Genomic DNA, 56,174 nt, shown 5'->3' with positions numbered 1-56,174 from the left:
GTCTACGAAAGCAACCAGAGCGTTCATCGAAAACAACAAGGCCGGCGGCACAATATACAATCTATGATTGTGTATCGACCAGGGGCGATCTCGACGGTGCGGCACCGTCATCGTTGTTCCGGTCTCTTGGGGGCCATAACATCCTTAGGCTTCGAAAGTGCTCCCCGGCAGGAATTGGTATCCGCGGCATCAGAAAACAGCGGTCTGAAAAGAAGCGCCTCATGTTCCGCGTGGTGCGATCAAGATCTTCTGGATCAATCTGCACGCTCGAGCCCGCGAATCGATCAGTGCTCGTCATTGTGACCTCTACGTCGTAGCTGCTGCCTTCATATTTGCTGTCTGCGTAGAAGCAGAATTCATATTCGTGTTCCGGTCGTAGAAGCGGAATCCCGGTTCGGGGCATTTGGCCGGCGCCGCCGATATGGAAGTTGCCGGGCTCGTCGGCATATCCCACCGGATCATCGGGCCGCACGCCTTTGATGGCCGGCTGACAATCGATGCGCATTGCTCTCTTCGGTTTCTCGTTCCTCGCTCGGCTAACGCTTCCCTCAAGGTTCTGGTGCAGGCCCGTCCTATCAGCCAAGCAGGGAGCCAGCCGTCCGATGTCGAGAACTGGCGTTCAGTTGGCTGACAAGCATGCCTTCCGTCTGTCGATGGCATTGCAAGACTGATAGCATTCGCAAGCCTACAGTCGTCCATCGACCACTGACCCGACGGGCAATTTCCGCAATCCCGTCATGCGCCAACTGCCCGTCGAGCCAGTTTGTCGCACGCGTGCCGGCTTGTAGCGTCGGGCAAATCACGACGATGATCCCGGCCATCCCGCCTGCAATGAAGAGGGACGTTTCGGCCGATCGTCACGAGGCGTAGCAGCGGGGAGCGGTGGCCGTATCGGACTTGGGGCTTTGCGCAAGCGGGCCGGCGAGCAAGCGCGGTACGGACGGTCAAGTCGTAGGGTCCTGGCATCCCGATGCCGATGTCAAGTTCGCATGCAGGCTTCGCCTCGTGCGGATGACGGTGACCAGAAAGCCCGGCGCACCGGGGAGACTACGAAGCAGCCGTAACGCCATCGCGCAGGGAGGGCCGGGTCGTTCCGGCTGAACCTGTGGTTCCTGCCCCGTGCAATCTTTCCGCACGGGGGCCACGGGTGCCAGTCGGCACCCGGCCTTCCCTGCGCCCTCCGACTGATGCGGAGGGAATGATGGTCAAAGCTCGGGTGCAATCGCGCCGCGAGAGCGGCTCTTTTTGACTCCCCGTCGACCACACTGCGCCGCGTGCCGATCGAGCTTGCTGCCTCCGGACGGGCCGCCCAGAGCTGAATATTCGGGCACCGCCCGCCACATCTGCTCCACTTTGTCGGCGCAAATCCGCCCGGTATGAATCCCTAAAACTCAGGTAAGCCTTGCAAAAGTAAGATTTTGGCAATCAATCGAACGCTAACTAAGGTTACCAAGTGCTCAACGTCATGCGGAGACTCTGAACGTGAGCGACCAAAAGCCCGAACGGGCCAGCCTTGGCGTGGCCGGTACGACTGGCGCGGCCAGTGCGAGCGTCGACCCGGCCCTGACGACATCCGCCTCCCCGGATGCAGTCGATCCGGCCGTGCCCACGATCGCCGCGGTGGCCCCGCCCATGATCGCGCCGGATCACGAAGCGCCGGCGGCTGATCGTCCGGGCATCGACCCCAAGGCGGCAATCGTGGAAGCGGTGACCGCGCCCGAGCCGCAGCTCGACACCAAGGCCGGACCGGTTGCATTGGACGGCGCCACGACCGACGCCAAGTCTGCGCTCAACAGCCCTGCGCTCAACAGCCCTGCGCTCAACAGCCCTGCGCTCAACAGCCCAGCGATCAACAGCTCTGCGATCAATACCGGGATGACGGCCGGCACCGAGATCGGAACGATCAAGCCCGAGCAGGCCAAGAGCGAAGTCGTCACGGCCGAGCCGGACAAGATCGAGCCCGCCAAGATCGAGGCGGTGAAGCTGGAGCGCGCCAAGCTCGAGCCTGCGCGGCTCGACCTGGTCAAATCCGACAAGGGCAAGTCCGACAAGGTCAAGCCCGAGCTGACAAAGTCGCAGGCGGCAAGGGGCACGGTGCCGGGCAAGGTCGAAGCCGGAGCGATCCCGAGTGCTGCGAAATCTCCCTCGACGATCCTGGATCTGATCAGGACCGAGCCGGTCAAGTCGGAGCCGATCAAGGCGGCGGCGGCCGGCGAGCTCCTCAAGGTCGAGACGCCGAAGCTGTCGGCGCTCGCGGCCAATGCGCCGAAGGTGGGTCCGATGGCGGCGACCTCGCCGAAGCCGGACGCGCCCATCAAGCCGGATGCGCCGATCAAGCCCGTGACTGCCACCAAGACGGAAGCCGTCATCCGGCCCGAGCCGGCCGCAAAGCCCGAGCCGGCGGCGAAACCAGAGACGGTTGCCAAGCTGGAGCCCGTTGCCAAGCCGGCATCGGCAGCCAAGCCAGAGGCGTCCGCGTCGCGTCCGGTCACGCCGGTCCAGGCGGCCGCCGGACCGCTGACCAAGGCGAGTGCTCTTGCCGCCGTCGACAAGGCCGCAGCCTGGGCCAGGGCGAAGTTCAAGACCGAGCCGTTCAAGGTCGATGCGGCGCCCAAGCCGGCGGCCGCCGCGACGGCAGCTCGCGCCGCTGGGGCGTCGCCGCCTCCGCAGGCGCAGACCCTGCCGCATGCCGCGAACGGGAGGCTCAACCTTCCGGCCATGGCCGCGATCCTGCTGCTGTCGATGGTCGTCGGCGGCGTTGCCGGTGGTCTGGTCACCGCCAAATTCGTCACGCGCTCCGGCGGTGGTGACGTGGCCGATGCGACCGCCGGCGAGGCTGCGGATTCCACGCTTGGCGCGACCGTGGCGCGGATCGACAATGATGTCGCCGCGCTGAAGGCGAGCCTCGACCAGACCAATCAAACCAGCCTCGTCGAGCTCAACAAGTCCGCCGAGCGTCTCGACCGGCTCGAGAAGATCCTGGGTGACCTGTCGACGAAATCGTCGGCCAAGCCGAGCGAGCTGCAGCGTCTGAGCGAGGCCGTGGACCGGCTGCGCGCCGCGCAGGCTTCCGCGACATCGCAGCAGGCGGCGTCACGTGATAGCGCGGCATCCGTGCCGCAGGCGGTGGGCGCGATCAATGCGGCGGCCCCGCCCGCGGGGGTGGCGAGCCGCCAGGAGGCGAACCGCGCCGAGGCAGCCAGGACCGAGGCAGCAAGGGCAGAGGCGAGCCGGACCGAGCCGGCGCGGGCGGAGGCCGCTGCTCGTCCGGAGCCGAACCGCGCGGAGGCCGCCAAGCCCAAGGTCGTCGAGGGCTGGGTGCTGCGCGACGTCGGTCGTGGCGGTGCGCTGATCGAGGGCCGCGGCGGCCTCTACGAGGTCTATGCCGGCGATCCCGTGCCGGGCCTCGGCAAGGTCGACGCGATCCGCAAGCAGGACGGCCGCTGGGTGGTCGTCACCACCAAGGGGCTTGTCGTCTCGCGCTGACCGACCATCTGTTTTGGGAGACGAATCTGACGAGGCGCCTCACCGCGACGTGAGGCGCCTCGTCGCACAATTGTCCGAAGCCGCCCGCCTTTCGGCTATCTTCGAGGGCTAGCAGGCCGTCAGTTGCGCCATGGAATCGAGGAGGCGGATCTTGCGACTGTCGGTATTCGGCCTTGTGATGCTGTGCTGCGCCCCGTTCGCTTACGCGGACGAGAGCGCGCCGATCGAGCGCGGCGCCGCCATCCTCGAGCCGTTCGCGCTGCGTGAGCTCGACAACGGCGCGTTCGGCCTCGGAAAGATGCTCGCGCGCGCGAGCGATGCGCCGCTGACCGACGCAGCATTGTTCGCGCTGCCGTCGATGGCCCCCGTGCGCAAGGCGCTCGACGCGGAGTTCGACCGCTACGTCGACAAGCACAAGACGACGTTGCCGAACGAGAGCATCGGCGTCGGCACGTCCTACGCGTTCCAGCTGTTCGACCGCACCGTGCTCGATTCGTCCGATGCCCGCTTCGTGCTGGCCGGTGTCGTCAATCGCATGGATCGCGCCTTCGTCGATCCCGACCATTGCGGCGAGGTGCGGCTGCTGTACCGCCTGACGCGGACGACGCCGCCCGAGGCCAAGGACGGCGAGGTCGCCTCGCCGCGGCTGCCGATGACGCTCAACATCGTGCTCAAGGCGCGCAGCGACGCGCAAGCCAAGAGCAACTCCCCGAGCTGCGCCGAGATCGCCAAGCGGTGGCTGGCGACGTCCGATCTGCAACTGACCGGGCCGGAGCTTGCCGCGAAGCTGATGGCGCCGGACGGGCCGCTGGCGCTGATCAGGCCGGAGAACATCCACCGCATCGAGACCAACCTGCAGATCGCGCATGCGCCGAAATCGGCGATCCGCGATTTCCGCACCGACTACATGATGAAGGTGTTCGACTATCAGGCCGCGAGCGGGACGTTCGAGGAGGCGGTGCTGGAGGATCAGGTCGATCGCGACCGGCTGCTTTCGGATGCCGCGCTGGCGCGCGAGTTCAAGGCCTGGCTGCTCGACCCCGTCCATCTCGGCGAGCTCGACCGCGGCACCGCGGTGATCCCCGACCAGTTCCTGGCCAAGGTTGCGGTGGCGCCGACCCCGGTCGGCTTCGTCAATTCCGATCTGCTGCCGGCCTACGGGCTAGTGCAGGGGAGCGCGGCCGGGCAGGGCGCGGTGTTCACCGAGTCCGATGTGGTCGGCGCGCTGGAGAAGGCGGCCGCGCAGGGCATCGTGCTGCAGAACATCCAGTCGGTCGCGGGCTTCGAGCGTCGCCTCAACGATTCGAGCTGCGGCGGCTGCCATCAGACCCGCGGCATCGGCGGCTTCCACTTCCCCGGTGTCGACTGGATGGCGGAGAAGCCGTCCAACACCGTGGTGGTGCCGGGCTCGCCGCATTTCTTCGGCGACCAGGTCCGCCGGCGCGACATCCTCAACGCCTTTGCCGAGGGCCGTACGCCGGATTTCTCGCGCGGCTTCGCCAGCCGCCCGCAGCTGCGCGGCAGCGATGAACTCGCCGGCACGGTCTACAATGACGGCTGGGGCGGGCATTGCTACGCGCGCCACGCCGAGGCCGCGGACAACGACAAGAGCTTCTCGACCTGGACCTGCGCCGCGAACCTGTCCTGTCAGACCGGGCCGGCGACGCGGTTCGGCATGTGCTTCATCGCGACGCGCTAGCTCAGGCCACTGCGCCGCGCGCGCGCAGGTCGCGGATGGCGTCGTCGTCGAAGCCGGCGTTGCGCAGGATCTCGTCGCTGTGCTGCCCTATGCCGGGCGGCTTGCGCGGTGCGACCTTGCGCTGGCCGTCGATGAAGATCGGGCTGTTGACGGTCAGCATGGTGTCGTTCTCGAACGGCACCAGCACCTCGTTCTCGATCATCTGCCTGTCGTTCGGGATGTCGTCGAGAATGCCGACCACGCCAAACACGAGACCGCTGCCGTCGAGGATCCGGCGCCATTCGGCCAGCGGCCTGGTCGCGAACACCGCGTCGAACTCATGGATCAGCTCGACCGAGCGGGCGTGGCGATCGGCCTTGGTGATGAAGCGCGGATCGTCGATCAGCTCCTCCCGGCCAAGGCAGCGGGCGAGGATCGGCCACTGCTTCTCCTCATTGAGGAGCGACAGCATGATCCAGCGGCCGTCCTGGCATTTGTAGTGATTGGCGACCGCGTTCAGCGCGCGCTCGCGCGGTCGCCGCTCGACGAAGGTCGCGCCACAAAGCTTGGCCTGGGCGAGCACGGAGGCCGCCCAGACCCCGTTGGCCATCAGGTTGGAGGCGACATGGCAGCCCTTGCCGGTCTTCTCGCGCTGGTAAAGCGCCGTGACGATCGCGCCATAGAACGCCATCGCGCAGGGGTGGTCGCCCATGCCGGCGACGGAGCGGGCGGGTGTCGTGCTCTCGTCGGCACGGACCAGGTCCATCAACCCGGAGCGCGCCCAATAGGCATTGCTGTCGAAGCCCGGTTTGTCGGCTTCCTCGCCTTTCTCGCCATACCCGGTAAACGACGCGTAGATCAGCCGTGGATTGAGCGGCGCGAGCTTGTCGTGGGTGAGGCCGAGCTTGGCGCGGACCGACGGCGGAAAGTTGGTGATGAAGACATCGGCCTCACCGACCAATCTATGCAGGACGGCCTGCGCTTCCGGCTTCGACAGGTCAAGCGCGAGGCTGCGCTTGTTGCGGGCTTCAAGATACCACGCGTAGTTATGCTCGCTGCGCGGATAGCCCGGCAGGTTCGGCAGGTTGCGGTAGGGATCGCCGGCGCCGGGCGGCTCGATCTTGATGACGTCAGCGCCGAAATCGGAAAGCACGGTGGCGGCTGCGGGAGCCGCGATGAAGCTCGCGCAGTCCAGCACCTTCAGGCCATGGAAAATGCCCTTGTCGTCCATGATGCGTCGCTCCCGTCGCTTGTTTCCGCGCGCTGGAATTCTGTTGTCGGCGCGGTTCGAGGCGCATTTGACCCGGGTCGGGCGGGCGAGGCAATGGCGGGGAGGGAGCTGAAACTACAAACAGGCGTAAAGATGTGATCAGGAGCGGGCACCGCTCCTGTCTATTTCGACGTGTCGACAATCATGCTGGCTTGGTGAGGGGAACGATCGCGCCGAAAAGCCGCGAGGCGGAATGGCGCGCCAATTGATCCGCTACACTTTCAGGTTCTCGGCCGAACTCCTGCCGCGGTTGGCAATCTCGTCGTACTCGATGGTCTGGCCCTCGTTGAGGGTCGCCAGCCCGGCCTTCTGCACGGCGGAGATGTGAACGAAGATGTCCTTGCCCCCGGCCGCAGGCTGGATGAAGCCATAGCCCTTGGTCGGGTTGAACCACTTGACCGTACCTTTAGCCATACGTCGCCTCCGCGGGATCAATCCAATTCGAACCGGCGGTCCCCGCAAACCGTCAGGCCCGGAATTCGAGAATACTTCGGTTGTGACAGGCGTGATAGCGCAAACAGCGGGCGGTTTTGGCCCGAAATGATCGATATCGTGGCGGCTTTGCGGCTTTTGACCGCAACGCCACCGTTCCGCCCGTCGCCGCGGACCCGCTGCAACCGTTCTCGGTATGACAGCGCAGGCTGCAAACAGGTTCAACGCAACTCGTCATGCAGCCGTCCCTTCGTCCGAGAGCATCGCGAGTTCGGCGGCATCCATGGCCGTCCTGACGCGCATCGGCTCAGCGCGGCCGCGAATCTCGACCTCGCGCTGCGGCAGCACGTCGGCGGCAAGTCGCGCCCGCGCGTAGACCTCGTCCGAGATGATGACCTGGCAGCCGAGGGTCTTCGTCATGTCTTGCAGTCGTGATGCGACGTTGACGGCGTCGCCCAGCGCGGTGAACACCATGTGGTCGCGATAGCCGATCTCGCCCACGATCACCTCGCCGCCGTGAATGCCGATGCCGAAGCGGATCGGGTCATGCAGATCATGGCTGAGGAACGCGTTCAGCTCGGCGATGTTGGCCGCGATGTCGCGCGCCGCCTGGATCGCCTGGCCGCACGCGACATGTGAATCGGTGGCTAGTCCGAACAGCGCGAGCATACCGTCGCCGACGAACTGATTGGGCTGCCCGCCATTCGCCAGCACGGCCTGGGAGACGGCGCTGAGGAAGCGGTTGACGATGAACACGACGTCGAACGGCAGCCGTTTCTCAGCGAGGCCGGTCGATCCGCGCATGTCGACGAACAGGCTGACGAGGTAGCGCTCCTGCCCGATTCCGGCGCGCGAGCTAGTGCGCTCGCCGGGTGTCGGGTTCGGCATGAACAGCTGAAAGAATGAAAGATCGCCGGTGGGGCGCAACTGGCAGGCCAGCCTGACCGACGGGTCGGCCGCGCCGATCTGCGCGAGCACGAAGGCCTCGCGAGGCGAGGGTGGCGGCAGCGCGCCGGGATCTCCGATCACCCTGATGCGGCAGGTCGAGCAGCGCGCGCGGCCGCCGCACATGCTGGCATGCGGTACGTTGTTGCGCAGACTGGCCTCGAGCACCGACAAACCCTTTGGCACCCGGATGGAGCGGCCATTGTTGTAGGATAGCGTGACCATGCCGCCACGTCGCTCATGCACCGCTCGCACGCCGCGCGCGGCGAGCGCCAAGCCGATCAGGCCGCCATAGCCGATCAGGAAGCCGTTCATGATGGTCTCGAGTACTGCCTGCTCCAGGGGCGTGCCCATCTGCCGCGACAGATTCTCGACCCGCCACTGCGGCGCTGCGCTTGCCGCGATGACGTCTCGGCCTCCACGGTAGAAGCCGAGCAGCGCCAGCGCCGGGATCAGCACGGCGCAGGCGAGCAGCCACGGCGCCGCGCGCTTGTAGAACGGCTTGAGCCGCAGCCAGAAGTGCAGCCCGATGCAGCCATGCGCCCATGACGTCAGCAGCGCGGCCGACATCAGCCAGATCCGCCAGGACGGGCCGGTCCAATAGGAGTACAGAACCTGCGGGTACAGCTTCTCTTGTCCGTACAGGGCCTGCCCGATGCGGACGCCGGCGATGTGGCTGAAGATCAACGCGGGGATGCTGAGGCCGAGCAGCAGCTGCAGAGGCTCCATCGTGCTGCGGCTGAATTGCCGGCGCTGATAAAGCGCCCACACGCCGAGCCCGCCATGGGTGAGAGCGGCCGCATAGAACAGCACGGCGATCGGAGGAAACTGCCAGAACGCCACATGATAGGACACGCCCTCGGCGAGGGCCTGCAGCGAGATGTTGCCGAGCGCATGGTTGAGAAAATGGCTGAGCAGGTAGCTGAAGAGGATGAAGCCGCAGATCAGCCGTACCTGCCGCACACCGATGCCGCGCCGGGCGGACTGTAAACGATGGGAAATCGAAATGGTCATGTGGTCCGTATGATCTGGAGCCGCAATGCTAGAGATTTATTCCCTGTTGTCCTAGAGGGCTGATGGCGGTGGTCATCCGGCGGCGCGAGCTGTGCGCGCGAACGTTGACTCGCCCGGCGGAGTCGGGGAAAAGCACCGCGTGACGGCCATTCCCCCAGGCATCGACAGCCCAAAGTTTCGCTCCACGCGCGCTGCGTGGCTGATGGCTGCGGCCGTGATCACGAGCATGACGATCATCCGTCTCGTCTACGCCGCTGCGCTCGATCTGCGCACCGACGAGGCCTATTACTGGACCTGGTCGAAGGAGCTGCAGCTCTGCTTCCTCGATCATCCGCCCATGATCGCCTGGTTCATCCGGCTGGGCACTGCCCTGTTCGGCGATACCAATCTCGGCGTCCGCTTTGCCGGCATCCTCGCGATGGGCGCGACGCAGCTCCTGCTCGCCGACATCGTTCGCCGCGCCACTCACAATATGCGGGCGGTGATCATCGTGGTGCTGCTGCCAGAGGCCGCGCTCTATTATGGCCTGCTGATGGCCAAGGTGGCCCCGGACGTCGCGGTGATCCCGTTTGCGCTCGCGATGATCTGGGCGCTGGTGCGGCTCGCCGAGAGCGATGACGGCCGCTGGTGGCTCGCGGCCGGCCTGTTCGGCGGACTGGCGCTGTTGTCCAAATTCACGGTGGTCATGCTGCTGCCGGGCGTGGCGGCATTCCTGCTCGTTCCGGCCTGGCGCAGCCGCTGGCTGTTCAGTCCCTATCCATGGTGCGGAGCATTGATTGCGCTGGCCGTGTTCTCGCCGGTGCTGATCTGGAACGTACAGCACGACTGGGCCTCGTTCCGCTTCCAGTTCGTTCGCGCCACCGCGCCGCATGAGTTGTCGTTGCGGACGCTCGGCGATTACATCGGATTGCAGTTCGGACAGGTCGGCTTCGTGCTGCTGCCGGTCACGCTGTCGGCGCTGAGTTTCACGGCCTGGCGCGGCTATCGCACGCGTGAGCCGGTCGCGATCCTGCTGTCGACGGCGGTGCTGGTGCCGTTCCTCTACTTCCTCTGGAAGTCGTTCACCTTGCGGATCGGCGACACCTGGCCGATGTTCATGTGGCCGATCGGGTTTGCGGCGGTCGCGATCAACATCGTCAAGCTGCCGCAGGACGGCGCGCCCGCCTGGTTCGTCCGATCCACCGTGCGCTGGGCGCGCATCGCCGTCGTCAGCGGCATCGCCATGGTGGTCCTGATCTTCCTCTACTACGTTGCCGCGCCCTGGAATTTCCTCGGGCGGGCCGATCCGATCGGCGCCGAGGCGGGCTATCAGCAGGTGGCGGCGCGCGCCGAGCAGGAGCTCAAAAGCAGCGGTGCCACCTGGATCGCGACCTCCGACTATCGCACCTACGCGATGATGCGGTGGTTCTTTCGCGGCCGCGTGCCGGTGATCCAGATCAACGAGCGTGCCCGCTTCATCGGCTTTCGTGATCCCGGCATGAACCTGATCGCGGGACATGCCGGCCTCTACGTCGTGCGCGAGCCGGACAATGCCGGCCCGCTGCTGGCGGACACGACCGCGCACCGCGAGCCGCTCGGACGCGTCGAGCGGAGCTGGCGCGGCCGCGTCATGGACACCTACGCGTTCGGCAGGCTGACGGGCTGGACGCCCGAACTGGCGCCGCCGCCGGACTCGCCATTGTACCAATGGCGCTGGCTCGCCGGTGAGTTCGATTCCGCGCCGCGGGCCTGAGCCTCATTCCTGCTCCTCCTGCTTGCGCAGGAGATCCTTGGCGAGATCCGCCAGCGCCGGCCGCGGCAGCGCGGCGAACGGCATCGGCCGGGTCACGTCGATGGCCGCGAGCCCGAGCCGCGCCGTGAGCAGTCCGTTGAGCACGCCTTCGCCGAGCCGCTGCGACAGCTTTGCCGCGATGCCATGGCCCAGCACCTGCTGGATCAGGCTGTCGCTCGCGGCCATGCCGCCGGTGATGGCGAGATGCGCGACGACATGGCGCAACAGGCTGATCATGCCGAGCGCGCCGGGACGGCCGCCATAGAGCCGCGCGAGCTGCCGGATCATCCGCAGGCTCGCGACAAAGACGAACAGCACGTCGATCAGCGCGCGCGGGCTGACCGCCGTGACCACGGATACACGTTGCGCCGCGACCGACACCAGCCGTCGCGCCTCGACGTCGAGCGGCGCCATCAGCTCGCGCTCGGCGAGCTTGATCATGTCGCCGCCGTCGATGATGTCGTCGGCGTGGCTGGCGAGCGCGGCACGCGGACGCGCCAGCCGGGGATTGGCATGTGCGATCCGCAGCAGCTCGGCGACCACCTCGCGGCTCTCGGCGCGATCGTCGGACAGCAGCACGGCGGCCGCGCGCTGATGCAGCTTCTCGATGGTGGCGAGACGCACCAGGCCGTAGGTCTCTCGGGCAATGACGACCGCCAATGCGATCGCGGCTGCGGCCGCGAATCCCGCGCCGACATAGCCGAGCGCCTCGCTGCGCGCGAACAGATCCTCGATCAGCCGGGTGACGCCGAGGCCGAGGCCGAGCAGGACGAGGCCGGTGACCGAGCCCCAAAAAAGTGCGCCCCAGCGAAAGCCGCGCCGTGCCGGCAGCACGGTCTCGACCGGCACCGGCAATTGCGCCGGGTCGGCCTCAGGCGTGATCTGGATGGTGCCCCGGCCGGGCCGGGCGGCGTCCTCGGCATCGACCACGACGACGTCGGGATCATCGAGCCGGAAGGTCTGGGGACGACGAGGCTTGGCGCGTTCGCTCATTGCAGCCGGTCTCCGATCAGGAACTGAAGGGCGCGGTCCATGCGGATATGGGGCAAAGCGGGCTCGCCGCCAGCATCGGGGGCCAGCAAAGGCGGGCGGAAGCGCAGAAAGCGGAAGTCGGTGCCGTCGGCGGCAGCGCTCGACAGGCCGCGATAGGCGCCGCCCTTGAACAGCTCCTCCGGATCGGCCGGCAGCTCGCCCGGAAACGTCGCCACCTCGGTGTCGCCGTCGAAGATCTCGGCATTGGCGCTTTCGCCGGCGGCCGGCGTGCCGAGCAGCGACGGCAGCTTGTCGCGGCCGCGGGCGACCAGCGCCTCGCGCGTCGCCCTGACGGCGGCCAGTGCCACCACATCGATCGCAGCGCCCGTGCTCTCGGCCCGGGCCACCGCGCGGTTGACGGCGCGCCGCAGCACGGCTTCGAGCCGGTCGTGGCTGGTGTGATGCAGATGGTCGGCCTTGGTCGCCGCGAACAGGATGCGGTCGATATGCGGCCGGAACAGTGCGGTCAGCAGATTGCCGCGTCCGACGCGGAAGCAATCGAGAATGCCGGTCAGCGCCGCCTCGAGATCGTGCAGCGCCTCCGGTCCGGCATTGAACGCGGCCAGCGCGTCGACCAGCACGATCTGGCGGTCGAGCCTGGCGAAATGGTCGCGGAAAAATGGCCTGACAACGATGTCCTTGTAGGACTCGTAGCGGCGCGCCATCATCGCCCACAGCGAGCCGCTCGGTGCCTGGCCGTCGGCCGGCACGTCGAGCGGCGCAAAGGTCAGCGCCGGCGAGCCCGCGAGATTGCCGGGCATCAGGAAGCGTCCGGGCGGCAGCAGGCTCATGGCGAAGCGCTCGTCGCGGCAGGCGCGCAAGTAGTCGGTGAACAGCCGTGCGGCCTCGAGTGTCGCCGACTCGTCCTCGCGGCCTTCGGGGGCGAGCGTCGCCAGATGCGCGTGCCAGTCCCTGGCGACATGCGCGCGCGGCTCGCTGCGCGACAGCGCGAGGCTTTCCCGCGCCCATTGCTCATAGCTCTTGTTCAGCAGCGGCAGGTCGAGCAGCCATTCGCCGGGATAGTCGACGATGTCGAGCGTGAGCGTCCGCTCGGCGCCGTTGGCGCGCTGGAATTCCATCACCAGCCTGAGCTCGCTGATGTCGACGGTCGAGCTCGGCCAGCGTCGCTCGGTGACCAGCGCCCGCACGTGGCTCTCATAGGCAAAGCGCGGCACGCCGTCGTCGGGTTGCGGCGTCAGATAGGCGCGGGCGATGCGGCCCGAGGCCAAGGCCTCGAACACCGGCATGCGCCCGCCGCGAACGAGGTCGTGGATCAGCGCCGTGATGAACACGGTCTTACCGGCCCGCGACAGCCCGGTGACGCCAAGGCGGACGGTCGGGTTGAGGAAGCTCTCGCCATAATCGAGCAGGGCACGGGCCGAGAGCCGCGCTTCCTCGACGAGTTCGGAAAAGGTCACCATGGGAGGAGGGGAATTCGCCAGTTGAAAAGGGCGTGAGCGATTGTTGACAGGTGGCGATGCAAAACACCGGATTCAAGCTCACAATTCCGGCCCGTTTCCGGATAGAACCAGACTTTGAACGGAACGTTGACCACTGGAAACCATAATCCTTCCGGCACAATTGTCCCGGAAAACCGGCACCAGGCTCTGACATGACCGTATTTCAACTGAAGCAGTTCGCCTCGACCTCCGTCCATGCCGCCACCGGCGCGATGCGCTGGAACTACGACAAGGTCGAGATGATCGCGGACGGCGTCGTCCACGTCGTCGGCATCGCCGCCGGGCTGGTCGCCGCAACCGTGCTCGTCGTGCTGACCTCGATCTATGCCAGCGCCGTCGACATCGTGGTGGTGTCGATCTATGTCGCGGGACTGCTCTCGATGCTGACGCTGTCGGCAACCTATAATCTGTGGCCGGTGTCGCCGACCAAATGGGTGCTGCGCCGCTTCGACCACTCCGCCATCTACGTGCTCATCGCGGCCACCTATACGCCGTTCATCGCCGCCCTGAAGGACACGGTGTTCTCGGCCGCGCTGCTGCTCGGGGTCTGGGGCGTCGCCATCTTCGGCATCGTTCTGAAGCTGCGCTGGCCGGGCCGCTTCGACGCGCTGTCGATCGGGCTGTATCTCGCGCTCGGCTGGAGCGGCGTCATGATGTACGACCGGGTGATCTCGGTGATGCCGGCCTCGGTCCTGGCCTGCGTGCTCACCGGCGGCATCCTCTACAGCCTCGGCGTCATCTTCCACTCGTGGCGGCGCTTGCGCTTCCAGAACGCGATCTGGCATGGTTTCGTGTTGCTGGGCGCCGGCTTTCATTATACCGCGGTGCTCGACCTGGTCTTGACCTAGAAAATTCCACGAGGAGGGCTTTGCATGCAGGTGACCGGCAAGATTGTTGTGGTCACCGGCGGAGCCCGCGGCATCGGCAAGGCGCTGTGCGAGGCGTTCGCGGCTGCTGGGGCGGCCAAGGTGATCGTGGCCGATCTCGACGAAGCCGGCGCCAAGGCCGTCGCTGATGGCATCGGCGGCGCCGCCTTCAGATGCGACGTCTCCCAGGAAGCCGACATCCGGCACGTGATCGAGGAAACCGAGCGGCAGTTCGGGCCGATTGCGCTGTTCTGTTCCAATGCCGGCATCGGCGGCGGCTTCGACCCGTTGTCGGTCAATGTCGGCGGCACCTCCGACGAGCCGTGGGCGCGGAGCTGGGCCATTCACGTGATGGCGCATGTCTACGCGGCGCGGCATCTGATCCCGCGCTACAAGGCGCGCGGCGGCGGCTATTTCCTCAACACGATCTCGGCGGCCGGCCTGCTGTCGCAGGTCGGCAGCGCGCCTTACTCCACCACCAAGCATGCCGCGGTGGGATTTGCCGAGAATCTCGCGATCTCGCACAAGGCCGACAACATCAAGGTCTCGATCCTCTGTCCGCAGGGCGTCGACACGGACATGCTGCGATCGATCCCGAAGGGCCCGCAATCCGGCGACGGTGATCTGACACCCGAGCAGGTCGCGCAGGACGTGCTGAAAGGGCTTGCCGAGGAGAGCTTCCTGATTCTCCCGCATCCGCAGGTTCTCGGCTACATGCGCAAGAAGACCGAGAACTACGACCGCTGGCTCGGCGGCATGGCGAAGATCCAGGCGAAGATGCGGGACGAGTTCGGCAACTAGGATTGCAGCCATTGTCGTCGGATGATTTGAGTTGTCGGACAATCTGACAGTGGACCCTTCGCGACACATCGGACATTGGTCGTTTCCGTCATTGCGAGCGAAGTGTTCAGCCCGGGGACATGGCTGACAGGTGTTCGGAGACATGGTTGACACCTCAAAATTGGCTCGATTCGTCAAGCAAAGGGGCGAGCGATGCCGTGGCGAGAGGTGTCTGTCATGGACCAGCGACGAGAGTTTGTGATGCTTGCCAAGCAGGAGGGAGCCAACCGGCGGCAGCTGTGTCGGCGGTTCGGCATCAGCCCCCAGACCGGCTACAAATGGATCGAGCGGTCTGACGCCGGCGATACGACGCTGGCGGACCGGTCGCGGCGGCCGCATCGAAGTCCGGAGCGCACCGCAGCTGCGACTGAGCAGCAGATTGTCGCGTTGCGCGATGCTCACCCGGCCTGGGGCGCGCGCAAGCTCGCGCATCGTCTCGATCGCGATGGGCAAGCTGTCCCGGCGATCTCCACCGTGCATAACATCCTGCGCCGCTACGATCGGGTGACGGAGCCTGGCGGCACGCCCGGGCAGCCCTACACGCGGTTCGAGAAGGATGCGCCCAATCAGCTGTGGCAGATGGACTTCAAGGGACACAGTGCGCTGGAGAACGGTGTGTCTTGTCATCCGCTCACCGCGCTGGACGATCACTCGCGCTTTTCCTTGTGCCTGGCGGCCTGCGACAATGAGCGCGGCTCTACGGTCAAAGGACATTTGGAGACGACGTTCCGCCGCTATGGACTGCCGGATGCGATGTTCGTCGACAACGGTGGCCCCTGGGGCTTTACTCTCGAAGACCCCTGGACCGCGTTGACGGTCTGGCTGCTGAAGCTCGGCGTTCGAACGATCCATAGCCGGCCCTATCATCCCCAGAGCCGCGGCAAGAACGAACGCTTCCACCGCAGCCTGAAGGCCGAGGTCTTTGCCTTCAAGCGTTACAGGGACCTTCCCGATGTCCAGCGGGCACTCGACGAATGGCGAGCCGTCTACAATCTCGACCGCCCCCATGAGGCTCTCGACTTCAATGTGCCGGCAAGCCGCTATCGGCCCAGCCAACGCACCATGCCGGATCGCCTTCCGACGGTGGACTACGACGAGGGGGAGATCGTCCGTTCCGTGTCGAGCACGAAGGCCTATGTCAGTTTCGAGGGACGGCTCTGGAAAGTCCCTCAAGCCTTTCGCGGTGAGCGACTCGCTATTCGTCCACTCAGACAAGACGGAAAATTCGGAGTTTTCTTTGCCGCTCATCAGATCGCAGCGATCGATTTGCGTGACCCCAAAAGTGTCAACCATGTCCCCGAACAGGTGTAAGCTATGTCTCCGGGCTAAACAGCAGCGAAGCAATCCAGAGTCGCGAGCGCTGCCCCGGATTGCTTCGCTTCGCTCGCAATGACGGCGTGGCAGGTCCTGCGTCCATATCCGCACGGCTCATGACATGACCTCGCGTTCTCGCGACCTTGGGCGTCCGAGTTGTACGGTCATTTGGCTCCCTCCGAACAGACGAAGGGCGCAGGGAATGCCGGGTGAGGGCCTCACCCATGGCCCGCCTGCAGAAAAAAATGCAGGCGGCAGGTACCACAGGCAAAGCCGAACACTCCGGCATTCCCTGCGCGACGGTCTTTAACGCTTATACGCAGTCTCCCTGGTGCGCCGGGCTTGTTGGCCACCATGCCGCGACAATGCTTGCGCATTGCGCGGGTGATACCAGCGTCGGGGTATCAGGACCCTGCGACTTCACGTCCGCAAGTTGCCGTTCGTCCGCGCGCAAGCACGCTGCGACATCTCGCGGCCATCGCTCCCCGCCTCGCGTGTCGTGACGATCGCGCAACGCCCCTTCGTGTGAGGCGGGATGCGCGGAAACATCGTCCTGATTTGCCCGACGGTGCAAGGCCACGTGCTGCGGCATTTCAACACGACGGGCAGTTTCGTCATGACGCGCATGCGCAATCTGCCCGTCGGGCGCGCTCATGGCTCCGACGGCTGCATGTCCTGCTCTGCCGCGCGCCAAGCTTCGAGCGCGCGGGCGTACAGCAACAGGCCCTCGCGCACCGTGCGCTGCTCGGCCTTCGACAGCGACGACAGGGCGCCGCGAACCTGCTGGCGGCCGAAGGCGTGCAGCGCCGCCAGCGTTTTCCGTCCCTTGGTTGTGAGGCAGAGCGGCTTGATGCGGGCGTCGCCGGCATCGATCGTCTCCTGCAACTCGCCGCTGTCGATCAGCTTGCGGACCATGCGGCTGATGCTGGATTTCTCCAGATGCAGGATCGTGCCGAGCTGCATCGCCGTCAGCGGGCCGCGCAGGCCGATCTCCAGGATGGTGTGAACCGCCGACGGCGGAAGGTCGGTGGCGGCCAGCGTCGCTTCCATGAAGCCGAGCTCGCGCACCATCAGGCGCGCGGCGGCGCGGATGTCGTCGACGAGCGTGAGATCCGGGTCGGGCATCTTGACTCCTGCCATATAGTTGTATCATACAACAAATAGACGATGCAACGTGGCATCGACGACGCCGTACAGCGGAGGGTCGGAGATGAGTGATACGCAGCTCACGGCCGGGGCAAGCGCGCCCGCGGCGTCGCGGATGCAGGGGCAGGTCTGCCTCGTCACCGGGGGCGGCTCCGGCATCGGCCGGGCCGCCGCCTTGAAGCTCGCCGCCGGCGGCGCAGAGGCAGTCGTCGTCGCCGGACGGCGCGAGGCCGAGCTGGCCGATACGGCGGCACGATGCCGGGCGCTCGGGGCCGAGGCGCTCGCGGTGAAGGCCGACGTCACGCGCGAGGACGACGTCGCGAACCTCGTGCAGGCCGTGCTGGATCGCTATGGCCGGCTGGATGCGGCGTTCAACAATGCCGGATTCCAGGAGCGCCGGGCGCCGATCGAGCAGCAGGGCGACGGCGTCTATGCGGACGTGTTCGACACCAATGTGCGCTCGGTGTTCCTGTGCCTGCGCGCGCAGTTGCCGGTCATGTATGCGCAGGGCCGCGGCCGCATCGTGATCAACGCCTCCGTGAGCGGCGTGCGCAATCCGAATGCGGGGCTTGCGCTCTATTCGGCGTCGAAGGCCGCCGTGATTTCGCTGACGCGATCGGCCGCGATGGAGGCGGCGCCGCGCGGCGTCCGGATCAACGCGATCGCGCCCGGACGCGTCGTCACCGACATGATGCTGCGCGCCGGTGTCGGCGACATCGCGACCGTCGCCGCCGGCCTGCCGCTGCGGCGGATGGGGCAGCCCGAGGACATCGCCGAGGCCGTGCTGTGGCTATTGTCGGACGCGTCGTCCTATGTCGTCGGCCACGTCCTGGCGGCCGATGGCGGCTTCCTCGCGTCCTGAATCCGAGAGGCGTCGGCCGTCGCCGACGACGCAGCGCCCGCGATCGCCGCAGCCGTCTCGGACCCTTGATTGTCGTCGAAAGAGGATCATGCCGAGGTCCGAATTTCGCCGGCTTCCGCGCAGCGATCGTCTTCGTTTCAACTAATTAGTTTGGTCTGCGAACGCCAAGACACCGCTGCGCGGCTTCGCGGCGACTCATTGCGAACAGCTCTCAATCTCGCCTGAAATCATCCCGGCTCGGCAAAACTTCCGCCGACGTTTTCCGGCTATCTGCCAGGCAAGGGGAGCTCGTCGCGTGCATGCGCTGCGTATTCATTGCGACGGCGCCCTGACCTGACGTCGTCGCGTGATATTGGCATACCCCGGCATTGCTTTGCAGGCTCATTCACCACACAAGACCGGCGCGTTCGCGGTGCGGACCAAGCGGCTCATGGTGACGCGATCCCACCGCGGGGTCACGCTCGCGCTCGTCGAGGTGCTGCTGTTGACCGTGATGGTGGTGGACGGCGCGTCCGCGCAGCAGACCATCAAGGCCAAGCCGACGGACGTCGTTCCGGGACGCGCCGACCGGCTGTTCTTCCGTCACGTGACGGCGCGCAGCATCTACTACAACGTTCCGCGGATCACCAACGACAGCCGGACGCTGATGATGCGCCAGGACCCGCGTGGCGTCAGCGCATTGCTGCGTCCGGTGCGCGAGGCCGGTGCGCCGTCGCTGGCCGCGCCGGGCAAGCGCGACGCGGCGGTCGGCAGCTTCGGATTCGCCGCGTTTCAGCCCGCCCGTGGCGCGCGCGTCGCCACGGCCGAGCCGGCGGGAGACGCTCAACGCGCCGCGCCGCAACCCGCCGCACGGCAGATCGCAGCAAAGCCAGCCGCCGAGGCACAGCCGGCCAAGCCGGACGAGACCGTGGCAGCAGCCCAGCCCGCGGCCGTGCTGCGCAACCGCGACGTTCTTCCCGATCGCAATCTGAACACGGTGAAACCGCAACCGGTGACCGCCGATGCGAAGCCCTACGATCCGACGGGTGTGATGGTCGGGTCGTTCCTGGTGAAGCCCGCCGTCGAGATCCAGGCCGGCTACGACACCAATCCGACCCGGCGAAACGGCGGGCAGGGCTCACCGGTCGCCATCGTGGCGACGGAGGTCGCGGTCCGCTCGCAATGGGAGCGGCATCAGCTCAACGCCGATTTCCGCGGCGCCTACACCGAGGACACCAACGTCCGTTCGCTCAGCCATCCGACCTTCGAGGCGCGGGCGCAAGGGCGCTATGACGTCACCGAGGGCACCGCGATCACCGGCGAGGCGCGTTTCGTCAACGATGCATTGGCGCTGCCGGGCGCGCTCAAGCTGCCCCGCGCCACGACGTTCGGCGGCAGCGCCGGCGTGCTGCAGAAGATCGGTCCCGCCGAGATCGCATTCAAGGGATCGGCCGACCGCGTCGTGTTCAACGACGCGCTGATCGTCGCCAACGTGCCGCTGCGGACGCAGGACCGCAACTACACCCAGCCGGGCGCGCAGGTCCGCATCACCTATGCGCTGACGCCGAACATCTCGCCGTTTGTCGACATGAGTTTCGATCGGCGCAACCACGATCTGCAGGTCGACTTCAACGGCCAGCGCCGCGATTCCAGCGGCATCACCGCGCGCGGCGGCGCCGTCGTCAACGTGGGAACGCTGACCGGCGAAGCCTCGGTCGGCTATCTCACGCGCCGCATGGACTCGCCGCTGATGCCGAACATCAACGGCGTGATCGCGGATGCGACGCTCGCCTGGGCCGCGACCGACGCCACCACCTTCGTGCTGGTGGCGCGCTCGCAGGCCTCCGAGACGCCGGCGATGAACGTCTCGGGCATCCTGTCGCGCGACGTGATCCTGCAGATGGATCATCAGTTCGAGCCGTGGCTGATCGGAACGCTGCGCGGCGGCTACGGCCAGGATCAGTTCGTCGGCATCGGCCGCGTCGACCAGCGCATGTTCGTTGCCGCGGGCGGCACCTACAAGATGAACCGCAACGTTCAGCTCAAGAGCGAGGTCCGCACCGAATGGACCCGCTCCAACATCGCGCTGAACAACTTCATGGCGGTGGTCGGCGTCGTCGGCGTGCGATTCCAATATTGAGCGGGCAACAGGGCGGGTGGACGACAGTCGCCGCGTGCACCTCGGCCCGTCGTTCCGCGCGAGCCGCGCGACAGCGAGGGCGCGAACGCGAACCCGCGCTTCCGACGCGGCGACGTCTGTCCGACCGGATTTGCGGCCGATGCGCGCGGTCTGCATCGCCGTCGAGGGCGGGCTGGCCCATCTCGCGCAAAAAAGAAAGGCCCCGCAGGGGACGGGGCCTCGAGGCAACGCATGCCTGACGGGTGGGGTGACCGGGGAGTCTCACGCGGCGGGATGAGGTCAGGTCGCCGACGCGTGCGCCATCCCCGGTCGGTTCGGCATGCGGCTGGTGATGGTCTTGTTATCGTTATCGGTGTCCGCGTCGCCCGGCGTAACCCGAGCGGCGGCGCGGAGCGGTCTTACTGTTCGAGCGCGGCCAGCGCGGCGTTGCCGATCTGCTGCGCCTCGGCCCAGGCGGCCTGGGTGGCCTGCTGGGCGGCGGTGTAGCCGGCCTGGATCTGCTGCTGAGCCGTGGCCCGCAGCGCCTGCTCCTGCTGCTCGCCGGTCTCGCGGGCCTGGGTCAGGGCCTGGTTGTCGGCGTTCAGCGTCGCGTTGGCCTGGTTGAAGGCGTTGGCGGTGGTCTGCGCCTTGGCCTGGGCGGCCGCCAGCGCAGCCTGGTTGGCCGCATTGTTGGCGCGCTCGAGGACCTCGGCGGCCTCCTGTGCGTCCTGCTTGGCCTGTTGCGCAGCCTGGCGCGCCTGCTCCAGGGCCTGCCGGTCGGCGTTCACCTTCTGCTCGGCCGCTTCGACGGTCGCATCGATCGTGCCGATCTTCTGGTTCAGCGCAGCCTCGACCGTCTTCTGGTTCTGGGTCGCGGCCGCCTGCGCGGCCTGGGTCTTCTGCTGGGCCACCGCGCGTGCCTGCTCGCCGGTCTTCAACGCCGCCTGCAGCGCAGCCTGCTCGGCGGCTTCCTGGGCCGCCTGGTTCTGCTGGTTGTTGTTATTGTTGTTGTTGCCGCCGTTGCCGGCCGCCGCTCCGCCATTGTTGGCATTGCCGCCATTGTTGGCGTTGCCGGCCGCCTGGCCGGCCTGCTGGGCCGCCTTGCCGGCGGCCTCGGCCGTCTCGCGCGCGGTGTCCTTGGCGGCGTTGGCGGCTTCCTTGGCCTCGTTGGAGACGTCGATGTCCTTGTCGAGCTTCTGGAACGCGGCCTGCAGCGCGGCCGAGGCCGCGCTCAGCTTCGCGGCGTTCGCGGTCGCCGCGGCCTGGTTGGCGGCTGTCGGGTTCTTTTCAGCCTGTTCCTGCGCCTCGATCGCGGCGCCCTTCGCGTTCTGCTCGGCCTGACGGGCGACGTCGATCGCCTTGCGGTCGGCAGCGACCTGCGCCTCGGCGGCGGCCGCGGTCTGCGCCGCGGCTGCTGCGGCGGCATTGGCCTTGGCGACGGCATCGCTGCTGCTCGACGCTGCGGCGGCCGCCTTGGCCGGCGTCGCTGCGGCTGCCGGCGCCGCGGTGGCCTTGGCGAGCGCGACGGTGGTCGTGGTTGCCGCGGCCGGCTTGGCGGCGGTGGTGGTCGTGCTTGTGGTGGTCGCGGCGGCGGTCTTGGCCGTGCCGGTCGTCGTCGTTGCCGCGGTGGCGGCAGCAGCGGGCTTGGCAGCGGTGCTGGCGGCGGCGACAGGCTTGGCGGCCGTGCTGGTCGTCGCAGCCGCGGTGGTGGTGGTGGCAGCAACCGGCTTGGCGGTGGTGCTGGTCGTCATGGCCGCGGCCGTCGTCGTTGCAGCCGCAGTCTTGGCGGCACTGCTCGCCGCGGTCGCCGCAGCGGCGGTCGCAGCCGTGGAGGCAGCCGTGGAAGCAGCCTTGGCGGCGGCGCTGGCCGCGGCCTTCGCAGCGGCGTTGGCTGCAGCCTTCGCAGCCGCGTCGGTCGCCGCCTTCGCAGCAGCCTGCTGCGCAGCCTTGGCGGCGGCCTGCTGCGCGGCCTTGGCGGCGGCAGCAGCCGCGGCCTTGGCAGCGGCATCCTGGGCAGCCTTGGCGGCCGCCTGTGCCGCGGCTTTCGCCGCCGCATCCTGCGCCGCCTTCGCGGCGGCGTTGGTGGTGGCCGACGTGGCAAGGGCGGTGGTCATCGCCTGCGCATGGGCCTGATGCGGCAGCGCCGTCACCGCCAGAGCGGACATCAGGGCCAGCACGCTGACATGGCGATAGAGATCGGTCCTCGACGCCGCGGTTTGAAGATTCTTCTTATCCGCCATCAGCTCAACTCCCTTGGTACGCTGGATTGGATGATGGAACCTTTTGAAAATGATTTTGGCTTGCAGAATGGTCGGACCTTGCAAGCAGCAAGGCGTCTGCCTGCGAGCTGACGGCAGGATTTCGCGATGTTTGCGGCAAGCCGGCCGCGGCGAGATGGCGCGGGGGAGCAGAAAGCTTTGGAAACAATTGGTTGCGCTCGACACCGCCGGTTGCACGGTTGCGGCGGGCCGATGAGCATTTCGCGGCGAGCCATGCTGCCGCCATTGAAGATGCGACGTATTGTCGCATACGGCGCAGTTGACAGAACGTCCGCTGTACGAACGCGGGCTCAGCCCTTCTGGGCGTAGAGCAGCGGCACCGCGGCGTCGACCATCACCTCGATGAGGCTGGTGCCGGCATGGGAGAGGCCTCGCGCCAGCGCACCTTCGAGCTCGGCGGCATGGCTCACGCGCATCGCGTCGCAGCCCATGCCCTCGGCGAGCTTGACGAAATCGAGGCCGGGCAGCTCGAGCCCGGGCACGTTGCGCACCTGCATGACCTGGCTGAACGAGCGCATCGCGCCATAGCCGGAATTGTTGATGACCACGACCGTCAGCGGCAGCCGGCGCTGCGCTGATGTCCACAGCGCCTGCAGCGAATACATCGCCGAGCCGTCGCCGATCAGGCACACCGTGCGGCCGGTGCTACGGCCCAGCGCCATGCCGACCGCCGCCGGCAGGCTGTAGCCGAGCCCGCCGCTCGCCATCGTGTAGAACGAATCCGCGCCCGGCATCGGCATGTACTTGTGCATCACCGGCCGGTGCGAGGGAATCTCCTCGACCACGGCGCTGCCCGCCGGAAGCGCCTGCGCCAGCGTATGTAGGAGATAGTCGACCGGGATCGGATCGGCTGGCTTCGGCGCCGCCGGCAGTACGCGGCCCTTCGGCGCCGTGCGCCTGGTCTCCGGCAGCAGCTCCAGCAGCAGCGACAGCGCCGGGCGCATCGTCGCGATGATGCTGGTGCCGATCGGCGGCACCGCGGCGCCCTCGGCGTCGTCGGTGATCTGATACAGCGTCGTCGCGCCGTCAAAGATCGCGGCATGGCCTTCGACATGGAAGGTGAAGACCGGCGCGCCGATCACGACGACGAGGTCGTGCGGCTTCAGGGCGTCGGACAATTGTCCGGGCGAGGCGTGCAGGAAGCCCTGGAATTGCGGATGGCGCTCGGGGAACGAGCAGCGCGCCGAGAACGGGCTGACCCAGACCGCGGCCCTGGCCTTCTCGGCGACCGCAACCATCAGGTCGACGCAGCCGGCGCGATCGATGCCGGGGCCGACCACGAGCGCGGGATTCCTCGCGGCGGCGAGCGCGCCCACCAGCTCGTCCATCGCGGCGCGATCGGGGCCGAGCTCGCGGCTGACCTTGCGTGCGGCGATCGGCTGCGCCGGATGCATCCAGTCGTCGATCGGGATCGAGACGAAGGTCGGCCCGCAGGGCGGCTGCATCGCCGTGTAGTAGGCGCGCGCGATCGCGCCCGGCACGTCCTCGGGCCGCGCCGGCTCGACGCTGTATTTGACGTAGGGGCGCGGAAACTCCGAGGGACGCTCAGCATAGAGAAACGCCTGCAGCGGCAGGATCGAGCGCGCCTGCTGGCCGGCCGTGATGACGAGCGGCGTCTGGTTGCGGTGCGCGGTGTAGATGTTGCCGAGCGCGTTGCCGACGCCGGCCGCCGAATGCAGATTGACGAAGCCGGCATTGCGCGTCGCCTGCGCGTAGCCGTCGGCCATGCCGACGACGGAGGCCTCCTGCAGGCCGAGCACGTAGTCGATGTCCTCGGGCCAGTCGCTGAGGAACGGCAGCTCGGTCGAGCCGGGATTTCCGAACACCTTCTTGATGCCGAAGGCGCGGAGCAGCGCGAAGGTGGCCTGCTTGACGGTCACGGGCTTGGTTGTTGTTTTGGTTGTTCTTGCCAAAGGCGTTTCCTCGAATTGCCGTCATTGCGAGGAGCGAAGCGACGAAGCAATCCAGAGTCCCGGGTGCGGCCCTGGATTGCTTCGCTTCGCTCGCAATGACGATAGCCTATCTCACCACGTCGCGGTGCCCTTCATGGTCGGCTGCCGCTCGGCGTTGGCCGTCCACAGCTCGAGGCCGCCATCTTTGTCGTTGGCGTTGACCGAGAACTCGCTGCCTTCGAACAACGGTTGCACGCCGCGGTAGGTGAACCTGGCCGGCGGCTTGCCCTTCAGCCTGGCGGCGAACTCGACCAGCAGCGCCGCCTGCAGCGGGCCGTGGAAGATCAGGCCCGGATAGCCTTCGACCCTGGTGACGTAGTCGCGGTCGTAGTGGATGCGGTGGCCGTTGAAGGTCAGCGCGGAATAGCGAAACAGCAGCACCGCATCGGACACGCGCGTCTCGCTGTGCTGCGCGACCGGAGGCGGCGGCGCTTTTGCCGGCGCAGCCGGCGCGCCGCCCATGTCGCGATAGACAATGTCCTGGCGCTCACGGACCGCGACACCGCGCGGCGTCGATACGACATGCTCCACCGACACGAAGCAGAGCTGGCCGGTCGAGCCGCTCTTCAGGGTGACGTCGGTGATCGTCGAAACACGCGTCGCGACATCGCCGACGCGCAGGGGATCGACGAACTGCACCTCGCCGCCGGCCCACATCCGCCGTGGCAGCGGCACCGGCGGCAGGAAGCCGCCGCGCGTCGGATGGCCGTCGGGGCCGAGCTGATCGTGCGGAAACACCGGTTGGCCCAAACACCAGTGCACTGTGTAGGGCGCGATGTCGCCGGTCGTCGGTTCGCCGATGTCCAGGAACAGCGTCGCGCGCAGGCCCTTGGTGAGCTGCGGGGTGACGAGGTCGGTCGCCTCGGCGCTGCGGCCGATCCATTGCCGGAGGTGATCGAGATCGAGCATGTCCGTCATGATCATCCCTTTCGCTGATGGGGCGAGGCGGCCTCGCCGATCGCGGGCACGGCGCCGTAACGCCTGTCGTCGCCGACCACGATCGCCGCCGGTGCGGGATAGCTGACGACGCCGTTTGGCGTGTCGACCTCGATCCGCCGCAGATGCGGGTGGACCGCGAGATCCGACATGCTGTTGACCTCGGCAAAGGCGATGTCGGCGCTCGCGAGCTTGCCCAGCAGCTCATCGCGCGACAGCGCCGCGAAGCGCTCGGCGACGATGCCGTCGGTCAGCGCACGATTGCGCACGCGCGCGACCATGTTGGCGAAGCGCGGATCGTCGGGCAGGGCAGGCTGGTCCAGCACCTTGGCACACAGCGTCTTCCACTCGCGCTCGCTCTGGATCGAGATCAGGATGTCCTTGCCGTCCTTCGAGGTGAACACGCCATAGGGCGCGATCGAGGGATGGGCGAGGCCGATGCGCTTCGGCGCATTGCCGGCTTCCGCGTTGAGCAGCGGCACCGTGAGCCAGTCGGCCATCACGTCGAACATCGAGATCCTGATATCGGCGCCGTCGCCGGTGCGGCCGCGCTTGATCAGCGCCTCCAGGATCGCGGCATGCGCCGTCGCGCCGGTGGCGACGTCGACGATCGACATGCCGACGCGCGACGGACCATCCGGCCCGCCGGTGATCGAGGCGAGCCCGCTCTCGGCCTGGATCAGCAGGTCATAGGCCTTGCGGTCGGCGTAGGGACCGGTGTCGCCGTAACCGGTGATGGTGCAGCAGATCAGCTTCGGATAGTCCTTGCGCAGCCGCTCGCGGGCGAAGCCCATTCTGTCCATCGAGCCGGGCTTGAGGTTCTGCAGCAGCACGTCGGCGCCGGCGATCAGCTTCTCGAGCTCGGCGCGGCCTTCCGGCTTGGCGAGATCGACGACGCGCGAATCCTTGCCGCGGTTGAGCCAGACGAAGTAGCTGCTCTGCCCCTTGGCGGCGGCGTCATAGCCACGGGCGAAATCGCCCTCGGGCCGCTCGATCTTGATGACATGAGCGCCGGCATCGGCCAGCCGCGACGAGCAGAACGGCGCGGCCACCGCCTGCTCGACGGCGATGACGGTGATTCCCTCAAGCGGCAGCATGGCGTGAACTCACGAAATGGGGCCTCATGGTTCGAGACGCGCCGCAAGGGCGGCGCTCCTCACCATGAGGGGCTAAAGATTTCGTCGCATACAAGATCCTCATCCTGAGGAGCCCGCCGCAGGCGGGCGTCTCGAAGGATGGCCGCGGGCGATTGTTCCGACCGTGCATATCAGTACGAACGCGGCATGCCGAGCACGTGCTCGGCGACGTAGGAGAGGATGAGGTTGGTCGAGATCGGCGCCACCTGATACAGCCGCGTTTCGCGGAACTTGCGTTCGACGTCGTATTCCTCGGCGAAGCCGAAGCCGCCATGGGTCTGGATGCAGGCATTGGCCGCCTCGAACGAGGCGTCGGCCGCGAGCATCTTGGCCATGTTGGCTTCGGCGCCGCAATCCTGCCCGGCCTCGTATTTGCGGGTGGCTTCCTTGACCATCAGCTCGGCGGCCCGCATCGACGCATAGGCCTTGGCGATCGGGAACTGGATGCCTTGATTCTGGCCGATCGGACGGCCGAACACGACGCGCTCCTTGGCATAGGCGGTGGCCTTGGCGATGAACCATTTGGCATCCCCGACGCATTCGGCCGCGATCAGGATGCGCTCGGCATTCATGCCGGAGAGGATGTAGCGGAAGCCCTTGCCTTCCTCGCCGATCAGGTTCTCCGCCGGAACGCGCATGTCGGTGAAGAACACTTCCGTCGTGGCGTGGTTCATCATCGTCCGGATCGGGCGGATGGTGAGCCCTGCCTTCTTGGCCTCGCGCATGTCGACGATGAAAACGGAGAGACCCTCGGTGCGCTTCTGCACCTGGTCCTTCGGCGTGGTGCGCGCGAGCAGGATCATCAGGTCGGAATATTCGGCGCGGCTGGTCCAGATCTTCTGGCCGTTGACGATGTAGCTGTCGCCGTCACGCTTCGCGACCGTCTTCAGCGAGGTCGTGTCGGTGCCCGAGGTCGGCTCGGTGACACCGAACGCCTGCAGCCGCAACTCACCGCTGGCGACCTTGGGCAGCCACTTCGCCTTCTGCTCGGCCGAGCCGTGCCGCAGCACCGTGCCCATCGTGTACATCTGGGCATGACAGCCGCCGCCATTGCAGCCGGCGCGCTGGATCTCCTCGAGGATCGCCGCCGCCGCCGACAGCTTCAATCCGGCGCCGCCATACTCCTCGGGGATCAGCACGGAGAGATAGCCGGCCTGCGTCAGCGCATCGACGAAGGCGGAAGGATAGGCCATCTCGCGATCGAGCTTGCGCCAGTATTCGCCGGGGAACTGCGCGCACAGCTTGGCCACTGCGTCGCGGATGTCGGCGTAATCGTCGTGCTGATGCTGGTCTGTCATGTGTTGCTCCGCGGGCCGCCGTGACGCGGCCTGGGCTCTCTCCCTGGACTTGTTCCTGATAGCCTATGACCAAGCGGGTCACGCTTGGCAAGCTTGGAATGCCAGCGTTGCAGCCGAGCAGCCTTGCCGGAGCGACAGAGCAGGCGGCCTGCGGCTGCGTTCTAGCTGACGGGAAATCCGAGATGACCGCGGAAACGGTTCTTGAGGAAGACACCGTCGCGTGCGGGCAGCGCGCGGTCGACGTGATCGGTCGAGATCGCGACGCGGGCGAAATGCGGCCCGGACAGATCTTGCAGCTTCGGCCGAAAGGCATCGAGCGCCGCGCTGTCCTCGATGGTGCTGACCGAGGGAAAGCCGGCTCCGGTCGCGATCAGTTCGAGATTTGCGCCGAGCCCGGAATGGCTCATCTGCATCCCGGTCTCGCCGAAATGGGCGTTGTCGAGCACGACGATCGCAAGATTGCGCGGCCTCTTCGCAGCCGATGTCGCGAGGCTGCCGAGCCCCATCAACTGCTCGCCGTCACCGGTGATGACCGCGACGGGTCGTGACGGCTGCGCCAGCGCCAATCCGAGGCCGATCATGGCTGCGCCGCCCATCGCGCCCCAGAGATAGAAGTTGGTGTCGTGATCGCCCGCGGCGAACACGTCGTAGGACGCTGAACCGAGGCCGCTGACGACCAGCAGGTCGCCACGGTCCTGCAGCAGCGCCTTGACGGCGGTGCGGCGGTCGAGCGGTGCTCTCATCACTTCACCTCCGTCCACTTCTTGGCGCCGATCATGCGCTGGGAGATCAGCACCGCGATCGGCTGATCGCTGTCATAGGCAAGCTTGGCGGCGGCCGCCGCCATCTCGCCGGCGTCCTCGGGATGCTCGAGCCGGAACACGGTGACGCCCATGATCTCGAAGGCGGCCTGCGTGGCCTTTCCCATCGGCACCTGCCACGGATTGAACTCGGCCCATTCGCCGCGCATGGTCACGAAAGTGAGGAACGGGAAGCGGCAGCTCTGAAGCAGCGAGAGCATGTTGACGCAATTGCCGACGCCGCTCGATTGCATCAGCAGCACCGCGCGCTGGCCGCCGAGCCAGGCGCCGGCGGACAGCGCGACGCCTTCCTCTTCGGTGGTCAGGACCGTGGTGGCGATCGCGGGATCGTCATGCGCAAGGCCGATCAGACGGGAATGGCCGGCGTCCGGGACGTAGCAGAGTTGCCGGACGTCGGCGGCCTTCAGCGCCTCGTAGATGGCAAGCGGCCAGTCGGGGCCTGTTGTCGGCGGGTCGGATACTGCCATGACGACTTTCGGTAAATGAGCACCCGCAAAGGGTGCGAGGAATGATCTGGTCAAAGCACGCGTTGCGCCTCATCACATGAGGTCATCATGTCTCCCCGTGATTTTATGGGCAACCCCACGCTTGTGCTTGCGATCGTGCTGGCTATTGTTCCCGTGTTTGATCTCACATGACATCTCAAGGGAATGATTTGATGAAACTGCTTGGTTTTTTCCTGGTATCGACCGCGCTCTTCGCTTCCAGCGTTGCAAACGCCAGAGAGCGCAACGACAGTCCTCACTCTCAAGCCTGCATGGCAAAGAACGGCTTCTCCCTCGACATGTGGCGTGCCCATCGTGCCGGGACCGACGTGCAGGTTCTGAAATACATCATGTGTCGCGATCGGGTATCGAAGGCCCAAGCGCTCGAGATTGGGCGGGCTGACGGCAATTTCAGTCGCGGCTTCTAACTCGAATTGCGCCGCCGGGTTGCGACGACGGGCGATCGAACAGGTGGGGGGCCTCAGGCGTGGCCCTCACCCCGGAATCCTCACAGGCAGCGACTCGTAACCTCGCACGAAGCTGGAATAGACCCGCTTCGGCTCGCCCACGACCTCGATTCGGTCGAAGCGCTTGAGGATCTCCTGCCAGACGATGCGCAGTTGCAGCTCGGCCAGCCGCATGCCGACGCAGCGGTGGATGCCGAAGCCGAAGGAGAGGTGGATGCGCGGCCGCTTGCGGTCGATGATGAAGGCGTCGGGGTTCTCGATCACCTCATCATCACGGTTACCCGAGACGTACCACATCACGACGCGATCACCCTTCCTGATTGTCTTCCCGCCGAGCTCGGTATCGACCAGCGCCGTGCGCCGCATATGGGCGAGCGGCGTCTGCCAGCGGATCACCTCGGGCACCATGGTCTCGATCAGCGCCGGATTGTCGCGCAGCTTCTGATACTCGGCCGGGTTCTCGTTCAGCGCCAGCACCGAGGCGGTCATCGTATTGCGGGTGGTGTCGTTGCCGCCGACGATGAGCAGGATCAGATTGCCCATCAGATTGTCCGGCGTCATGTGCCGCGTCGCCTCGCTATGCGCCATCATCGAGATCAGGTCGCGGCCGGGCTCGGCCTGGCGTTGCTTCCACATCCGGCCGAAGGTCTCGGCACAGTCGCCGAGCTCGCGGCGGCGCTCCTCTTCCGATGACACGATGCCGCTCTTGGGCAGCGCGGTTGAGACATCCGACCAGCGCGTCAGCTTGCGGCGCTCCTCGAACGGGAAATCGAACAGGGTCGCCAGCATCTGCGTCGTCAGCTCGATCGAGACCTTCTCGACCCAGTTGAAGGTCTCGTTGCGCGGCAGCGAGTCCAGCACCTTGGCCGAGCGCTGCCGGATCAGCACCGCCATCTCGTCGAGATGCTCCGGCGTGAACATCGGCTGCACCGTCTTGCGCTGCTCGCCATGGCGGGGTTCGTCCATCGCGATGAAGCTCGGCCATTCATATCCGGGCGGCACGTCGCGGATCATGATGCCGCCATTGCTGACGTCCGAGGAGAAGAGCGCGTGGCTGGTGTCGACATGCATGATGTCGTGATAGCGCGTCACCGACCAATAGGGCTCGATCGGCGCCTTGGTGCAGTAGTGCACCGGCGCCTCCTTGCGCAGCCGCTCGAACCACGGCCAGATCGTGTCGCTCTGGAACAGCCTGGGCGCGCCGGGATGGAAGTCCTCGATCGGGGTGGAGTAGGCCTCCAGCCGCGCCTCGCGCAGCAGATCGGCATGGTCGGAACGAAGCGCGGCCTGAGCGGTCATGGGGTGGTCCTTTTGTTGAACTCATCACCGCGCCACTTGAGGATCGGCAGGCGCGGTGCTCATGAATGCGCCCTCTCCCCTTGTGGGAGAGGGCATGTAGGACAGTTCTGCGAATTCGGTCGGGTGAGGGGTATCTCTCCACGAGCGTCGCTCGCGGGGAGATACCCCTCACCCGACCGCGTGCGCGGATGGGCCGGTGATGCCCTCTCTCCCACCCTGGCGAAGCTTCGCTTCGCCTTAGGGGAGAGGGCACTGTATCGCGCAGCGTGCTGAGCGGCCTCGGCCTGCATTCGTGAAGCATGCTCACCCGACGAAGCAATTCCTGCCGCCCCCGAATTCGCGATCGATTCGCCCTCAAATACAACTTACGCCGCAATCGTGACCGGCAATGTCTCATATCCCTTCACGAAGCTGGAATAGACGCGCTTGGGCTCGTCCATCACGTCGATATGATCGAAGCGTTTCAGGATCTCCTCCCAGATGATCTTGAGTTGCAGCTCGGCCAGTCGCAGGCCGACGCAGCGGTGGATGCCGAAGCCGAACGACAGATGCTGTCGCGGACGGGCGCGGTCGATGATGAAGTCGTAGGGGCGCTCGATGGCGGCCTCGTCGCGGTTGCCCGAGACGTACCACATCACCACCTTGTCGCCCTTCCTGATCTGCTTGCCGCGGAACTCGATGTCCTCCAGCGCGGTGCGGCGCATGTGGGCGAGCGGGGTCTGCCAGCGGATGACCTCGGGCACGAAGCTGTCGATCAGCGCAGGGTTGTCCTTGAGCTTGCGGTACTGATCAGGGTTCTGACTGAGCGCATAGATGCTGCCGGACATGGTGTTGCGCGTGGTGTCGTTGCCGCCGACGATCAGCAGCACGAGGTTGCCGAGGAAGTTCTTCGGGTCCATGTTCCGCGTCGCCTCGCTGTGGGCCATCATCGACAGCAGGTCGCTCTTCGGCGGCTGGCTGGCGCGCTCCTGCCAAAGCCGACCGAAATAGCGCGCGCAGTCCATCAGCTCCGCCTGCCGCTCGTCCTCGGTCGCTACCAGCCCGTCGGGGCCGGGAATCGTGGTGGCGATATCCGACCAGCGCGTCAGCTTGCGGCGGTCTTCCCAGGGGAAGTCGAACAGCACCGCCAGCATCTGCGTGGTCAGCTCGATCGAGACGCGATCGACCCAGTCGAACACCTCGCCGACAGGCAAATTGTCCAAACATTCGGCGGAGCGCTTGCGGATGTTGATCGCGAGCTCGTCGAGATGCGTCGGCGTGAACATCGGCGCCACGGTCTTGCGCTGCGCGGCGTGGCGCGGCGGGTCCATCGCGATGAAGCTCTCGCGGCGGAGATCCGGATCGACGTCGCGAATGGTGATGCCGCCGAGCGCGGACGCCGAGGAGAACACCGCGTGATTGGTCTCGATCTCCATGATGTCGTCGTAGCGGGTGATCGACCAGTAGGGGCCGAACATCGATTCCTTGCAGTAGTGCACCGGATCCTCACGGCGCAGCCGGTCGAAATAGGGCCAGTGCGTGTCGGTGCGGAATAACTCCGGATGACCGGGGTCGAATTCGGCGAGCGGCAGCGATGCGGCGCGGCCGGCGGCAGCGTCGATGACGCGCTCGCCCTTCGCGGCGTGACGATGTGCCTCGGCCGTCGTGCTGGTCCCGTGCATGGACGTCTCCCTGATGGCCGGATTCGCGCTGTCCGGCGATGCTTGGCGCGATTACATCCTGCCCGGGAGCGCGGGGCAAGCGCCGAGTTTGACGGGGGCTGCCCCGTCAAGTCTTGCGTCGCAAGGCTGGTGTTCGGCCGGACGTCGGGCGTGACAAGCGCCACGCCACGGAATATGGCTTTGAGCCATTGTTGCAAAGCAGAAGACTAGCAGGAGGCCGCCCCATGATCGCCAACGCGCAGCGCATGTTCAATTTCGATCTCGGCGAGACCGCGGACGCGATCCGCGAGACGGTGGCGAGCTTTTCGCAGGAGCAGATCGCGCCGCGCGCCGCCGAGATCGACCGCTCCAACCAGTTTCCACGCGACCTCTGGCCGCGGATCGGCGAGCTCGGCCTGCACGGCATCACGGTCGAGGAGGAGTATGGCGGCGCCGGCCTCGGCTATCTCGAGCACTGCATCGCCATGGAGGAGATCTCGCGCGCCTCGGCCTCGGTCGGCCTGTCCTACGGCGCCCACTCCAATCTCTGCGTCAACCAGATCCGCCGCAATGGCAACGAGGCGCAGAAGCGCAAATATCTGCCCAAGCTGATCTCGGGCGAGCATGTCGGCTCGCTGGCGATGTCCGAGCCGCAGGCCGGCTCCGACGTGGTGTCGATGAAGACGCGCGCCGAAAAGAAAGGCGACCGCTTCGTCCTCAACGGCAACAAGATGTGGATCACCAACGGTCCGGTCGCGGAGACGCTCGTGGTCTATGCCAAGACCGATCCGCAAGGCGGCCCGCGCGGCATCACCGCGTTCATCATCGAGAAGGGCATGAAGGGGTTCTCGACCGCGCAGAAGCTCGACAAGCTCGGCATGCGCGGCTCCGACACCTGCGAGCTGGTGTTCGAGGATTGCGAGGTGCCGGAGGAGAACGTGCTGGGGCAGGTCGGCCGCGGCGTCAACGTGCTGATGTCGGGCCTCGACTACGAGCGCGCGGTGCTCGCGGCGGGTCCGCTCGGCATCATGCAGGCCTGCATGGACGCGGTGCTGCCCTATGTGCACGAGCGCAAGCAGTTCGGCCAGCCGATCGGCACCTTCCAGCTCGTCCAGGGCAAGGTGGCCGACATGTATACGACGATGAACGCCGCGCGCGCCTATGTCTATGCGGTGGCCAAGGCCTGCGATCGGGGCGAGACGACACGCGAGGACGCCGCGGGCGCCATTCTGTTCGCCGCCGAAAAGGCGACGCAATGTGCGCTGGACGCGATCCAGCTGCTCGGCGGCAACGGCTACATCAACGACTATGCGACCGGGAGGCTGTTGCGCGATGCCAAGCTCTACGAGATCGGCGCCGGCACCAGCGAGATCCGCCGCATGCTGATCGGGCGGGAATTGTTCGAGAAGACGTCCTGAGGCGCCGACCTAACGGTTGGCGTATGCGGGACATGCGTTCGCCAACCGGCCAGTTGCAGATATTTTAATCATCCCCACCCAGGCCGGTGTTTTTTTCCGGCCGACTTAAGTAGAAAATGCGTCGAACCTCGGAGTCGTCCCGGCGACGAACCATCGAGGCATATTGTAGATCTTTTTGCGTGTGTCGGAGGCCTGAGCCGTGAACCAGATGAGTTACGTTCCGGAGCAGCCGCCGCCGCTTCCGCCTCTCACCGCTACCTTCTCGGGGGCGCGTGGCGAGTTCTTCCGGCTGGTCAGCCGCGGGGCGGCCATCGAACTGATCACACTGGGCTTCTACCGCTTCTGGCTCGCGACCGACATCCGCCGGCATCTCTGGGTCAACACGGCTGTCGACGGTGATGCCGCCGAATATACCGGGCGCGGCAAGGAGCTCCTGATCGGCTTCCTGTTCGCGATGGCGATCCTCGTCCCGATCTATCTCGCCTATTTCCTCATCGGCGTCGAGGCCGAGCGCTACCAGGGCTTCGCCAGCGTGCCGCTGGTGATCGCCTTCTACGCGTTCGGCCAGTTCGCCATCTTCCGCGCGCGCCGCTACCGGCTGACGCGCACGGTCTGGCGCGGCATCCGGTTCTGGATGACGGGTTCGGGCTGGGCCTATGCCGGCCGCGCCATGCTGTGGACCTTGTTGGCGGTGGTCACGCTGGGGCTGGCCTGGCCGTGGCGCGCCGCCGCGCTCGAGCGCTACAAGATGCGGCATTCGCATTACGGTGATCTCAGCGGCGACTTCGAGGGGCGCGGCTGGGAGTTCTTCAAGCGCGCCTGGTATCTGTGGCTGGTCGCGCCGTTTGCACTGCTGCTGTTTCCGCTGTTTCCATTCGTCTATGCGCAGTTCAAAGCGATCGAGTGGCGCTGGTGGCTGTCGGGCATTCGCTTCGGCGGCGTGCGGCTGGAATCGGACCTGCCAAACAATGCCTTCTACGGTCTCTACTGGAAGGTGATCGGCTGGTGGTTTCTGCTGTCGATCGCCTCCGGCGCCTATTTCAGCGGCGTCGCCGCGCTGATGATCAAGCTGCTGGGGCCGGGAAGCGACGGCCTGCCTCAGGTGCAGGCGCTGTCCGACAATGTGCCGATGCTGGTGCTGGTCGGATTGGGCTACATCGCCTGGATCCTGGCGCTCAACGTCGTGATGCGGCTCTATCTGGTGCGCGACATGTGGGCGAAGGTGCTGCAGTCGGTTCATGTGCATGGCATCGAGGCCATGGCCAATGTCGCCGCCAAGGGCGATCTGGCCAGCGCGCTCGGCGAAGGGTTTGCCGATGGACTCGACGTCGCCGGATTCTGATCCCGGGCCGGCGGGCGCTGCTGCGCCAGCCAACGCCACGCCGGTCGAGCCGGCCGCTCCGCTCGGCGGCCCCGCGGTCTATTTCGACGGACTATCCAACCGGCGGCAGACGGTCACGATCGGCCTCGCCAATCAGCTGGTGATGCGCAGCGCCGACAATTTCGTCTCCTGGCCCTATGAGGACATCCGCCGTGTCGATGCGCCGAGCGGCACGCTGCGCGTAAGCTGCCTGTCGGCGTCGCCGCTGGCGCGGCTGGAGATCCGCGACGCGGCGCTGTCGGCCGAACTGATCGCGCGCTGCGGCCACATCGACCAGAACAGGATGACCCGCGGCGCCATCGCGCGCATCGTCGGCTGGTCGCTGGCGGCCGCGGCCTCCATCGTCGCCGTCGTGCTGGTGGTGATTCCGTTCGCCTCCGACCGGCTGACGCCGCTTGTGCCGCCGACCATGGAGCGGCATCTCGGCGAGGCCGCCGTGGTGCAGATCCAGACCGTGTTCGGCGACAAGCTCTGCACCGAGGCGGCCGGGCAGGCCGCCTTCGCCAAGCTGGTGACGGCGCTGCGCCGCCCCGCCGGCCTTGACGACGGCATCGCGTCGCAGGTGCTGGACACGCCGATCCCCAACGCCTTCGCGCTGCCGGGCGGGCGGTTCTTCCTGTTCAGGGGGCTGCTCGACAAGGCCAACGACCCCGACGAGGTCGCCGGCGTGCTGGCGCATGAGCTCGGCCACCTCAAGCATCGCGACAACCTGCGGCAGCTGATCCACAATGGCGGCAGCTCGTTCCTGATCGGCCTGCTGTTCGGCGACGTCACCGGTGCGGGCGCGGCGGTCTTCGCCTCGCGGGCCATGATCAACGCGTCCTATTCGCGCGAGGCGGAGGCGGCCGCGGACGGCTTCGCGATCGAGGTGATGCACAAGCTCGGACGGCCGACGCGCCCGATGGGCGAATTGCTGTTCCGCATCACCGGCAAGGAGGACGGCAAGCGCCCGTCGCTGTGGGCCAGCCATCCGCTCAGCGAGGACCGTCTCGCCCGCATGCGCGCCGAAGACCGGCCGCCGAGCGGCCCGCCGCTGCTGAGCGCGGAAGAATGGCGGGCGTTGAAGGGGATTTGCAAGTAGCGGAGTTGCCGCCGCCGCTACTGAGTTGCCGGGTCCGTTTCGGCAAAACCGGTGTCGTCCCGGCGAACGCCGGGATCCATAACCACCGAGTTTGATTGTTGGAAGAAGGTCTCGCCCAGCGTGCTTCATCGCAGGGCCGCGGCGTATGGGTCCCGGCGTTCGCCGGGACGACACCAGAGTTTGACGCGCGATAGGAACCTCAACTAAGGGCCAAGACCCCCCGCGAACTCAACCCCTCTCACTCCGCCAGATTGTTGGTCTTCCTCACCCAGGCCCGCACATCCGTCAGCACGTCCGGCAGCACGGCCTTGACCTCGGCGAGCGTCATGCCGGCCTTGACGCGCGGGTCGTACAGCATGTTGAGGATGTACTGGTCGTAGACGTCGAAATAGCCCATCGAGACGTTGTCGTTGAACATCGTCCAGGGCACGCTCGCGGTGTCGTTGATAGGCCCGAGCGACTGCAGCAGCTCCTCATAGGCGCAATCGAGGAAGACGAAATCGCCGTTGTCGACGGTGAGGATGACGTCGGAACGCTCGATCTCGAACGCCTCGTTCTTGCGGAAGCCGGACAGGCATTGCGGATCCAGCGAGGTCTTGATCTCGCGCGCGCGCTCGCTGCCATAGGCCTGGCTGATGGTGTGGTAGAGGTCGCGGTCGCGCACCAGCTTGACGCGGACATTGGCGTCGCCGTCGGTCTCGGTCATCGCGATGTCGAGGTTGCGGATGCGGGCGGCGATGTCGCTGACGACCTTGGCGAGCTGCGCCTTGCGGTCGGCGCGGCGGCCATCGGCGAACACCCGCACCGGCGCGCTGTACTTGCGGATGCGGTCGACCCGGCCCGCCAGGTGATACTCGGCGCCGAACGCGGTCTTGAAGAAGCCGTCGGTGATCTCGGCGTCGGTGAAGCTCTTCTTCTCGACGCGCTGGCGGGCGGCGATCGCCGGGATCTCGGCGGCGGACGCCGGCAGCGGCATGGTCACGAGCGCAGCCAGCGCGGCCACCACCGCGCTCCGCACGGGGCGCCAGGAGCGGGGCCGCTCCTGGCGAGGATGCGCGCTGGGACGTTGCTTCATCGTCGCGGCCGCGTGCGGCGCTCAGTTCTTGATGATCACGGTGGTGCCGACCGAAACGCGGTCATAGAGGTCGGCGACGTCGTCATTGGTCATGCGGAAGCAGCCCGACGATACCGCCTGGCCGATCGTCTCGGGCTCGTTCGAGCCGTGGATTCGGTACAGCGTGGAGCCGAGATACATCGCGCGCGCGCCGAGCGGGTTCTCGATGCCGCCGGCCATGTGGCGCGGCAGGTCGGGCCGGCGCCGCAGCATCTGCGACGGCGGGGTCCAGGCTGGCCATTCCTTCTTGGCGGTGATGCGGTGCACGCCGCTCCAGCGGAACCCGTCGCGGCCGACGCCGATGCCGTAGCGCAGCGCCTGGCCGCCGGGCAGGACCAGATAGAGCCGGCGCTCGCTGGTGTTCACGATGATGGTGCCCGGCGCATATTGGCTCTGGAACATCACGGTCTCGCGCGGGATCGGGCTGACGGCGCCCTGGTAGAAGTTCGGCCCGCCGCCGAAGATGTCCCTGGTGTCGAACATTTCCGCCCGCGCCATCCCGGCGCTTGCCACCGACGCCACCGCAGCAATTCCCAAAGCCAAACAGCGCTTCATTTCCATCCCCTGGCAAATATCAATTCCGTTCGCAGACAGGCCATAAACGGTTGCACTTCGCAACCCACGGCGGCGTGAGGCCGGTATGTGGCGACGGTCCGTGACCCAAATCCCACGGAAAATCGCCCGCGTCCTGGACCAACATCCTGTTAGCCAAGCCCGCGCATGAGCACCGTGGCGATGGCAGCAATGCGGCCAGCCCCTTTGACGCCGCGGGCGAACAATGATTGATCTGCCCAGCATTGCAAATGGCGCGCGGAATCAGCAGGAGAATAGGATGAACGGTGCGGAAAGCCTGGTGCGGACCCTGGTCGCGGGGGGCGTTGACGTCTGCTTTACCAATCCGGGCACGTCCGAGATGCACTTCGTCGCCGCGCTCGACCGTGTCGAGGGCATGCGCTGCGTGCTCGGCCTGTTCGAGGGCGTGGTCACCGGCGCCGCCGACGGCTATTTCCGCATGAAGGGCACGCCGGCCTCGACGCTTCTCCATCTCGGCCCCGGGCTCGCCAACGGCCTCGCCAATCTGCACAACGCCAAGAAGGCGCGCTCCGGCATCGTCAACATCGTCGGCCAGCACGCCACCTACCACATCGGCTTCAACGCGCCGCTGACCTCGGACATCGAGGGCCTGGCGCGGCCGATGTCGGACTGGGTGCGGACCTCGCCGAGCGCCAAGGCCGTGGCCGCCGACGGCGCCGCGGCGATCGCCGCCGCCAAGAGCGCGCCGCCGCAGATCGCGACCCTGATCCTGCCCGCCGACACCGCCTGGAACGAGGCCGACGGCGTCGCCCAGGTTCCGGGGGAGGCTCAGCGCCCGAGCTACTCGGCCGATGCGGTCGAGAAGGCCGCCAAGATCCTGCATGCCCACGGTCCCGAGACCCTGGTGCTGATGACCGCGGGCGCGCTGACCGAGCAGGCGCTGACCTTCGCTCAGCAGATCGCCGGCAAGACCGGCTGCCGCGTGATGGGCCAGACCTATCACCCGCGCATGGCCCGCGGCGCCGGGCGGTTCTCGATCGACCGCATTCCCTACGTGATCGAGCAGGCGCTGCCGATCCTGAAGAACTACAAGCACATCGTGCTGGTCGAGGCCAACGACCCCGTCGCCTTCTTCGCCTATCCGAACAAGCCGAGCATGCTGAAGGCCGAGGGCACCGAGGTCCACCGCATGACGGCCTGGGGCGAGAACTCGGCCGCCGCGCTCGAGGCGCTCGCCGGCCATCTCGGCGCCAAGGCCGCGGACGTCAAGCCGCAGCCGCTCGCCGAGCTGATCAAGCCCACCGGGGCGCTCAACCACGCCACCATCGCGCAGGCGATCGCCTATGCGATTCCGGAGAACGCGATCGTGGTCGACGAATCCATCACCACCGGCCGCGGCTTCTTCCCGCCGACGGCGGCCGCCAAGCCGCACGACTGGCTGCAGAACATGGGCGGCTCGATCGGCTTCTCGACCCCGGTCGCGACCGGCGCCGCGGTGGCCTGCCCGGATCGCAAGGTGATGTGCCTCGTCGGCGACGGCAGCGCCATGTACACGATCCAGTCGCTGTGGACCCAGGCGCGCGAGAACCTCAACGTCGTCACGGTGGTGTTCGCCAACAGGATCTATCAGATCCTGCGCGGCGAGTTCGACGGCGTCGGCGCCGGCGAGCCCGGCCGGCGCGCCCAGGACATGCTGAAGATCGACCGCCCGACGCTCGACTTCGTCGCCATGGCGAAGGGCATGGGCGTCCCCGGCCGCGCCGTCACCTCGGCCGACGAGTTCAATGCCGCGCTGGCCGAGGCGAACGCCGAATACGGTCCGCGCCTGATCGAAGTGCAGATGTAGGTTCCTCCGCCCGCAACCCGGCGGCCGCAAATCGGCCGCCGGTTGATGGCAGCGTCATGTCAGCATTTATGTGGTTGGCGACTCAGCACGATCGCGTGTTGATGGTGACGTCTCCATCGTTTGTTTTGTTTGGGCGGCATGCACAGCGAATTGAACCGGCTGATCTCCGCGTTGCAGGAGTTCTATGCGCGCGAGCGCTTCATCCTCGACCGCGATCTCGGTGAGCGCGCTTTGACGCACCGGCTCTCGGTGCATCTGGAGCGCAACTTCCTCGGCTGGGACGTCGATTGCGACTACAACCGGCTCGGCGACCGCGCCATGCTGCTCCCGCGCGGCACCATCGTCTCGACCGACGACGAGCTGGGAAAATCGATCTACCCCGACATCGTCGTGCACAAGCGCGCCGTGCCCGACAATCTGCTGGCGATCGAGGTCCGCAAGGCCGGCAACCACCAGCCATTGGCGCACGACCGCCACAAGCTGATGGCGCTGACCGACCCGCATCTGTGGTTTGCCTATTGGATCGGCGTGCTGGTGATTCTCGACCGCCGCCACGTGATCACGCCGGAGGTCTATGTCGGGGCCCGAATCGACCCGGTACTGTCGGCCTGGTTCGCGGGGCGATTGCAGCAGATGGGGCTGGCGGCCGCATAGACACGTCAGATCACGGGCGCTGAGACCCGCATCGTGAGAGGCGCCGCCAGCGGCGCGTCCATGAGGCGCGGGAAGAAGAGATCAGACGCGATTGCGCTCTCCAGACGGGATCGGGACCGACCGGTCCGAGCCACAGGCAGCGCCGGGCGTGCCCCTTGAGGCACGCCCGCGCTGGATCTACTTCGACATGCCGTCGCCGGACGTCTTCTTGGCCGACTTCTTCTTCGTCTTGCTCATCTTCATGGTGTCGCCCCCGCCCATGGCGTCGCCGCTCTTCGCCGACTGGCCGGTGGTCGTCATCGGCTTCTCCGTGGACTGGGCAAGAGCGGCCGACGAGACGAACGCGAGGGCGGCGGTAGCGATGATCAGTTTACGCATGCGGAAAACCTCCGTGGGTTGGAAACGCGCCGGACCATAGGCGAATTCGGCCCGCGGCGTTCTGACGCAGTAATCAGGAAAACGTGAGAGTTCCGCCCCGCAAAAGCCGACTTGACCGGCGGCACGGGCAGCGGCGAGGGCGTTCTGTGACGATTGTGCCGGGCGCAGGGAGCCCATGCGCGGGTGAGCGAGGCCAATTTGGCCGAGTGCATCTACGCAGCAGCCTCCACCTGCGGCTGCGGGCTTCGGGCTCGCATCGCGATGCGGTGGCCTCATGGCGCCATGGGAATGAATGTCATGCCAAAAGGTTTAGCGCCCGGTTCTCTCTTCCAAGGAGATCGCGTGGTTCGCGCACCGCGCTCTCGCTGACGCTCAGGCGGAGCGCCGTGACATGGCGGTGCCGACGCTCGCGCCCTTGCGGACGGCGCAGTCGCGCCAGCCCGAAGCGGCCATGGCGCTGCTATGGATCGTCGATCAGTTCTGCCTGCAGCGCGACGTCGCAGCCGAGATCCCGGCCGAGGTTGCTCGAGCCCACGATCAGGCATCGGCATTCTCGCCAAGCTCGGGCGCTGCCTCGAGGCCTTCCGGATCAGCTATCAACGGTCATCAGCCAAACTAACTGAACGAGAACACCCTGCGAGCCCTGTTGAAGTTGGCTTGCAGCTCATGACGATCAGCCTTGAGCCAGCTCAAGGCTGCGCCGCTTAATCAGTCCAGGATTGCGTCGATGTCGTCGTGAGAGAAGCCCGCATGCAAAATCTCAAGCGAGCATTTTGGGGGACCCTGGCGGTTCTCTCGCTGCTGTGGCTGGTTGCGGAACCAGATCCATTTGGACCGGGCGCCTTCTTTCCACTCCGTGAAAGGATGGTGCAGCTGAGTGGCGTCCTGGCAATCGGTTGCATGAGCATGGCGATGATCCTCGCATTGCGACCGCGCTGGCCGGAGGCATGGCTGGGCGGCCTCGACAAGATGTACCGCCTGCACAAATGGTTCGGCATCGCGGCCCTTGTGACCGCCATCGTCCACTGGCTCTGGGCCAACGGTCCGAAATGGGCGGTCGGCTGGGGTCTGCTGGCGCGGCCGGAGCGTGGGGCAAGGCCGCCCATCGCGAATCCCGTCGAGTCTCTGTTTGCGAGCCTGCATGGATCGGCCGAGGGGCTCGGCGAGTGGGCCTTTTACGGCACGGTGGTGCTGATTGCCTTGGCGCTCGTTCAGTCCTTCCCGTATCGGGTGTTCTACAAGACACATCGGCTTCTCGCCCTGGCGTACCTGGTGTTGGTCTTTCATGCGGTCACGCTGACAAAGTTCAGCTACTGGATGTCGCCGCTCGGCTTGACCATGGCGGCGATGCTTGCCTGCGGGACGTGGGCGGCCGCGATTACGCTGCTGCAACGCGTCGGCGCCGGACGGCAGGTCAAAGGCAGGATCACGTCGCTCAAATACTATCCCGGCGTCAGAGCCATGGAGACCGAAATCGAGGTGTCCCATGGCTGGCCCGGGCACAAGCCGGGCCAGTTCGCCTTTGCCACGTCGGACGTCTCCGAGGGCGCCCATCCCTACACAATTGCGTCCGGCTGGAACGCTGAGGACCCCAGGATCACCTTCATCACCAAGGAGCTCGGGGACCATACGAGCCAGTTGCGGGAGAAGCTCCATGTCGGGCAGGAGGTGAAGGTCGAAGGCCCCTATGGCTGCTTCACCTTCGACGACGATTGCACACACCAGATCTGGATCGGCGGTGGCATCGGTATCACGCCTTTTGTCGCCCGCATGAAAGAGCTGGCGATGCGGAAGGGGAGCCCCGATTGCTCTGTCGCGAGGGTGGACTTGTTTCACACCACGGCGGATGTCGACGAGGAGGCCTTGGGAAAGCTCGCTGCGGACGCGCGTTCAGCCAATGTCCGCCTGCACGTTCTCATCGACGGACGACTGACGGGCGACCGTGTTCGCCGGGCGGTGCCGGACTGGCGCAACGCAAGCATCTGGTTCTGCGGTCCGACCGCCTTCGGCGAGGCTCTCAGGCGCGATTTCGGTGCGCAAGACTTTCCTATCAGAGAGCGATTCCACCAGGAGCTCTTCGCGATGCGCTGAGAGGCTTGCGCTCAGGGCATGTCCTTGGCGCAATTGGACCGGCTTCGAACGTGCTGCTCGGGCCCGCCCACCGGAGCGCCTCCGCTTCAGATCATCAGTTCGTGCAGGCCCAGCCAACCCGTATAGGTCCCGACCAGCACGATCAGAGCAGCCGAGAGATAGGGCGCTCGGTGCGCGAAGCGGCTGAAGCCGGACCAGTGGCGCTCGACATGCCGAAGGCTGAGTGCGGCGAGCACGCCGGCGGACACCATGGTGATGGCCAGGCCGATGCCGAAGCACAGCACCAGGACGAAGCCCAGGCTGAACTGCTTCAGTTGAATGCACAACAGCAGGACCGTGATGGCGGCGGGGCAAGGGATCAGGCCGCCGCTCAGTCCGAACAGGACGATCTGTGCGGTCGTGACCGTACGGCCGGCGAAGCGCCTGCGAATGTCGTCGGCGTGGGCGCGCGCATGGGCATCGTCCTCGTCGCCGAGGTCCATGTGATCGTGCGTGTGCTCCTCGAACAGCATCTCCACGGAGTCCCCGGCAAGCGTGATGCGTGCCTTGAAGGCGTGCGGCTCCGGGATCTCCTCGATGCTCTCCAGGACGTCGCCGCTGGTCCGGAAGCTGAACCGCTGCTCGCGGCCGTCGTCGCGGACGGTCGTGACGTGGAGCGTGTCGGCGGCCGGGAGTGCGGTCTCGTCCCGGATCCGCCAACGCGGCGGCACGCCGTCTTCGAAGATCTCGACCGACAGCGCGTGGCCGGCGAGCGCGATCGATCGCGGCCCGTCGTGATGATGATGGTCATGGTGCCCATTCTGGTCGCGCCAGGTGCGCCAGACCATCCAGGCCGCGATGCCGATGATGATGACGGCCGAGATCAGTTGCAGGAAGGCCTCGCTGCGCGCGCCCGAGAGCTCCTGGCCGAAGTGAAGGCCGGCGAGGGCGACCACCCATACGATCGCGGTGTGGGAGATGGTCGCTGAGAGGCCGAGCAGAACGGCCTGCAGGACGGTGCCGCGGATCGCGACGATGAAGGCGGCCATCATGGTCTTGGAATGGCCGGGCTCCAGGCCATGCAGCGCACCCAGGGCAATCGCGCTGGGCACGAACAGCCACGCATGCGCGCTGCCTTGCTGGAGCAGTTGAGCCAGATCGGTCATGCCAGTCTCACTTCAGATAGGTCCGCACGACTTCGATCAGGTCGGCGGCGCCCTTGGCCTTGTCGGGATCGCTTTCGTGGGCGGGGTCCACGACATGGTGCCGGATGTGATCTTCCAGCAGCTCGGTGGTCAGGCCTCCGATGGCGCCCCGGACCGACGCGACGAGCATCAGCACGTCGGCGCAGCCGAGCTCCGCCTCGAGCGCGCGCTCCACCGCGTCGATCTGGCCCTTGATGCGCCGGACGCGCGCGAGAAGCTTGGACTTGTGCTTGATGGTATGCGACATCGAGATAATATAGGGGGGTACCCTATATTAGTCAACTTCACATGTCGACCGCAGATGTCGAATGCGACGCTCGCGGCGTATCCGCTTGTCGATCGGCCCTCGGCGGCTAATGGCCCCGCTGCATCCGCATGGAGCTCATTCGCCCGCCCTGCATCCGCATCGGCGTCATGCCGAGATTGGGCGCGAGCAGTTCGTCGGCCGCCTTTCGCTGCTCGTCGGAAAAGGTTGCGACGAGGTCGCTCAGGGTGGTCTTGATCGCTCGCGTGGCGTCGAGGCGAGCCGATAGCGATTTTTCCTGTGCGGTCAGCTGGTCGAGCACCGTCTCCGAGCCGGACTGCGACATCATCGCAATCCTGAGATCACCGAGCGTCTTCGCACGCGCGCGAAACGCGTCGGCGAAACCGTTCCATGCCGGCATCTGGGCGTCCGTGATCTTGAGCTCCGCCCGCAGGAACGCGATCCGTCCCTCCACATGATCGAGCACCTCCATGCCGCCCATGCCATCGTCGGACGGCCGCGTCATGCCGGACATCATCGGCATCATGTTGGACATCGGCATGCTGTCCATCATCTTCATCATGCCGCCGCCCATCATGGTCTGTGACGAGCTCGCTCCGCTGGTCGATTTGCCGGCATCCGTTGCTGGCGCTTCCTTCTGATCAGGATGATGGGCCGAATGGTCAGTGGAGGATTGAGCAAAGGCGGGATGCGCCAAAGCCGAAAACGCCAACAGAAAAGCCAGGGGCAATCTTTGCATGACCAAGTCCTCCTTCAGGGGGCGATCAACAATGGCCGGACGTAGGCCATTCAGGTTGATCCACATCAACGACCGGCGGGCTCAGGGGGGACGATCGTTCGTCTTCAGCGCCGGTACGGCTAGTCGCTGACCATGATCGGGCGCCTTCGCCTGCGACCACCGGGGCTCCTGTCGCGAAATTTTTCATCGTCTCTCCTCTCGCTGTCGGTGGATCAGGCTGCCCTTTGCACGCCCTGCGACCCGCTTAAGGCGTCCGCCGTCGTCCCTGTTCTGGTCGACAGGCTGCGTCCCTTCACCAGACCGAAGATGGCCGGAATCACGATCAGGGTGAGAAGGGTCGACGAGATCATGCCGCCGATCATCGGCACGGCGATGCGCTGCATGATCTCCGAGCCCGTGCCGGTGCTCCACATGATCGGCAGGAGGCCCGCCATGATGGCGACGACGGTCATCATCTTCGGGCGCACACGCTCGACCGCGCCCTCCATGATCGCGTCCTGGAGATCCTGCCGGTTCAGGGGGCGACCTTCGGCATCGCGCCTCGCCTTCACCGCAGCCAGCGCGTGATCGAGATAGATCAGCATCACCACGCCGGTCTCTGCGGCGACGCCGGCAAGCGCGATGAAGCCGACGGCGACGGCGACCGACAGATTGAAGCCGAGCCACCACATCATCCAGATGCCACCGACGAGCGCGAAGGGCAGCGACAGCATCACGATCAGGGTCTCGGTCATGGCCCTGAAGTTCAGATACAGCAGCAGGAAGATGATGGTGAGCGTCACCGGAATGACGATCTTGAGCCGGGCCGCCGCGCGCTGCAGATACTCATACTGCCCGCTCCAGAGCACATAGGTGCCGGCCGGAAACCGGATGCTCTCGGCGACGGCACGCTGCGCGTCCGCGACGTAGCTGCCGATGTCGCGGTCACGGATGTCGACATAGATGTATGTCGCGAGCTGTCCGTTCTCGGTCCGGATCGACGTGGGACCCCTGGCCGGCTCGACCTTCGCGACCTCGCCGAGCGGCACGGCGCCGCCGGACGGCATCGGCACCAGCACCTCGCTGGCGATGGCCTTCGGATTGTCGCGGAGATCGCGCGGATAGCGCATGTTCACGCTGAAGCGCTGACGGCCCTCGACGGTCGTGGTGATCGTCTGGCCGCCGAGGGCCGCTGCGATCGTATCCTGAACGTCCTGGACCAGGAGGCCGTAGCGGGCGAGAGCCTCGCGATCGGGCGTGATCTCGAGGTAATAGCCGCCGATGCCGCGCTCGGCATAGGCCGAGGAGGTTCCGGGAACGGTCTTGATCACCCGCTCGATCTGCTTGGCCAGACGATCGATCTCGGCGAGGTCCGTGCCCATCACCTTGACGCCGATCGGCGTGCGGATGCCGGTCGAGAGCATGTCGATGCGCGCCTTGATCGGCATCGTCCAGGCGTTGGAGACGCCAGGGAATTGCAGCGCCTTGTCCATCTCGGCAACGAGGCCGTCGATGGTGACGCCGGGACGCCACTGCTCCCTCGGCTTGAGGTTGACGACCGTCTCGAACATCTCGGTCGGCGCAGGGTCGGTGGCGGTCGCCGCGCGTCCGGCCTTGCCATAAACCGAGGCGACCTCCGGGAACGACTTGATGATCCGGTCCTGCATCTGCATCAGCTCTGCCGCCTTGGTCACGGAGATGCCGGGCAGGGTGGTCGGCATGTAGAGCAGCGTGCCCTCGTTCAGGCTCGGCATGAACTCGGTGCCGAGCTGGCGCGCCGGCCAGATGGAGACGGCAAGAACGACCATGGCTGCGAGGATCACGAGCGTTTTCGCTTGCAGCACGCCCTTGATGACCGGGCGGTAGATCCAGATCAGGAAGCGGTTGATGATGTTGCGATGCTCGGGAATGATCCTGCCGCGGACGAAGATCACCATCAGCGCCGGCACCAGCGTCACCGAGAGCAGCGCCGCTGCCGCCATCGAGAACGTCTTGGTGAAGGCGAGCGGGCTGAACAGGCGGCCTTCCTGCGACTCCAGCGTGAAGATCGGCATGAACGACACGGTGATGATCAGCAGGCTGAAGAACAGGGCGGGACCGACCTCCGCGGCGGCGTCGATCAGGATCTGGACACGCGACTGGTCGGGCTTGGCGCGCTCCAGGTGCTTGTGGGCGTTCTCGATCATGATGATCGCCGCATCCACCATGGCGCCGATCGCAATCGCGATGCCCCCCAGGCTCATGATGTTCGAGCCTAGGCCGAGCAGCTTCATCGCGCCGAACGCCATCAGCACGCCGACCGGCAACATCAGGATGGCGACCAGGGCGCTGCGCACGTGCAGCAGGAACACGATGCAGACGAAGGCGACGACGATGCTCTCCTCGAGCAGCGTGTGCTTGAGCGTGTCGATCGCGGCATAGATCAGGTTCGAGCGGTCGTAGACCGGAACGATCTCGACCGATCTGGGCAAGCTGCTCGCGATCTCATGCAGGCGCTTCTTGACGTTCTCGATGACGTCGAGGGCGTTGACGCCGAAGCGCTGCAGCACGATGCCGCTGGCGACCTCGCCCTCGCCGTTGAGCTCCGCGATGCCGCGCCGCTCGTCGGGACCGAGCTCGACATTGGCGACGTCGCGCAGCAGCACCGGCGTTCCGCCGGACGTCTTGAGCACGATGTTGCCGAGATCGTCGATGCTCTTCAGATAGCCCTTGCCGCGGATGACGTATTCGAACTCGGACAGCTCGACCGTGCGGCCGCCGACATCGGCATTGCTGGCGCGGATCGCGTCGCGGATCTTCTGCAGGCTGATGCCGCGGTCGCGCATGCGCTGCGGGTCGAGCACGACGTTGTATTGCTTGACGAAGCCGCCGATGCTGGCGACCTCGGCGACGCCCTCGGCCCTGGCGAGCGCGAATTTCAGGTTCCAGTCCTGGATCGTGCGGGTGTCGGCGAGATTGAGCTCCTTCGACATGACCGCATATTGATACACCCAGCCGACCCCGGTCGCGTCCGGGCCGATCGTCGGTGTCACCCCCGCCGGAAGCCTTGAGGCCGCGCTGTTCAGGAATTCCATCACGCGCGAGCGTGCCCAGTAGATGTCGGTGCCGTCCTCGAAGATGACGTAGACGAACGACACGCCGAAGAACGAGAAGCCGCGTACGACCTTCGACTTCGGCACCGTGAGCATGGCGGTCGTGAGGGGATAGGTGACCTGGTCCTCGATGACTTGAGGCGCCTGACCGGAATATTCGGTGTAGACGATCACCTGGGTGTCCGACAGATCGGGGATCGCGTCGAGCGGGAGGTGAATGAGCGCGTAGAAGCCGGCCGCGGCGGCGAATCCGGTGCCGAACAGGACCAGCAGCAGGTTGCGTGCCGACCAGGCGATGACGCGGGCGATCATTTGTGCTCTCCCATGCCGGCGTGGTCGCCGCCGGCGGATTGCGCTCCGTCGGCGTCCGCGAAGCTCTTCAGCGCGGCCTTCAGGTTGCTTTCGGCGTCGATCAGGAAGTTGGCGGAGGTAACGACCGCCTCGCCATCCGACAGGCCGTCGCGCACCTCGACATAGCTGGCATCGCGGCGGCCGAGCCTCACGGCGCGCGGCTCGTAGCGACCGTCGCCCTTGTCGATCAGGACAGCCTGGCGGCTGCCGGTGTCGAGCACGGCATCGGCCGGCACGGCCAACAGCGGCGCCGGATCCGCGGTGTCGATCTCGGCGTCGACATACATGTCCGGCAGCAGCGCGAGGTCGTGGTTGGTGAGCTCGATCCGCACCCGCACGGTACGCGTGTCCTTGTTCACCTGGGGATAGATCACCGCGATGGATCCGGCGAAGGTCCGGCCCGGGAAGCTGCGCGCGCGGATGGTCACGGGCTGACCCACCGCGATGTTGCCGAGGTCGCGTTCGGCCACGTCGACGAGCGCCCACACCACGGATATGTCGGCGATCCGGAACAGCACGTCGCCCGGATTGGCGCGCATGCCTTCGATCGCGTTGCGCTCGAGCACGATGCCGTCGCGGGGCGCCGACCATTGCACCGTGACCGGTGCGATGCGCGACTTCTCCATGGCGGTGATCACCGGCTCCGGGACATCGAGATTGGTCAGGCGCTGGCGCGAGCCGCGTCCGTAGACTGCATTGCCGCCGACGAGGTTCGAGTTGATCGTCGAGAGATATTCGGCTGCGGCGGCAGCGATCGCCGAACTGTAGATCTCCATCAGCGGCTGGCCGGCCTTCACGCGCGTGCCCGTGGTGACGTCGGTGATCTTCTGTACGAAGCTCTCTGCCCGCATCGCGATCACCGAGACGCGCCGCTCGTCGAGCTGGATCGTACCCGGCGCCTTGACCGCGATGCGAAGCGTGCGCCGCTCGACCGACGCGGATCTCACGCCCGTTCGCTGGATCTTGCCGGGCGACAGCTTGACCACGCCATCCTCGGCATCGTCGCCTTCGTAGACGGGAACGTAGTCCATCCCCATCGGGTCCTTCTTCGGGGAAGGCGACGTGTCCGGCAGCCCCATTGGATTGCGGTAGTAGAGAATCCGGCGCGAGGAGTCGGCCTGCTGCTTCGGCTTGGCCGGCTCCGGCGTGGCCTGATCGTCGTCGTAGACCGGCAGGTAGTCCCGCCCGCGATCGTCTTTCCTGGGGCCCGCCGACCAGGCAGGGGCGCCGCTGGGATCGCGGTAGTACAGCGGCATTCGCTCTGCCGCCGCCGCGGCGTGATGGGTGCGAAGCGACGGGAGCGAGCTCTCGATCGACCAGAGACCGGCCATACTAATTCCGGCGCCGAGTGTAATGGTCGCGAGCAGGCGCAAAATGGTCATGGCATCACCGTGAGGCGCGCTGGCGCGCGCTATCCATTGGAAGGGTGGGGCGCCGTCGGGGAGCGCCCCGCAGGCTCACTTGATCGCCTTGACGATGACCTTGCCGGTGACCGTCTCCGGCTCGCCCTGCACCTTGGCGGAGAGCGTGACCTGGTAGCGCCCGGCCATCGGCAGGTCGGTCTTGAAGGCGTAGACGCCGGGCTCCCTGGACGGCAGCGGCGCCACGTCCGACACCATGTCGGCCATCCCGTCCGGCGCCATGTCGACGCGGGTCTTGAAAATGACCGCGTCGGTGACGGCCTTGCCGGTCTGCTTGTGGGTGAGACGAACGGCGACCCTGACGTCGTCGCCCTTCTTCATCTCGGCGGTGACGGGCTCGAAGCTGTAGTCGGCAGCGCCGGCGGTGGCGGCCGATGCGGCGAGCGAAAGAGTGGCGGCGAGAGCCGCGGTGCTGATTCTGGAAAGCATGGTCCTGTCCTCATGAATGAATCTCGGCCGTGGCGCTCCGCGGCGCGCACGTCGGTCATCGGCGCGCAGGCGTTGCGCGCCGGCTCGTGCGAGATCAGATTCGAGGAGGTCGGAACGGAGGACTGCCGCTGTGAAGAGCAGCGACCTGGTCGGCGGGAATGGCGATCCTGGTCGCGCTCAGGGCAAGCGGCGCGAAGGTAACGGCCCTGACATCGCCGAGCGCAACCGTCCCGCCCGCGCAGCAGAAACCCATGCCGCATTTGTAGGTGTGCGAAGGCGAGCCGGTGCCCTTCATGTCGTCGGGACAGCATTCGTCCATCGACATGCCGGCCCCGTCGTCCATCTGCATGCTCGTCTGCATCTCGTCCGACGACGCCATCGCAGCCGCCGATGCGCCGATCGGCAGCATCGCCAGCGACAGCGCAATCGCAAACGCCAGGATGGTACGGACGAGCCGCATCGAGATGGAGATACCTTTCGGGCCGCGGAACGAGACGACTAACATAAGCGAGGCGCCGACGCAGTCGTTGATCCCGCTCAATCCTGCGTGACCATCGCGTCGCCCGAGGCATGACGACAGGCCAGACCAGCCCAAGCGATCGCATGAAAGGAAAGGGGTGGCGGCGGCAAATGGTGGGCGCACAAGGGATCGAACCTTGGACCTCTCCCGTGTGAAGGGAACGCTCTCCCGCTGAGCTATGCGCCCGGTTGCCGGTGGCGGTCGTGGCTGTGAGCCAGCGAGGCGCCCGAAGCAGTCCGTCGGAGCCCGCGATTTACGAAGCGCGGGCAGGGGGTGTCAAGGATTTGCGGCGGAGATGGCGAGGAAAACTGCTGGAGCGCGCCGGGCTGTCCTCGATCGGGGCCGAAACCGGCTCCATGGCGTGCCGGCTTCCATGCTGAACGGAGGAGCAGATCCGCGGCACTCCGCGCCCCGCTGGCCCGTTCTCAGGCCCCGATCTGCCTTGCCCGCGAGGCGTGCGACTGCAGCGCGCGGATGCGGTCGGCCAGGGTGCCGCCCTGGGGCGCACCGCCGGCCGCAGCAGCCGGCGCCGCGGCGACGCCATTGGCGTTGGCGGGCTTGGCGGGGGCCGGTTCGGCGGCGAGCATGGCCTCGATGGTCGAGTTCGGGCCCTCGATCTGCATCGCGAGCTTGGCGACCTCGGCGGCGATGTCGTTGATGCGCTCGCGCAGCAGCGCGTTCTCCATCCGCTCCTGGGCCCAGGTGCTCTCGGCCTGCTGCTGGATGGCGTTCATCTCGCGCTGCAGCTTGGTGCGCTCGTCGCGGGCGGCTTGGAGCTGCTGTTCGAGGGCGGCCTTCTCGGATTTGAGCCGCTCGAACGCGGCCGACTTGCCGCTGCCCACGCCGGCCAGCTCCTCGCGCAGCTCCTTCAAGGCGCGGTCGGCGGCCACGTTGGCCTCGCGCAACTGGTTGTTCTCGAAGTCGCGCTCGGCGAGCAGCTTGCCCTGGGTCGACAGCCGGCCCTCGAGGTCGGCGACGCGCGTCGCCAGCATCTCGGCTTCCTTGACCTGGACGATCAGCTGGCGGTCGAGCTCGGTGACGCGCTGGCTGAGATTCTCGACCCGCGCGCGGGCGTCGTTGAGCGCCTTGGTCGCGGTGTCGGATTCGTCGCGCTCCAGCGCGAGGCGGGCCTGGGTCGCGGAGAATTCCTTCTCGGCGTCGGAGACGCGGCTGCGCAGCTCCTCGACCTGGGTCCTGACCGAGACCAGCTCGACCTGGCGGCTGTCGGCCAGCAGCGCCTTGTCGTTGAGCTCGGCGGTGAGGCGGACCTGCTCGGCCTGCTTCTCCTTCAGCGCCTGCTCGGCGGCGCGCAGCGCCTCGGTCTTGGCGGCGAACTCTTCTTCCGTGGCGCGGAGCTGGTCCTTGAGCGCCTTCTCGCGCGCTTCGAGGGCGAAGATCGCGGCGTTCTTCTCGCCGAGCTCGATCTTCATGCGGTTGATGGCGTCGGTCTTCTTGCCGAGGTCGGCGAGCTGGCCGGTGGCCTTGTTCTTGAGCGCGTCGACGCTCATCTCCAACCGCCGCGCCGACATCGCGAACTCCGCGCGCAGCTGGTCCTTGTCGGCCTGGATCTCGGCCATCGACAGCGGCGTCGCCGCCTCGAGCCGTCGCGTCGTCAGCCGCACCGCACGATTGTGCACCAGCGGCACGACCATGAGGGCACAGAGCATGGCGATCAGAAAACCGATCGCAAAATACATGATCGGCTCGACCATGACGCACAACTCCCGATCCGAAATGATTAACAGAATCACAATGCACGGCGGGCTGATTCATTGCCAGCCCAATGCCGTGTTAACCTTGATCCGTCACGGGAGAACGTGTCCTGGCGGTATCAGCCAGCGCCGTCAGAACGGGTTCCAGGTCGCGCTCGGCGTGAACTTGAGGTAGCCGACATTGGCGCCGAGCCGCAGGCCGATGCCGGACCTGATCGGCACCAGCACGATGTTGTTGGCGGTCAGCGCCGTCATGCCGAAGCCGCCGACGATGTAGGCCGAGCCGTCGATGCCGACGAAGCGCTGATAGATCGCGCTGGTGGCCGGCAGATTGTAGACCAAGGTCATGGTGCGGGCGCCGTCGCCGCCCCAGTCGAAGCCGAGCGAGGGGCCCTGCCAGTAGACGCGGAGGTCGCCGGCGTTCTTGGTGTAGAGCGTGCCTTCGCCGTAACGGAGACCGGCGACGAAGGCCCCGGCACCTTCCTCACCCAGGATGTAGCCATTCGGCAGGCCCCATTGGCTGACGGCGCGCTCGATCACCGAGGCGAGGCCACGCGAGACGTTACCGAAAAAGCGGTGGCCGGCATTGACCAGCTCGTCCGGGTTGAAGCTGTCCGGGCTGGGCGCAGGGCGCGGCGGCGGTGCGGGCTGCTGATACGGCGGCGCGGCCTGGTAGGGCGGCGCGGCAGGCGGGGGCGCCTGCTGCGCGGCGACCGACGCGGTCATGGCCAGCACGGCCGCGAGCGTCGTGGCGGCAAGGCGGGATGCGAAACTCATCGATGGAAATCCCCTGCTATCGGCTGCCCGAGCCTCGCCTTAACCTGACGCCAACCACATCGGGCGATTGTCGGGCGAGGGGCGATGCCCCTGCGACTCCCATGTTATCGGCACCAACTATGACCGCACAACGGCAACAACCGCCCCAGACCGGGTCAAAGTCGCTGTTTCGCCTTGTAATTGCCGCCATCACGCTCGCCGCGCTGCCGCCGGTCGGCGCGCCGGCGGCCACGACGCAGCGCATCATCTCCGACCGCTTCAGCGGGCTGGCGATCGACGGCTTCGATCCTGTTTCCTATTTCGTGGATGGCAAGGCCATGCCGGGGCTGCCGGATTTCGAGGCGTCCCAGGGCGGGGTGGTCTGGCGGTTTCGCAACGAGGGCAATCGCGCTTCGTTCCTGGCCCATCCGGAGGTCTACGGCCCGCAATTCGGCGGCTACGACCCGACCGACGTGGCCCGCGGCGTGACGGTGGCCGGCAACCCGCGCTTCTTCGTCGTGGTCGAGGAACGGCTGTTCCTGTTCAACCGCGAGGAGACCCGGGATGCCTTTGCGGCCGACCCCAGCCGCTATCTGTCGCGCGCGGAAGCCCGCTGGCCGGCGCTCGCGGACGACCTGCCGCAATAGCGCGGCAGGGCCGGCTCAAACCTTCACCGCGGCCGGGTCGCCCCAGGCGATGAAGGACGGCACGATGAAGCCGTCGGGGCGCTCGCCATAGCGCAACGGCGCGCCGGTCTCGCTGGTGACGGTGCCGCCGGCGGCTACGACCACGGCATGGCCTGCCGCCACGTCCCATTCCGACGTCGGGCCGAGCCGCGGATAGATGTCGGCCAGACCTTCGGCGAGCCGGCCGAACTTCACGGCCGAGCCGAGCGGCAGGCGCACGGCGCCCGGTCGCGCCGCAATGAAGGCTTCGGTGCGGGCATCGCCATGCGACCGGCTGACCGCGGCGACCCATGCCGCGCCTTGCGGCGGCATCGGCCGGGTGCGGATCGGCTCGGCGGCCGCCAGACCCGCCTCCGTGAACGACAGCCGCTCGGCGCCACGGCCGACCAGCCCGCGCCAGATCTGGCCGATGGCCGGCGCGCAGACGATGCCGAGCAGCGGGCTGCCGCCGGTGACCAGCGCCAGATTGACCGTGAACTCGCCGCGCCCGGCGACGAACTCCTTGGTGCCGTCGAGCGGATCGATCAGGAAGAAGCTGCCCTTGAACGGTCCTGCGCTGGCTCCGACCCGCTCCTCCGACAGCGCGGGAATCGCCGGCGCCAGCCGGGCCAGCCCCTCGGCAATGACCCGGTCGGCGGCAAGATCGGCCTCGGTGACCGGCGAGCCGTCGGACTTGTCGGTGACGGCCATGGCGCGGCGGTTGACGGCGAGGATCGCGTGGGCCGCCTCGACGACGAGCTCCGTCAGGGGTGCCATCAGCGCCGCGGCGGCCTCGACCTCGACGGTTCCTGCAGTCGGTGCCGTCGTCATTGCGCGGTGCTCCTTCCGGCCGTTCCGTACGCAGCTTGCATCATCGTATCCCTGTTCTGGCGTCCGGCGCATCCGGGTACGGCCGTTCGCATGGTCGTTGAGCCGCGGCTGCCGGGAAGACCGCTACGTACTTTCCCGTGTCCCGCGTTCAGTCCGGTGGCGGTCCCTGCTTTCGCAGTGTATCAAGCGTTAACGCAAGCATGATTCGCCCAGGTTCGCGGATTTCAGGAACATCGAATGTCCGGCACGTCCTCTCCCGAGATCGCCAATCCGATTCCCGCTCCCGATACGCTCGAACTTGCCGCTCTGCTCTGCTCGAAGGTCTGCCACGACCTGATTAGTCCGGTCGGCGCCATCGTCAACGGGCTCGAGGTGCTCGACGACAATCCGAAGCCGGAGGATCGCGACTTCGCGCTGGAGCTGATCCGCAAGAGCGCCAAGACGGCGTCGGCCCGGCTGCAATTCTGCCGCCTCGCCTTTGGTGCGGCCGGCTCGGCGGGCGCGCAGATCGATCTCGGCGACGCCCAGACCATGGCGCGCGGCCACATCGAGGACGCCAAGACCTCGATCACCTGGAATCTGCCGCGGCTGCTGTTGCCCAAGAACCGGGTCAAGCTGCTGCTCAACATGATGGTGGTGGCGCAGCAGACGATCCCGCGCGGCGGCATGCTGACCGTCGACCCGATCGGCGATGGCGAGACCATGAGCTTCCGCGTCGCCGCCACCGGGCTCAATGCCCGGCTGCCGCAGAACATCGTCAATCTGCTCGGTGGCGACCTGCAATCGACCATCGATGCCCACGCGGTGCAGCCCTACTACACCCGTCTGCTCGCCGATGCCTGCGGCCTCAAGGTGACGCTCACCGCCGACGGCAATGCGATGGTCGTGCAGGCGGCCTGATCGGGCGGACGTCCTGCCGCGCCGGTGCTGCGACCTCTTGTCGTGGGACAGGCGCAAGAATCCGTTCACCACGGTTAATCAAGCCTTGCCGATGTGTCCGAATTCGTCCGGATGCATCTTATCTCTTTGTTGAGTCCGTTCATTTGCGCTTACTCAACTAATATTAAACGCTTTGCACCGAAACTGGCCACGGTTTGAAGGGCGCGTCATGTCGCGTTCCGTTGCGTGCGAAGGCCAGTTTCATGGACGATCTGTTGCGTGAGTTCCTGACGGAGACCAGCGAGAGCCTGGATACCGTCGACAATC

The 56,174-nt window shown here is 66.5% G+C and carries 47 protein-coding genes and 1 tRNA gene; 18 read left to right on the top strand and 30 right to left on the bottom strand.

The window, feature by feature from the left end:
* Window positions 1-61 precede the first annotated feature (61 nt).
* The gene (locus ACQR10_RS30085; protein ID WP_434912179.1) at window positions 62-505 is read right to left on the bottom strand and encodes a hypothetical protein; all 444 of its coding nucleotides are present in this window, start codon (window positions 503-505) and stop codon (window positions 62-64) included.
* Window positions 506-1,482: 977 nt separating this feature from the next.
* On the opposite strand from ACQR10_RS30085, the gene ACQR10_RS30080 reads away from it, so the two are divergent.
* Window positions 1,483-3,486, top strand: coding sequence for a hypothetical protein (locus tag ACQR10_RS30080; RefSeq protein WP_434912178.1), 2,004 nt, complete (start codon window positions 1,483-1,485; stop codon window positions 3,484-3,486).
* A 130-nt stretch (window positions 3,487-3,616) separates the two neighbouring features.
* Entirely contained in the window at window positions 3,617-5,185 is a 1,569-nt protein-coding gene (locus ACQR10_RS30075; RefSeq protein WP_434873319.1) for a hypothetical protein, read from the top strand.
* 1 nt (window position 5,186) lies between these two features.
* On the opposite strand, the gene ACQR10_RS30070 is transcribed toward ACQR10_RS30075, so the two are convergent.
* From ACQR10_RS30070 to ACQR10_RS30060, 3 genes are all read right to left on the bottom strand, one after another.
* Entirely contained in the window at window positions 5,187-6,395 is a 1,209-nt protein-coding gene (locus ACQR10_RS30070; RefSeq protein WP_315803176.1) for a CaiB/BaiF CoA transferase family protein, read from the bottom strand.
* Window positions 6,396-6,647: 252 nt separating this feature from the next.
* Window positions 6,648-6,848, bottom strand: a complete 201-nt coding sequence (locus ACQR10_RS30065) for a cold-shock protein (protein ID WP_315713975.1) — start codon at window positions 6,846-6,848, stop codon at window positions 6,648-6,650.
* Between the two features lie 252 nt (window positions 6,849-7,100).
* Window positions 7,101-8,825, bottom strand: coding sequence for an adenylate/guanylate cyclase domain-containing protein (locus ACQR10_RS30060; protein WP_315803177.1), 1,725 nt, complete (start codon window positions 8,823-8,825; stop codon window positions 7,101-7,103).
* A 202-nt stretch (window positions 8,826-9,027) separates the two neighbouring features.
* Between ACQR10_RS30060 and ACQR10_RS30055 the strand changes: the two genes are divergently transcribed.
* A complete protein-coding gene (locus ACQR10_RS30055; RefSeq protein WP_316216668.1) occupies window positions 9,028-10,557 on the top strand; it encodes a glycosyltransferase family 39 protein in 1,530 nt (509 codons plus the stop codon).
* A gap of 3 nt (window positions 10,558-10,560) precedes the next feature.
* Here ACQR10_RS30055 and ACQR10_RS30050 read toward each other — a convergent pair whose 3' ends face one another.
* A complete protein-coding gene (locus tag ACQR10_RS30050) occupies window positions 10,561-11,589 on the bottom strand; it encodes a YcjF family protein (RefSeq protein WP_316216554.1) in 1,029 nt (342 codons plus the stop codon).
* Window positions 11,586-13,049, bottom strand: a complete 1,464-nt coding sequence (locus ACQR10_RS30045) for a YcjX family protein (RefSeq protein ID WP_316216555.1) — start codon at window positions 13,047-13,049, stop codon at window positions 11,586-11,588. Before ACQR10_RS30045 ends, ACQR10_RS30050 begins: the two co-directional genes overlap by 4 nt.
* 191 nt (window positions 13,050-13,240) lie before the next feature.
* On the opposite strand from ACQR10_RS30045, the gene trhA reads away from it, so the two are divergent.
* The 3 genes from trhA (at window position 13,241) to ACQR10_RS30030 (ending at window position 16,105) form a co-directional block, all read left to right on the top strand.
* Complete coding sequence (trhA, locus tag ACQR10_RS30040; protein ID WP_315759485.1) at window positions 13,241-13,936, top strand: PAQR family membrane homeostasis protein TrhA; 696 nt, start codon at window positions 13,241-13,243, stop codon at window positions 13,934-13,936.
* Window positions 13,937-13,960: 24 nt separating this feature from the next.
* Window positions 13,961-14,755 (top strand): SDR family oxidoreductase, encoded by a 795-nt coding sequence (locus ACQR10_RS30035; protein ID WP_316216557.1) that lies wholly within the window; start codon window positions 13,961-13,963, stop codon window positions 14,753-14,755.
* A 192-nt stretch (window positions 14,756-14,947) separates the two neighbouring features.
* Complete coding sequence (locus ACQR10_RS30030; protein WP_316216558.1) at window positions 14,948-16,105, top strand: IS481 family transposase; 1,158 nt, start codon at window positions 14,948-14,950, stop codon at window positions 16,103-16,105.
* Between the two features lie 654 nt (window positions 16,106-16,759).
* On the opposite strand, the gene ACQR10_RS30025 is transcribed toward ACQR10_RS30030, so the two are convergent.
* Entirely contained in the window at window positions 16,760-17,233 is a 474-nt protein-coding gene (locus tag ACQR10_RS30025; protein ID WP_315803183.1) for a MarR family winged helix-turn-helix transcriptional regulator, read from the bottom strand.
* Between the two features lie 85 nt (window positions 17,234-17,318).
* Here ACQR10_RS30025 and ACQR10_RS30020 point away from each other — a divergent pair, with 85 nt between their 5' ends.
* Both ACQR10_RS30020 and ACQR10_RS30015 read left to right on the top strand, forming a co-directional pair.
* Window positions 17,319-18,116, top strand: coding sequence for an SDR family NAD(P)-dependent oxidoreductase (locus ACQR10_RS30020; protein ID WP_316238097.1), 798 nt, complete (start codon window positions 17,319-17,321; stop codon window positions 18,114-18,116).
* 430 nt (window positions 18,117-18,546) lie between these two features.
* Entirely contained in the window at window positions 18,547-20,235 is a 1,689-nt protein-coding gene (locus ACQR10_RS30015) for an outer membrane beta-barrel protein (protein WP_316238096.1), read from the top strand.
* Between the two features lie 398 nt (window positions 20,236-20,633).
* Here ACQR10_RS30015 and ACQR10_RS30010 read toward each other — a convergent pair whose 3' ends face one another.
* The 7 genes from ACQR10_RS30010 to ACQR10_RS29980 all read right to left on the bottom strand — a co-directional run bounded on the left by ACQR10_RS30010 (window position 20,634) and on the right by ACQR10_RS29980 (window position 29,103).
* Window positions 20,634-22,454, bottom strand: coding sequence for a hypothetical protein (locus ACQR10_RS30010; RefSeq protein ID WP_316216563.1), 1,821 nt, complete (start codon window positions 22,452-22,454; stop codon window positions 20,634-20,636).
* 329 nt (window positions 22,455-22,783) lie between these two features.
* Entirely contained in the window at window positions 22,784-24,406 is a 1,623-nt protein-coding gene (gene mdlC, locus ACQR10_RS30005) for a benzoylformate decarboxylase (protein WP_434912177.1), read from the bottom strand.
* A 111-nt stretch (window positions 24,407-24,517) separates the two neighbouring features.
* Complete coding sequence (locus ACQR10_RS30000; protein ID WP_434912176.1) at window positions 24,518-25,363, bottom strand: FAS1-like dehydratase domain-containing protein; 846 nt, start codon at window positions 25,361-25,363, stop codon at window positions 24,518-24,520.
* Window positions 25,364-25,365: 2 nt separating this feature from the next.
* Window positions 25,366-26,478, bottom strand: coding sequence for a CaiB/BaiF CoA transferase family protein (locus ACQR10_RS29995; protein WP_315803189.1), 1,113 nt, complete (start codon window positions 26,476-26,478; stop codon window positions 25,366-25,368).
* 170 nt (window positions 26,479-26,648) lie between these two features.
* Entirely contained in the window at window positions 26,649-27,815 is a 1,167-nt protein-coding gene (locus ACQR10_RS29990; RefSeq protein ID WP_315803190.1) for an acyl-CoA dehydrogenase family protein, read from the bottom strand.
* A gap of 161 nt (window positions 27,816-27,976) precedes the next feature.
* Window positions 27,977-28,558, bottom strand: a complete 582-nt coding sequence (locus ACQR10_RS29985) for a thiamine pyrophosphate-dependent enzyme (protein WP_434873309.1) — start codon at window positions 28,556-28,558, stop codon at window positions 27,977-27,979.
* Entirely contained in the window at window positions 28,558-29,103 is a 546-nt protein-coding gene (locus ACQR10_RS29980) for a phosphonopyruvate decarboxylase (RefSeq protein ID WP_434873308.1), read from the bottom strand. The genes ACQR10_RS29985 and ACQR10_RS29980 overlap by 1 nt, the downstream gene beginning before the upstream one ends.
* Window positions 29,104-29,294: 191 nt before the next feature.
* Here ACQR10_RS29980 and ACQR10_RS29975 point away from each other — a divergent pair, with 191 nt between their 5' ends.
* The gene (locus ACQR10_RS29975; protein WP_316216572.1) at window positions 29,295-29,549 is read left to right on the top strand and encodes a hypothetical protein; all 255 of its coding nucleotides are present in this window, start codon (window positions 29,295-29,297) and stop codon (window positions 29,547-29,549) included.
* 66 nt (window positions 29,550-29,615) lie between these two features.
* On the opposite strand, the gene ACQR10_RS29970 is transcribed toward ACQR10_RS29975, so the two are convergent.
* Together ACQR10_RS29970 and ACQR10_RS29965 are read right to left on the bottom strand one after the other, a co-directional pair.
* The gene (locus tag ACQR10_RS29970; protein ID WP_434912175.1) at window positions 29,616-30,887 is read right to left on the bottom strand and encodes a cytochrome P450; all 1,272 of its coding nucleotides are present in this window, start codon (window positions 30,885-30,887) and stop codon (window positions 29,616-29,618) included.
* Window positions 30,888-31,252: 365 nt separating this feature from the next.
* Window positions 31,253-32,548, bottom strand: a complete 1,296-nt coding sequence (locus ACQR10_RS29965; protein WP_316216574.1) for a cytochrome P450 — start codon at window positions 32,546-32,548, stop codon at window positions 31,253-31,255.
* Between the two features lie 224 nt (window positions 32,549-32,772).
* Between ACQR10_RS29965 and ACQR10_RS29960 the strand changes: the two genes are divergently transcribed.
* The 3 genes from ACQR10_RS29960 (at window position 32,773) to ACQR10_RS29950 (ending at window position 36,407) form a co-directional block, all read left to right on the top strand.
* Window positions 32,773-33,945 (top strand): isovaleryl-CoA dehydrogenase, encoded by a 1,173-nt coding sequence (locus tag ACQR10_RS29960; protein ID WP_315803196.1) that lies wholly within the window; start codon window positions 32,773-32,775, stop codon window positions 33,943-33,945.
* Between the two features lie 208 nt (window positions 33,946-34,153).
* Window positions 34,154-35,287, top strand: a complete 1,134-nt coding sequence (locus ACQR10_RS29955; protein ID WP_316177660.1) for a DUF898 family protein — start codon at window positions 34,154-34,156, stop codon at window positions 35,285-35,287.
* Window positions 35,262-36,407: a M48 family metallopeptidase gene (locus ACQR10_RS29950; protein ID WP_315803197.1), complete on the top strand. Its 1,146-nt coding sequence runs from the start codon at window positions 35,262-35,264 to the stop codon at window positions 36,405-36,407. Before ACQR10_RS29955 ends, ACQR10_RS29950 begins: the two co-directional genes overlap by 26 nt.
* Before the next feature lie 238 nt (window positions 36,408-36,645).
* Here ACQR10_RS29950 and ACQR10_RS29945 read toward each other — a convergent pair whose 3' ends face one another.
* Both ACQR10_RS29945 and ACQR10_RS29940 read right to left on the bottom strand, forming a co-directional pair.
* Window positions 36,646-37,383, bottom strand: coding sequence for a DUF2927 domain-containing protein (locus ACQR10_RS29945; RefSeq protein WP_316177662.1), 738 nt, complete (start codon window positions 37,381-37,383; stop codon window positions 36,646-36,648).
* 120 nt (window positions 37,384-37,503) lie between these two features.
* Window positions 37,504-38,076 (bottom strand): L,D-transpeptidase, encoded by a 573-nt coding sequence (locus ACQR10_RS29940; RefSeq protein ID WP_316177443.1) that lies wholly within the window; start codon window positions 38,074-38,076, stop codon window positions 37,504-37,506.
* 277 nt (window positions 38,077-38,353) lie between these two features.
* Between ACQR10_RS29940 and ACQR10_RS29935 the strand changes: the two genes are divergently transcribed.
* Both ACQR10_RS29935 and ACQR10_RS29930 read left to right on the top strand, forming a co-directional pair.
* Window positions 38,354-39,901, top strand: coding sequence for an acetolactate synthase large subunit (locus ACQR10_RS29935; protein WP_316216576.1), 1,548 nt, complete (start codon window positions 38,354-38,356; stop codon window positions 39,899-39,901).
* 138 nt (window positions 39,902-40,039) lie between these two features.
* Window positions 40,040-40,555, top strand: coding sequence for a hypothetical protein (locus ACQR10_RS29930; protein WP_316177447.1), 516 nt, complete (start codon window positions 40,040-40,042; stop codon window positions 40,553-40,555).
* Window positions 40,556-40,732: 177 nt separating this feature from the next.
* On the opposite strand, the gene ACQR10_RS29925 is transcribed toward ACQR10_RS29930, so the two are convergent.
* Entirely contained in the window at window positions 40,733-40,933 is a 201-nt protein-coding gene (locus tag ACQR10_RS29925; RefSeq protein ID WP_315803201.1) for a hypothetical protein, read from the bottom strand.
* 391 nt (window positions 40,934-41,324) lie between these two features.
* On the opposite strand from ACQR10_RS29925, the gene ACQR10_RS29920 reads away from it, so the two are divergent.
* Both ACQR10_RS29920 and ACQR10_RS29915 read left to right on the top strand, forming a co-directional pair.
* A complete protein-coding gene (locus tag ACQR10_RS29920) occupies window positions 41,325-41,552 on the top strand; it encodes a hypothetical protein (RefSeq protein ID WP_315803202.1) in 228 nt (75 codons plus the stop codon).
* Between the two features lie 131 nt (window positions 41,553-41,683).
* The gene (locus ACQR10_RS29915) at window positions 41,684-43,024 is read left to right on the top strand and encodes a ferredoxin reductase family protein (RefSeq protein WP_316216577.1); all 1,341 of its coding nucleotides are present in this window, start codon (window positions 41,684-41,686) and stop codon (window positions 43,022-43,024) included.
* A gap of 86 nt (window positions 43,025-43,110) precedes the next feature.
* On the opposite strand, the gene ACQR10_RS29910 is transcribed toward ACQR10_RS29915, so the two are convergent.
* The 10 genes from ACQR10_RS29910 to ACQR10_RS29865 form a co-directional block, all read right to left on the bottom strand.
* Window positions 43,111-44,169 (bottom strand): urease accessory protein UreH domain-containing protein, encoded by a 1,059-nt coding sequence (locus ACQR10_RS29910; protein WP_316216578.1) that lies wholly within the window; start codon window positions 44,167-44,169, stop codon window positions 43,111-43,113.
* A gap of 7 nt (window positions 44,170-44,176) precedes the next feature.
* A complete protein-coding gene (locus tag ACQR10_RS29905) occupies window positions 44,177-44,455 on the bottom strand; it encodes a metal/formaldehyde-sensitive transcriptional repressor (RefSeq protein ID WP_315714001.1) in 279 nt (92 codons plus the stop codon).
* Between the two features lie 106 nt (window positions 44,456-44,561).
* Window positions 44,562-45,278, bottom strand: a complete 717-nt coding sequence (locus ACQR10_RS29900; RefSeq protein WP_434848557.1) for a Spy/CpxP family protein refolding chaperone — start codon at window positions 45,276-45,278, stop codon at window positions 44,562-44,564.
* A 146-nt stretch (window positions 45,279-45,424) separates the two neighbouring features.
* Window positions 45,425-48,595 (bottom strand): efflux RND transporter permease subunit, encoded by a 3,171-nt coding sequence (locus ACQR10_RS29895; protein WP_316216583.1) that lies wholly within the window; start codon window positions 48,593-48,595, stop codon window positions 45,425-45,427.
* Window positions 48,592-50,016 carry an efflux RND transporter periplasmic adaptor subunit gene (locus ACQR10_RS29890; protein WP_316216585.1) on the bottom strand — a complete coding sequence of 475 codons (1,425 nt, stop codon included), beginning with the start codon at window positions 50,014-50,016 and terminating at the stop codon, window positions 48,592-48,594. Before ACQR10_RS29890 ends, ACQR10_RS29895 begins: the two co-directional genes overlap by 4 nt.
* A 75-nt stretch (window positions 50,017-50,091) precedes the next feature.
* A complete protein-coding gene (locus tag ACQR10_RS29885; protein WP_316216586.1) occupies window positions 50,092-50,484 on the bottom strand; it encodes a FixH family protein in 393 nt (130 codons plus the stop codon).
* 94 nt (window positions 50,485-50,578) lie between these two features.
* Entirely contained in the window at window positions 50,579-50,944 is a 366-nt protein-coding gene (locus tag ACQR10_RS29880; RefSeq protein ID WP_316216587.1) for a hypothetical protein, read from the bottom strand.
* A 171-nt stretch (window positions 50,945-51,115) separates the two neighbouring features.
* A tRNA-Val gene (locus tag ACQR10_RS29875) sits at window positions 51,116-51,190 on the bottom strand.
* A gap of 239 nt (window positions 51,191-51,429) precedes the next feature.
* Window positions 51,430-52,716, bottom strand: a complete 1,287-nt coding sequence (locus tag ACQR10_RS29870) for a hypothetical protein (RefSeq protein WP_316216651.1) — start codon at window positions 52,714-52,716, stop codon at window positions 51,430-51,432.
* Between the two features lie 132 nt (window positions 52,717-52,848).
* Window positions 52,849-53,493, bottom strand: a complete 645-nt coding sequence (locus tag ACQR10_RS29865) for a DUF1134 domain-containing protein (protein ID WP_316177471.1) — start codon at window positions 53,491-53,493, stop codon at window positions 52,849-52,851.
* 119 nt (window positions 53,494-53,612) lie between these two features.
* On the opposite strand from ACQR10_RS29865, the gene ACQR10_RS29860 reads away from it, so the two are divergent.
* On the top strand, window positions 53,613-54,119 hold the full coding sequence (locus ACQR10_RS29860) for a YHS domain-containing (seleno)protein (RefSeq protein WP_316216652.1): 507 nt from the start codon (window positions 53,613-53,615) through the stop codon (window positions 54,117-54,119).
* A 15-nt stretch (window positions 54,120-54,134) separates the two neighbouring features.
* Here the strand turns inward: ACQR10_RS29860 and cysQ are convergent, their stop codons facing one another.
* Window positions 54,135-54,968 carry a 3'(2'),5'-bisphosphate nucleotidase CysQ gene (gene cysQ / locus ACQR10_RS29855; protein ID WP_315803215.1) on the bottom strand — a complete coding sequence of 278 codons (834 nt, stop codon included), beginning with the start codon at window positions 54,966-54,968 and terminating at the stop codon, window positions 54,135-54,137.
* A 237-nt stretch (window positions 54,969-55,205) separates the two neighbouring features.
* On the opposite strand from cysQ, the gene chpT reads away from it, so the two are divergent.
* Window positions 55,206-55,868, top strand: coding sequence for a histidine phosphotransferase ChpT (gene chpT, locus ACQR10_RS29850; RefSeq protein ID WP_315752676.1), 663 nt, complete (start codon window positions 55,206-55,208; stop codon window positions 55,866-55,868).
* The last annotated feature ends 306 nt before the right edge of the window (window positions 55,869-56,174 follow it).

Origin of the sequence: Bradyrhizobium sp. HKCCYLRH2060 (assembly GCF_051168135.1) — a bacterium.
Lineage (GTDB): Bacteria > Pseudomonadota > Alphaproteobacteria > Rhizobiales > Xanthobacteraceae > Bradyrhizobium.
This window is presented reverse-complemented; position numbering and strand designations above follow the sequence as displayed.

What these genes read in the sequence shown, in the direction of transcription:
- ACQR10_RS29955 (WP_316177660.1), top strand. Translation starts at nt 34,154, where the DNA reads ATGAGTTACGTTCCGGAGCAGCCGCCGCCGCTTCCGCCTCTCACCGCT.
- ACQR10_RS29940 (WP_316177443.1), bottom strand. Translation starts at nt 38,076, where the DNA reads ATGAAGCGCTGTTTGGCTTTGGGAATTGCTGCGGTGGCGTCGGTGGCA.
- trhA (WP_315759485.1), top strand. Translation starts at nt 13,241, where the DNA reads ATGACCGTATTTCAACTGAAGCAGTTCGCCTCGACCTCCGTCCATGCC.
- ACQR10_RS30045 (WP_316216555.1), bottom strand. Translation starts at nt 13,049, where the DNA reads ATGGTGACCTTTTCCGAACTCGTCGAGGAAGCGCGGCTCTCGGCCCGT.
- ACQR10_RS30085 (WP_434912179.1), bottom strand. Translation starts at nt 505, where the DNA reads ATGCGCATCGATTGTCAGCCGGCCATCAAAGGCGTGCGGCCCGATGAT.
- ACQR10_RS29870 (WP_316216651.1), bottom strand. Translation starts at nt 52,716, where the DNA reads ATGGTCGAGCCGATCATGTATTTTGCGATCGGTTTTCTGATCGCCATG.
- ACQR10_RS29930 (WP_316177447.1), top strand. Translation starts at nt 40,040, where the DNA reads ATGCACAGCGAATTGAACCGGCTGATCTCCGCGTTGCAGGAGTTCTAT.
- ACQR10_RS29980 (WP_434873308.1), bottom strand. Translation starts at nt 29,103, where the DNA reads ATGGCAGTATCCGACCCGCCGACAACAGGCCCCGACTGGCCGCTTGCC.
- ACQR10_RS29965 (WP_316216574.1), bottom strand. Translation starts at nt 32,548, where the DNA reads ATGCACGGGACCAGCACGACGGCCGAGGCACATCGTCACGCCGCGAAG.
- ACQR10_RS29895 (WP_316216583.1), bottom strand. Translation starts at nt 48,595, where the DNA reads ATGATCGCCCGCGTCATCGCCTGGTCGGCACGCAACCTGCTGCTGGTC.
- ACQR10_RS30010 (WP_316216563.1), bottom strand. Translation starts at nt 22,454, where the DNA reads ATGGCGGATAAGAAGAATCTTCAAACCGCGGCGTCGAGGACCGATCTC.
- ACQR10_RS30025 (WP_315803183.1), bottom strand. Translation starts at nt 17,233, where the DNA reads ATGCCCGACCCGGATCTCACGCTCGTCGACGACATCCGCGCCGCCGCG.
- ACQR10_RS30065 (WP_315713975.1), bottom strand. Translation starts at nt 6,848, where the DNA reads ATGGCTAAAGGTACGGTCAAGTGGTTCAACCCGACCAAGGGCTATGGC.
- ACQR10_RS29985 (WP_434873309.1), bottom strand. Translation starts at nt 28,558, where the DNA reads ATGAGAGCACCGCTCGACCGCCGCACCGCCGTCAAGGCGCTGCTGCAG.
- ACQR10_RS29960 (WP_315803196.1), top strand. Translation starts at nt 32,773, where the DNA reads ATGATCGCCAACGCGCAGCGCATGTTCAATTTCGATCTCGGCGAGACC.
- ACQR10_RS29950 (WP_315803197.1), top strand. Translation starts at nt 35,262, where the DNA reads ATGGACTCGACGTCGCCGGATTCTGATCCCGGGCCGGCGGGCGCTGCT.
- ACQR10_RS30030 (WP_316216558.1), top strand. Translation starts at nt 14,948, where the DNA reads ATGCCGTGGCGAGAGGTGTCTGTCATGGACCAGCGACGAGAGTTTGTG.
- ACQR10_RS30075 (WP_434873319.1), top strand. Translation starts at nt 3,617, where the DNA reads ATGGAATCGAGGAGGCGGATCTTGCGACTGTCGGTATTCGGCCTTGTG.
- ACQR10_RS30015 (WP_316238096.1), top strand. Translation starts at nt 18,547, where the DNA reads ATGGTGACGCGATCCCACCGCGGGGTCACGCTCGCGCTCGTCGAGGTG.
- ACQR10_RS30035 (WP_316216557.1), top strand. Translation starts at nt 13,961, where the DNA reads ATGCAGGTGACCGGCAAGATTGTTGTGGTCACCGGCGGAGCCCGCGGC.
- ACQR10_RS29915 (WP_316216577.1), top strand. Translation starts at nt 41,684, where the DNA reads ATGCAAAATCTCAAGCGAGCATTTTGGGGGACCCTGGCGGTTCTCTCG.
- ACQR10_RS29935 (WP_316216576.1), top strand. Translation starts at nt 38,354, where the DNA reads ATGAACGGTGCGGAAAGCCTGGTGCGGACCCTGGTCGCGGGGGGCGTT.
- ACQR10_RS30060 (WP_315803177.1), bottom strand. Translation starts at nt 8,825, where the DNA reads ATGACCATTTCGATTTCCCATCGTTTACAGTCCGCCCGGCGCGGCATC.
- chpT (WP_315752676.1), top strand. Translation starts at nt 55,206, where the DNA reads ATGTCCGGCACGTCCTCTCCCGAGATCGCCAATCCGATTCCCGCTCCC.
- ACQR10_RS29990 (WP_315803190.1), bottom strand. Translation starts at nt 27,815, where the DNA reads ATGACAGACCAGCATCAGCACGACGATTACGCCGACATCCGCGACGCA.
- ACQR10_RS29910 (WP_316216578.1), bottom strand. Translation starts at nt 44,169, where the DNA reads ATGACCGATCTGGCTCAACTGCTCCAGCAAGGCAGCGCGCATGCGTGG.
- ACQR10_RS29865 (WP_316177471.1), bottom strand. Translation starts at nt 53,493, where the DNA reads ATGAGTTTCGCATCCCGCCTTGCCGCCACGACGCTCGCGGCCGTGCTG.
- ACQR10_RS30050 (WP_316216554.1), bottom strand. Translation starts at nt 11,589, where the DNA reads ATGAGCGAACGCGCCAAGCCTCGTCGTCCCCAGACCTTCCGGCTCGAT.
- ACQR10_RS29905 (WP_315714001.1), bottom strand. Translation starts at nt 44,455, where the DNA reads ATGTCGCATACCATCAAGCACAAGTCCAAGCTTCTCGCGCGCGTCCGG.
- ACQR10_RS30020 (WP_316238097.1), top strand. Translation starts at nt 17,319, where the DNA reads ATGAGTGATACGCAGCTCACGGCCGGGGCAAGCGCGCCCGCGGCGTCG.
- ACQR10_RS29945 (WP_316177662.1), bottom strand. Translation starts at nt 37,383, where the DNA reads ATGCCGCTGCCGGCGTCCGCCGCCGAGATCCCGGCGATCGCCGCCCGC.
- ACQR10_RS29925 (WP_315803201.1), bottom strand. Translation starts at nt 40,933, where the DNA reads ATGCGTAAACTGATCATCGCTACCGCCGCCCTCGCGTTCGTCTCGTCG.
- ACQR10_RS30055 (WP_316216668.1), top strand. Translation starts at nt 9,028, where the DNA reads ATGGCTGCGGCCGTGATCACGAGCATGACGATCATCCGTCTCGTCTAC.
- ACQR10_RS29920 (WP_315803202.1), top strand. Translation starts at nt 41,325, where the DNA reads ATGGCGGTGCCGACGCTCGCGCCCTTGCGGACGGCGCAGTCGCGCCAG.
- ACQR10_RS29900 (WP_434848557.1), bottom strand. Translation starts at nt 45,278, where the DNA reads ATGTGGATCAACCTGAATGGCCTACGTCCGGCCATTGTTGATCGCCCC.
- ACQR10_RS29975 (WP_316216572.1), top strand. Translation starts at nt 29,295, where the DNA reads ATGAAACTGCTTGGTTTTTTCCTGGTATCGACCGCGCTCTTCGCTTCC.
- ACQR10_RS30070 (WP_315803176.1), bottom strand. Translation starts at nt 6,395, where the DNA reads ATGGACGACAAGGGCATTTTCCATGGCCTGAAGGTGCTGGACTGCGCG.
- ACQR10_RS29890 (WP_316216585.1), bottom strand. Translation starts at nt 50,016, where the DNA reads ATGACCATTTTGCGCCTGCTCGCGACCATTACACTCGGCGCCGGAATT.
- ACQR10_RS29885 (WP_316216586.1), bottom strand. Translation starts at nt 50,484, where the DNA reads ATGCTTTCCAGAATCAGCACCGCGGCTCTCGCCGCCACTCTTTCGCTC.
- ACQR10_RS29995 (WP_315803189.1), bottom strand. Translation starts at nt 26,478, where the DNA reads ATGCTGCCGCTTGAGGGAATCACCGTCATCGCCGTCGAGCAGGCGGTG.
- ACQR10_RS29880 (WP_316216587.1), bottom strand. Translation starts at nt 50,944, where the DNA reads ATGCGGCTCGTCCGTACCATCCTGGCGTTTGCGATTGCGCTGTCGCTG.
- ACQR10_RS29970 (WP_434912175.1), bottom strand. Translation starts at nt 30,887, where the DNA reads ATGACCGCTCAGGCCGCGCTTCGTTCCGACCATGCCGATCTGCTGCGC.
- ACQR10_RS29860 (WP_316216652.1), top strand. Translation starts at nt 53,613, where the DNA reads ATGACCGCACAACGGCAACAACCGCCCCAGACCGGGTCAAAGTCGCTG.
- ACQR10_RS30000 (WP_434912176.1), bottom strand. Translation starts at nt 25,363, where the DNA reads ATGACGGACATGCTCGATCTCGATCACCTCCGGCAATGGATCGGCCGC.
- cysQ (WP_315803215.1), bottom strand. Translation starts at nt 54,968, where the DNA reads ATGACGACGGCACCGACTGCAGGAACCGTCGAGGTCGAGGCCGCCGCG.